Origin of the sequence: Butyrivibrio sp. TB (assembly GCF_900110805.1) — a bacterium.
GTDB lineage: Bacteria > Bacillota > Clostridia > Lachnospirales > Lachnospiraceae > Butyrivibrio > Butyrivibrio fibrisolvens_C.
Genome location: NZ_FOER01000016.1, coordinates 57,672 through 109,912, shown reverse-complemented (window position 1 = coordinate 109,912; position 52,241 = coordinate 57,672). Strand labels below are relative to the sequence as shown.

At 39.7% G+C, this 52,241-nt stretch carries 37 protein-coding genes and 1 pseudogene (1 of these 38 only partly in view); 32 read left to right on the top strand and 6 right to left on the bottom strand.

The annotated features are described in order from the left end of the window. Window positions 1–191: pseudogene (locus tag BMX21_RS11835) on the bottom strand (ISNCY family transposase); the annotation flags it as partial. A 176-nt stretch (window positions 192–367) separates the two neighbouring features. On the opposite strand from BMX21_RS11835, the gene BMX21_RS11830 reads away from it, so the two are divergent. The 5 genes from BMX21_RS11830 to BMX21_RS11810 all read left to right on the top strand — a co-directional run bounded on the left by BMX21_RS11830 (window position 368) and on the right by BMX21_RS11810 (window position 9,422). Further along, window positions 368–2,716 (top strand): AraC family transcriptional regulator, encoded by a 2,349-nt coding sequence (locus BMX21_RS11830; protein WP_177174022.1) that lies wholly within the window; start codon window positions 368–370, stop codon window positions 2,714–2,716. Window positions 2,717–3,596: 880 nt separating this feature from the next. Then, complete coding sequence (locus BMX21_RS11825) at window positions 3,597–4,595, top strand: ABC transporter permease (protein WP_242952915.1); 999 nt, start codon at window positions 3,597–3,599, stop codon at window positions 4,593–4,595. Between the two features lie 255 nt (window positions 4,596–4,850). Beyond that, the gene (locus tag BMX21_RS11820) at window positions 4,851–5,741 is read left to right on the top strand and encodes a carbohydrate ABC transporter permease (RefSeq protein WP_092044604.1); all 891 of its coding nucleotides are present in this window, start codon (window positions 4,851–4,853) and stop codon (window positions 5,739–5,741) included. Window positions 5,742–5,792: 51 nt separating this feature from the next. Further along, window positions 5,793–7,562, top strand: coding sequence for a type 2 periplasmic-binding domain-containing protein (locus BMX21_RS11815; protein ID WP_092044601.1), 1,770 nt, complete (start codon window positions 5,793–5,795; stop codon window positions 7,560–7,562). Window positions 7,563–7,772: 210 nt separating this feature from the next. Then, window positions 7,773–9,422 carry a cytochrome c biogenesis CcdA family protein gene (locus BMX21_RS11810; RefSeq protein WP_092044598.1) on the top strand — a complete coding sequence of 550 codons (1,650 nt, stop codon included), beginning with the start codon at window positions 7,773–7,775 and terminating at the stop codon, window positions 9,420–9,422. Here the strand turns inward: BMX21_RS11810 and BMX21_RS11805 are convergent. Further along, window positions 9,411–9,695, bottom strand: a complete 285-nt coding sequence (locus BMX21_RS11805) for a hypothetical protein (RefSeq protein WP_092044595.1) — start codon at window positions 9,693–9,695, stop codon at window positions 9,411–9,413. The genes BMX21_RS11810 and BMX21_RS11805 overlap by 12 nt on opposite strands. A gap of 187 nt (window positions 9,696–9,882) precedes the next feature. On the opposite strand from BMX21_RS11805, the gene BMX21_RS11800 reads away from it, so the two are divergent. Beyond that, window positions 9,883–11,019, top strand: a complete 1,137-nt coding sequence (locus BMX21_RS11800; protein WP_092044593.1) for a cysteine desulfurase family protein — start codon at window positions 9,883–9,885, stop codon at window positions 11,017–11,019. A gap of 125 nt (window positions 11,020–11,144) precedes the next feature. Here the strand turns inward: BMX21_RS11800 and BMX21_RS11795 are convergent, their stop codons facing one another. After that, window positions 11,145–13,202 carry a methyl-accepting chemotaxis protein gene (locus BMX21_RS11795; protein ID WP_177174021.1) on the bottom strand — a complete coding sequence of 686 codons (2,058 nt, stop codon included), beginning with the start codon at window positions 13,200–13,202 and terminating at the stop codon, window positions 11,145–11,147. Window positions 13,203–13,575: 373 nt separating this feature from the next. On the opposite strand from BMX21_RS11795, the gene BMX21_RS11790 reads away from it, so the two are divergent. The 18 genes from BMX21_RS11790 to BMX21_RS11705 all read left to right on the top strand — a co-directional run bounded on the left by BMX21_RS11790 (window position 13,576) and on the right by BMX21_RS11705 (window position 37,821). Next, window positions 13,576–15,297 (top strand): methyl-accepting chemotaxis protein, encoded by a 1,722-nt coding sequence (locus BMX21_RS11790; protein WP_092044589.1) that lies wholly within the window; start codon window positions 13,576–13,578, stop codon window positions 15,295–15,297. 148 nt (window positions 15,298–15,445) lie between these two features. Further along, window positions 15,446–16,702 carry an AAA family ATPase gene (locus tag BMX21_RS11785; RefSeq protein WP_092044586.1) on the top strand — a complete coding sequence of 419 codons (1,257 nt, stop codon included), beginning with the start codon at window positions 15,446–15,448 and terminating at the stop codon, window positions 16,700–16,702. A 133-nt stretch (window positions 16,703–16,835) separates the two neighbouring features. After that, the gene (locus tag BMX21_RS11780; protein ID WP_092044583.1) at window positions 16,836–17,939 is read left to right on the top strand and encodes a metallophosphoesterase; all 1,104 of its coding nucleotides are present in this window, start codon (window positions 16,836–16,838) and stop codon (window positions 17,937–17,939) included. A 649-nt stretch (window positions 17,940–18,588) separates the two neighbouring features. Beyond that, on the top strand, window positions 18,589–20,853 hold the full coding sequence (gene pflB, locus BMX21_RS11775; protein ID WP_022753699.1) for a formate C-acetyltransferase: 2,265 nt from the start codon (window positions 18,589–18,591) through the stop codon (window positions 20,851–20,853). A gap of 176 nt (window positions 20,854–21,029) precedes the next feature. Further along, complete coding sequence (pflA, locus tag BMX21_RS11770) at window positions 21,030–21,764, top strand: pyruvate formate-lyase-activating protein (protein ID WP_092044580.1); 735 nt, start codon at window positions 21,030–21,032, stop codon at window positions 21,762–21,764. A 457-nt stretch (window positions 21,765–22,221) separates the two neighbouring features. Further along, the gene (locus BMX21_RS11765) at window positions 22,222–23,316 is read left to right on the top strand and encodes a hypothetical protein (protein WP_092044577.1); all 1,095 of its coding nucleotides are present in this window, start codon (window positions 22,222–22,224) and stop codon (window positions 23,314–23,316) included. Between the two features lie 280 nt (window positions 23,317–23,596). Continuing rightward, window positions 23,597–25,006 (top strand): uracil-xanthine permease family protein, encoded by a 1,410-nt coding sequence (locus BMX21_RS11760; RefSeq protein WP_092044574.1) that lies wholly within the window; start codon window positions 23,597–23,599, stop codon window positions 25,004–25,006. A gap of 288 nt (window positions 25,007–25,294) precedes the next feature. Continuing rightward, window positions 25,295–26,248 carry a GGDEF domain-containing protein gene (locus tag BMX21_RS11755; RefSeq protein ID WP_092044571.1) on the top strand — a complete coding sequence of 318 codons (954 nt, stop codon included), beginning with the start codon at window positions 25,295–25,297 and terminating at the stop codon, window positions 26,246–26,248. Between the two features lie 433 nt (window positions 26,249–26,681). Next, a complete protein-coding gene (gene flgM / locus BMX21_RS11750) occupies window positions 26,682–26,948 on the top strand; it encodes a flagellar biosynthesis anti-sigma factor FlgM (protein ID WP_022753693.1) in 267 nt (88 codons plus the stop codon). Window positions 26,949–26,979: 31 nt separating this feature from the next. Beyond that, the gene (locus BMX21_RS11745) at window positions 26,980–27,498 is read left to right on the top strand and encodes a flagellar protein FlgN (RefSeq protein ID WP_242829804.1); all 519 of its coding nucleotides are present in this window, start codon (window positions 26,980–26,982) and stop codon (window positions 27,496–27,498) included. 120 nt (window positions 27,499–27,618) lie between these two features. Then, complete coding sequence (flgK, locus tag BMX21_RS11740; protein WP_022753691.1) at window positions 27,619–29,286, top strand: flagellar hook-associated protein FlgK; 1,668 nt, start codon at window positions 27,619–27,621, stop codon at window positions 29,284–29,286. A gap of 18 nt (window positions 29,287–29,304) precedes the next feature. After that, entirely contained in the window at window positions 29,305–31,173 is a 1,869-nt protein-coding gene (flgK, locus tag BMX21_RS11735) for a flagellar hook-associated protein FlgK (protein ID WP_092044568.1), read from the top strand. 207 nt (window positions 31,174–31,380) lie between these two features. Beyond that, window positions 31,381–33,690, top strand: coding sequence for a flagellin N-terminal helical domain-containing protein (locus BMX21_RS11730; protein WP_092044565.1), 2,310 nt, complete (start codon window positions 31,381–31,383; stop codon window positions 33,688–33,690). 194 nt (window positions 33,691–33,884) lie between these two features. Further along, window positions 33,885–34,352: a flagellar assembly protein FliW gene (gene fliW / locus BMX21_RS11725; RefSeq protein WP_022753688.1), complete on the top strand. Its 468-nt coding sequence runs from the start codon at window positions 33,885–33,887 to the stop codon at window positions 34,350–34,352. 170 nt (window positions 34,353–34,522) lie between these two features. Continuing rightward, window positions 34,523–34,744 (top strand): carbon storage regulator CsrA, encoded by a 222-nt coding sequence (csrA, locus tag BMX21_RS11720; RefSeq protein ID WP_022753687.1) that lies wholly within the window; start codon window positions 34,523–34,525, stop codon window positions 34,742–34,744. A gap of 235 nt (window positions 34,745–34,979) precedes the next feature. Then, on the top strand, window positions 34,980–35,987 hold the full coding sequence (locus tag BMX21_RS11715) for a leucine-rich repeat domain-containing protein (RefSeq protein ID WP_092044562.1): 1,008 nt from the start codon (window positions 34,980–34,982) through the stop codon (window positions 35,985–35,987). 264 nt (window positions 35,988–36,251) lie between these two features. Next, on the top strand, window positions 36,252–37,259 hold the full coding sequence (locus BMX21_RS11710) for a hypothetical protein (RefSeq protein ID WP_092044559.1): 1,008 nt from the start codon (window positions 36,252–36,254) through the stop codon (window positions 37,257–37,259). 73 nt (window positions 37,260–37,332) lie between these two features. After that, window positions 37,333–37,821, top strand: a complete 489-nt coding sequence (locus BMX21_RS11705; protein ID WP_092044556.1) for a gamma carbonic anhydrase family protein — start codon at window positions 37,333–37,335, stop codon at window positions 37,819–37,821. A 381-nt stretch (window positions 37,822–38,202) separates the two neighbouring features. Here BMX21_RS11705 and BMX21_RS11700 read toward each other — a convergent pair whose 3' ends face one another. Then, entirely contained in the window at window positions 38,203–38,670 is a 468-nt protein-coding gene (locus BMX21_RS11700) for a DUF2798 domain-containing protein (RefSeq protein ID WP_092044553.1), read from the bottom strand. A gap of 524 nt (window positions 38,671–39,194) precedes the next feature. On the opposite strand from BMX21_RS11700, the gene BMX21_RS11695 reads away from it, so the two are divergent. Both BMX21_RS11695 and glf read left to right on the top strand, forming a co-directional pair. After that, complete coding sequence (locus tag BMX21_RS11695) at window positions 39,195–40,961, top strand: glycerophosphodiester phosphodiesterase family protein (RefSeq protein ID WP_092044550.1); 1,767 nt, start codon at window positions 39,195–39,197, stop codon at window positions 40,959–40,961. A 181-nt stretch (window positions 40,962–41,142) separates the two neighbouring features. Beyond that, the gene (gene glf, locus BMX21_RS11690) at window positions 41,143–42,381 is read left to right on the top strand and encodes a UDP-galactopyranose mutase (protein WP_092044547.1); all 1,239 of its coding nucleotides are present in this window, start codon (window positions 41,143–41,145) and stop codon (window positions 42,379–42,381) included. A gap of 101 nt (window positions 42,382–42,482) precedes the next feature. On the opposite strand, the gene fliD is transcribed toward glf, so the two are convergent. Further along, window positions 42,483–43,781 (bottom strand): flagellar filament capping protein FliD, encoded by a 1,299-nt coding sequence (gene fliD, locus BMX21_RS11685; RefSeq protein ID WP_092044544.1) that lies wholly within the window; start codon window positions 43,779–43,781, stop codon window positions 42,483–42,485. 390 nt (window positions 43,782–44,171) lie between these two features. Between fliD and BMX21_RS11680 the strand changes: the two genes are divergently transcribed. Beyond that, window positions 44,172–45,803 carry a glycosyltransferase gene (locus BMX21_RS11680; RefSeq protein WP_092044541.1) on the top strand — a complete coding sequence of 544 codons (1,632 nt, stop codon included), beginning with the start codon at window positions 44,172–44,174 and terminating at the stop codon, window positions 45,801–45,803. Here the strand turns inward: BMX21_RS11680 and BMX21_RS11675 are convergent. Then, complete coding sequence (locus tag BMX21_RS11675) at window positions 45,800–46,870, bottom strand: tetratricopeptide repeat-containing glycosyltransferase family 2 protein (RefSeq protein WP_092044537.1); 1,071 nt, start codon at window positions 46,868–46,870, stop codon at window positions 45,800–45,802. The two genes, BMX21_RS11680 and BMX21_RS11675, sit on opposite strands and share 4 nt — an antisense overlap. 207 nt (window positions 46,871–47,077) lie before the next feature. Between BMX21_RS11675 and BMX21_RS11670 the strand changes: the two genes are divergently transcribed. From BMX21_RS11670 to rfbG, 5 genes are all read left to right on the top strand, one after another. Further along, window positions 47,078–48,022, top strand: a complete 945-nt coding sequence (locus BMX21_RS11670) for an NAD-dependent epimerase/dehydratase family protein (RefSeq protein WP_177174020.1) — start codon at window positions 47,078–47,080, stop codon at window positions 48,020–48,022. A 595-nt stretch (window positions 48,023–48,617) separates the two neighbouring features. Beyond that, a complete protein-coding gene (locus tag BMX21_RS11665) occupies window positions 48,618–48,950 on the top strand; it encodes a transcriptional regulator (protein ID WP_022753678.1) in 333 nt (110 codons plus the stop codon). Between the two features lie 181 nt (window positions 48,951–49,131). Next, window positions 49,132–51,015 (top strand): thiamine pyrophosphate-binding protein, encoded by a 1,884-nt coding sequence (locus BMX21_RS11660; protein WP_242952914.1) that lies wholly within the window; start codon window positions 49,132–49,134, stop codon window positions 51,013–51,015. A 17-nt stretch (window positions 51,016–51,032) separates the two neighbouring features. Beyond that, window positions 51,033–52,013 carry a glycosyltransferase family 2 protein gene (locus BMX21_RS11655; protein ID WP_092044531.1) on the top strand — a complete coding sequence of 327 codons (981 nt, stop codon included), beginning with the start codon at window positions 51,033–51,035 and terminating at the stop codon, window positions 52,011–52,013. A 3-nt stretch (window positions 52,014–52,016) separates the two neighbouring features. Further along, window positions 52,017–52,241, top strand: the beginning of a protein-coding gene (gene rfbG / locus BMX21_RS11650; protein WP_027203225.1) for a CDP-glucose 4,6-dehydratase. The gene runs 855 nt beyond the window's last position; 225 of the gene's 1,080 nt are visible here — the first part of the coding sequence; the start codon lies at window positions 52,017–52,019; its stop codon lies beyond the right edge, outside the window.

The window sequence follows — 52,241 nt, the reverse complement described above, 5'->3', positions numbered from 1 at the left end:
AGAGCTTTTAAAGGGTATTTACGGGATCTTCCCGTTGATGCATAGAAATGATTTCTAAAGGAAATCGGAATAATTTCATCAAGATCGATATAGGTTTCTAATAGAGACAGAAATGCAGGCTTGTCATTTTCAAATTTATCCTGGCAGTCTGAATAAATATCAGCCAAAGAAAGCTGTTTGTATGGTATCATATATATCAGAATAACTCCTTTCTTGAGTGTTGGTAGGTAGTTTTTGGACAACTCTATTTTACCATATCCGGTGAGGGGTTATTCATTTTTATTGCAATAAAAATGCCGTATTTATGCGGCTTTTGGCGTTTCGCAAACGCCTAAATGAAAGTATAGTTATGGGGGGAGAAAGTTATATGAGAAGAAATAAAAAAAGAAGTACTGACAAACAGATCCTGTTGCAGTATTTTTTGACTTATTTTATCGTTTTATTCATTCCACTTGTAATATGCTGTAGTTACTATGTCAGAATGCTCTCTGTCATAAGCGAGGATGACATTAGGGAGAAGAAAACTGAGCTTATTCATAATGCTACACTTGTGGATAATTTTATGGAGGAACTTGACTCATTTTCCGGTATGCTTGCGGGACTTCCTGCAGTGAATATCTTCAGATTTCAGGATAAAGTTCTGGAATTCCCAAATACTAATGAAGTCAAAAATCTTCAGGATAAGCTCTTTAATCCAACCAGAATTAACAGTTCTGTTTACGGATACTATATTTTCTTTGATAAAAGTAGAACTGTCATTAATGACAGCATCGCATATGATTACAAGGATTTTTATAACTTGTATTTAAGGCGTGAAGAAGATCTGAGTTTTGAAGACTGGGATGAATATCTTACTACTCAGCTGGTAAAAGGCGTAAGCAGGGCTCAAAAGTACAGATGTAAAGATGAAAGATCTATCGAACTTCTTGCATATTCATGTCCTCTTCCCAACAACGGATACGATACCAGCAGCGGCTATGTTCGGATATTCTTTGAAGAGAATGTTCTTGCAAGTCTTATGCCGGTTCCGGAAAAAGAGGGACTTCAATATATCCTGAACGATTCCGGAGATATTATCTATTGCAGATTCGCAGACTCTCCGTCAGAAAATGCGTATGGCCTTGTATTACAGGCAGAAAGCAGCCTCTTGGATGAACTATGTCAAGGCGGCAATATAGATACTGCTGATACAGATGGGATATTAAAGCTATCTGTCCTTCTTGATGGCAAAAAATATATAGCACTTCGTTATGAATCACCATCTGGGTATACATACTGTTCACTGCTTCCTGTAGTGCAGTTTAATGCAAGACAGACTACGAGTATGATCAGTCTGACAGTGTTTATCCTCTTGGCAGCAGCGGTTGGTCTTGGCCTTTGCTGGCACATGTCTGCAAGATCGGCTACTCCTTTGACTAAGCTTTTAAAAGAATCTCTTAACATTACGCACAAAAAAGAAGAACAAGGTTCTGCATACTCAGGCCTAAATGATGTTTTCCAATATCTTGGAAATGTGAATTCGGATCTTATAGAGATGATGGAGGAGCAAAAACCTTATATAAGAACAACAATTGTAAATAGGCTTTTGTTTGGTAATCCGCTATCACAAGGAGAATATGACTGGCTGGAAAGACGCCTTGGCTTTGAATACAGAGGCAAAGTATTCACAGTACTCATCTTTAGAGTTACCTTCCTTGAAGGCGATGAGCAAAACAGTGTTGACCTCCAAAACACATATATTCTATCTCTTATAGAAATAATACAAAAAGTATTGCCAGAATGCCTTTATGCTGTTACAGGTGAAGCTCAGGTATCTGTGATATTAAGTACATCGAAAGAGTCAAGAGATATGGTCACATCTGAAGCAGGAGAGAAGATCATGCATATAAGAAACGAACTTCCCGGAGATCTTGCTGATAGGATGCTGGTATATGGAGGAACGACAGTAGATCGTGTGGAAGATATCTATGAATCCTACCACAACGCAGTATTTACATTCATGAATGAAAAAGGTCAGATAGCCAATCATATCATCTGGTATCAAAATAATAAAGGTAAAATGGCAGCAGCTTTCCCTTATTTTGAGCTGTCTGTAAGACTTACAAGACTGGTCACATCAGGTGATGAGCAGGGACTTCATGATGCTCTTAAAGAGATCATGACAGAATATATATTTGAAAATAATCTCCCGGCATGGCTTGAGCAGGTGCTTCTTAATGAATTACAGGCGATATTGTTCAGGATCATAGTGGGCCTTGAACTTGAAGAATCAGAGACTCAAAAATACTACTGCGAGCTTGAGAAAAATCATCAAAGTCCAATCCTTGAACAGATTACTAACACACTGGGACTGTATCGAAGACTATGTGCACATGTAAATGAAATGAAAGATATGGAAGCCGGGAAGATGATGCCGGCGATCGTGGCATTTATTGATGCCAATTATGGCGACCAGGATCTGTCACTTACTATGGTTGCAGATAAATTCGGTATCAGTGTTCCGTATCTGTCATCGCTATTTAAAACATCTGCGGGAGTTAACTTCTCAAGCTATGTAGAAAACGTCAGAATAGAAAAAGCAAAAGGTCTTTTAAAAAACACATCCATGACAGTGGGCCAGATATCTCAGGCAACAGGTTATGGATCCTCCAACTCCTTCTGCAGAGCCTTCAAACGAGTAACCGGCAGCAGCGCATCCGAGTATCGCAGGGTTTAAGAGTGGATGCCCTACTAGAACAATATATTTCACCCCCTTGCAGCTGTGATGGCATTGGGTGTTTATAAAGTTTTTTCTCGTCTTGAAGGTTTTATAAATTCAAGGCATGATATCTGAAGCTCCATATTCCGGGGTCTGAAACTCGCTTCGCTCGAACATGCAGACCCCATGCGGAATATGAAGCTCCATCTATCACGCTCTTGAATTTTATAAAACCTTCAAAAGAACGAGAAAAGACTTTATAAACACCCATTGCCATCACAGCTACAAGGGGGTGAAATATATTGTTCAAGTAGGAAGTGAGGTAATAAGGACTGGTGTTTGGGGTAGATGTGTATATAAAAAGCAAATGAAGAAATGAATAAGTAAAATGAAAAAATGAATATCTGCATTTAGATGCATAAAAAGACCGGGTGTTTTTATATTGCCCGCTTTTTTATTTTATCAGTAATTTAGGGCATTAGAGCACATTAAGAAATGCATAAACGAAAATAAAAAGTGAAGATTTATTTTTGAAATAAAATGTGTGAAATTAGTCATAGAATAATAATTCGAACTTTCACTTGGACGGTGCAGCATTCTCAAAGGCATTGCAGGGGCGGGCAGAATATAGATCAATTTCACGCTTTTAATTGTTTTATAAAAATTCAAGAGCGTGATAGATGGAGATTTTTATTCTGCCAGGGGTCCACATGTCTGAGCGAAGCGAGTTTGGACCCCAGAATAAAAAGCTCCAGATATCATGCCTTGAATTTATAAAACAATTATAGCGTGGAATTGATCTATATTCTGCCCACCCCTGCAATGCCTTTGAGAATGCTGCACCGTCCCGGCGGAAATCTAAAGTTAACAATTCAAAGATGGGAGGTATGAAAGTGGTATGACAGTATCCCGGGTGGACATGATAAGTAAAGAGGAGCTTGAAACCAAAATGCAAAAAGAAGAAAAAGTCTGTACCAATAAGCGCAGATCTTTCGGGCAGTATTTTAGGGGGCACTGGCAGTTATATGCAATGATAACACTTCCAATCATTATGCTGTTTATCTTTGCATATGCACCTATGTATGGAATAATACTGGCGTTTAAAGATTATAAGGTGAGCCTTGGTATCTGGGGGAGTCCTTGGGCATCACATCATGGATTCAATAACTTTATCAGATTCTTTCAGAACTATAACTTTAGAGAATGTCTTCGTAACACAGTTGTTCTGTCGATGTACTCGATGCTGGTAAGTATGCCATGTTCTATCATTTTGGCAATATCCTTAAACTATGCCAAGAATGTTGTATTTAAAAAGACTGTTCAGATGATCAGTTATTGTCCGTACTTTATTTCTACAGTTGTATTTGTAGGTATCATCAACATGATCTTTGATAACAGATCAGGTGTTCTTGGTAATTTCCTGTTCGGCAATTTTGGAATTAATGTTTTGGGAGATTCCAAGTTCTTCTCATCACTTTATGTATGGTCAGGTGTATGGCAGGGTGTTGGCTTTGGAGCAATCATATACATGGCAGCTCTTGCAGGTGTAGATCAGGAGCAGCATGAAGCAGCTATCATTGACGGAGCAACTCTTCTTCAAAGAATCTGGTATGTGGATATTCCGGCTATTATTCCTACAGCAGTTATCATGCTGATACTGAATATGGGAGGAACTTTGAACATAGGATATGAGAAGATCCTTGCTATGCAGAATCAGAACAACATATCTGTTTCAGAGGTTATCAGTACCTATTCCTATAAAGTGTCTTTGGTATCAACATTCCCGGATTTTCCATATTCTGTAGCGATAGGTCTTTTCCAGTCGCTGGTAGGTCTTATTTTGATTCTGATTACTAATAAGATTGCAGATAAGCTTTCAGGCAATGGTTTTCTTTGATCGTATATCTATAAGAGTATCTGTGCACTTATATAAATGATGTAGGTGTCCAAAGTGACTTGTGACGCCATATGATCTGTAATCAGAAACATAAATATGACGTAAGTATCAAAAGGAACTTTTGATACTTGCATCATGAATATAGAAAGAGAGTATAAGTTTGAAAGTGTTCCACTTTCAAACTCAAATTGATGACGCGAGCTCCATCAATTTGAACCATTAGTCACTCGTTTCACTCGCGACATGAGGTTAGCTATGAATCATAAAAAGATATCACAGGATAGTGTTGTATACTTTATCAATTACATTTTGCTGGCGCTGCTTCTTGTGGCAGTTTTGTATCCGATCATATACATCATCAGTTGTTCCTTCAGCTCAGGTAATGCTCTTATGACCGGCAAAGTTAAGCTCCTGCCTGTAGAACCTACTCTGCAAAGTTATAAGGCAGTATTTAAGTACCAGAGTATCTGGACAGGCTATCTTAATTCCATAATCTATGCTGTTGTTGGCACTGCCATAAGCATGGTGATGACGCTTCTTGCAGCATATCCGCTTTCAAGGGATGATTTCAGAGGTAAGAAGATATATATGTTCATCATACTTTTTACCATGATGTTCTCCGGTGGTCTTATACCTACTTATCTGCTTATCAAGAATCTTGGTATGATGGACACTATCTGGGCTGTTGTACTACCGGGGGCAGTTAGTGCCTACAATATCATTGTTGCCCGTACCTTTTTTGCCAATACTATACCAAAAGAATTGTATGAGGCTGCAGAAATGGATGGGTGTTCTGACTTTAGATTTTTTATAACAATAGTACTTCCACTGTCTACACCTATTATTGCAGTACTGTCTTTGTGGGTAATAGTAGGACTCTGGAACTCATACTTTGGACCTATGATCTATCTTAATTCTCAGGACAAGTATCCGCTTCAGCTGGTGCTTAGAAAGATCCTGTTATTATCACAGGTCAACTTGAACCAGAGTAATATCGACCCGGAGACGATCAGGAAGAACCAGTATCTTGGTGAGATGCTCAAGTATGGAACGATAATTGTCAGCACACTTCCGCTTATGATCGTATATCCGTTTGTACAGAAGTACTTCGTTAAGGGCGTTATGATAGGTTCCGTAAAAGGATAAAAAACGGAGTCTTGTATGTGACATCCGTTTATAAAAATAGGAGGAAAGTTTATGAAGAGGACTAAATTGTTACAAAAATCACTGACAGCATTGTCTGTGCTTACACTCATGACAGGCTCCATTGCAGGCTGCGGATCAGGCGCAGGGAGTGAAGGCGGCTCTGGCACGCAAGCTGCAAACGGGGATTCAGATGCTTTTAACTTTAGCTCACCCAAGGATGTGGTGTTCCCACTTAAAGAAAAGCTCACACTTACAGTATTTGTAAATAACCCAGATCAGAGTGTTACAAGTTATCAGGACAACTGGGTTAACGACTGGATCGAGGAGCAGACCAATATTCATCTTGATTATATCTATGACCTTACAGGAGATGAAGCAACTCAGAAGCTCAATCTTATCATGACTGATCCTGATTCCATGCCTGACTTCTTCCTTCGTACAGGCTGGACCAAGGCAGAGGTTACTTCTTATGGTGACCAGGGACTTATCATTCCGCTTGAGGATATGCTGAGTCAGATGGACAACTGGAACTGGCTCAATGAGCAGAGCCCTATGAGAAAAGCAGATCTTACCATGGGCGATGGACATATTTATACATATGGCGGTGACAATGAGTGCTTCCATTGTCAGTATCAGCACCGTATGTACATCTATAAGCCATGGGTTGACAAGTACCTTGGCGGCAAGCTCCCGGAGACAACAGAAGAGCTCTACAACTTCCTTAAGATGGTCAAAGAAGATGATGCCAACGGCAACGGTATAGATGATGAAGTTCCTATGAGCGGATACATCGGCGGCTGGGCTAGTGATCCTACAGTATGGATGATCAACTCTTTTACCCAGAGTGTTAACCCTCTTAGCAACACTAATCCGACAGTTGCAGGCGGTATGGTTGTAAATGACGGCAAGATAGAATACGCTGCAATGAAAGATGAATACAGAGAAGGACTTCGCTATATGCACAAGCTCTTTGAGGAAGGACTTCTTGATAACCAGGTATTCCTTCAGGACAACACACAGTTTGAGGCTAAGGTAGATGCATCAGAAGTTAATAAAGTTGCCATGTACCCTGGCGGCGGTATGTCATGTGATGAGTTCTGGCAGGAAAAAGACGGTGAGTGGCAGAACTGGGAGATACTTGCTCCTGTTGCAGGACCTGATGGTGTAAGATACTCTGCACGCTGTGTACAGACATATTTTGAAGGATGCCTTGGAACAATATCTTCTACATGCAAATATCCTGAGATCGTAGTAGCACTGTTTGATTTCATGGCTTCAGAAGATGCTGCTCGTCATATTGGCGGCGGCCCTGAAGGTATTGGCTGGAACTATACAACAGAAGGTGTATCCCTTGGCGGCGGTACTCCTACATATGAAACCTACAAGCTTCCTGAAGACTATGACTATGTCAAGGATGGCGGTCTTCCTAAGACATACGCAGACTATCGTTATACTCCTGATGCTATGATCCAGCGTTCACCTGCTGTTGAGAGAGCTTCATTAAGAGTTCCGGATCCTGATCATTCCGGTGAATACTGGTTACAGCAGTGGGCAGAACTCTATAGCCAGTATGCTCCTGCAGACGATACACTTGTTCCTAATCTTGCATTCGAAGGTGAGGATGCCAAGATCATCACAGAAGGTACACTTACAATTGGTGGTTATGTCAGCCAGGCACAGGTACAGTTCATCGATGGAAGCCTTGATATAGACAAGGATTGGGATGCTTATATCGAGAAACTTGAGGCTATGGGCGTAGATGAATATATTGCTACATATCAGCGCGGTTATGACGCATACATGGCTGCAGCCGGTAACTAAGGACAATTTTTATTAAAAGAAAAACCGGTTAGGGATTCCTGACCGGTTTTTCCATAAGGTGCACTTGCAAAACTTTAAATAACTCAAACTTCCAACTTGGACGAACCAGCATTCCCAAAGTCTTTACAGGTTTAGTCAGTATAAGAATCATTGCTACACTGTTAATCATTTTATGACTTGAGAAGTTTGAGTAAATAAGCGGAAGCGGATATGAGTATATCAAAAAAATCAAAACTTACACTGGTAGTTTTGGGACTGATCATTTTGACTATAACCGGATTATTTATGGGATATAGGGCGATAAAAAATGCAAATGGCTATGATGATAAAGACCTTGATGATTCAAAGACCGGTATAGAACTATATGTCCTAGCTCCTTGTGAAAGCTGTAATGAAGAAGAAAAATTCACTCAGGAAGTACTTGATAAACTGTCGAAACAAGGCACTACGGATTATAAGTGCACTGTTTATAATGTCTACAAAGAAAGCGGCGCATCACATTTTGAAGAAATAATAGAAAAATACGGACTTAGTATTGGTATACATGATCTGCCTGCTGCAATAGTTAATGGGGAAGTATATCTTGGTACATATGAGGAGATTAGTGAGGAAGTAGCTAAGACTTTACAAAGCGGCGGGGATATAGAAAATGACAGGAATTCTTATAAGGATAAGGTGCTAGAGCCTTATTCAGGTTCAAGCGTACAAGACATTGAGCATATGTTTGAAAATGAATCTGAAACTGCTATATATAAAGATTTATCAAGTATCGAAGGTGATTTTGCCATATATAAAGATTTATCAAGTATAGAAGATGATGACACGGTGCTTATATTGTTTGTAACAACTTCCTGCGAAGGCTGCACACAAGCAGAAAAGTATCTTCAAAGCGCTCTAGCCTTCGATAAGCAAAAGCTCCTTATCTATAACATAATGGAAGGCGATAATACGGCGGTTCTAAGAAAGATTATGAAGCTGTATGAAGTTCCTGATAATTTGCAGCAGGTTCCGATTCTTTTTTTCAAAACAGGGTACTTGTCAGGAGCGGACGCTATAAGGAAAGATACTCTTAACTATCTGGCAGATGCAGGCTTGGCAGGTTCCTGGGATGAGGTAGTATCTAACCTTAGTACAGAAAAAGAAGATGTAAGAATTTCTAAATTAAAGCTAATTGTAACCGGATTTATAAATGGACTTAATCCTTGCGGACTATCCATGCTGATCATGGTCTTATCTGTGCTTCTAATGTCAGGGAGAAGCTTTGGTAAAGGAAGTATATCTTATCTTGCCGGTAAGTTTATAACATATCTTGTACTGGGACTATCTATTGGAACACTTCTTGGCTTTATACAAGGCAGGGTATTTGGAACAGTATATGTTGCAGTTAATATAGTCTTTGCAGTAGTATCTACCTGCTTTGGACTTTTTTATCTGGCAGATTTTGTCCACGTCTGTAGACATGATTATGGCAAGGAGAAGCTAAGACTTCCGGAAGACTTTAGAAGATGGAATCATAACATGATAAAGAAACTATCGGGGACAAAAGGATGGCTTTTATATCCCATGCTCTTTGTCCTTGGAATAGTGATATCTGCAGGAGAATTCCTATGCACAGGGCAGGTGTATCTGGCAACGCTTATCTATATGGCAGGACATAATGGTGTATATGGAACAGGACTTACAGGGGATCTTGTAATCTACCTTATAGCAATGTGCATCCCTATGTTACTATTGGTAATATTCGTATCCAAAGGCCAAAATGTAATGTCAGCATCACATCTGTCACTTAAGATCCTTCCATTTATCAAGCTGTCATACAGTGTTTTTTTCTTTGTACTTGCTTTTAGTTTATTGCTGTGAAAATGAAAGCTCGCACTGCCCTGGAAAACCTGTATAAGCGCAAAAAAGATCTTTAAATTGGGGATCTGAAAGCATATTGTCAAGCTCTGCAATAAGGCGTATCTGTACGGCGCCCCGGTGTATGGCGCAGGGCTCTTTGTCATTAAAAAACTCTATACTTTTTTGAATAATGATATCTTCTGCGATGGGAAGGGTGTCCCAAAGACCGTCGTAGAGCACATCTGTATCAAGTGTGACTTTAATATAACGTTTCTTTTTGCGTTTTAATAACATACTGGCCTCGAGTCATATTGCTGGGGTTAATGTATCAAATATGGGGTAAATCGGTTTCATCGATGAAGCTATTTGACTACTGAATCATTGTATCATGAAAAGCGCAGTAAATGCGTGCTTCTGTAATTTACGTTCAAGAAGCCGTACTATTTATGATTTGTATAAGAAAGAGAGACTTAAGTATAAAATGGACAGAATATATGCAGACTATGCTTCAACTACACCTATCACAGAGCATGCACTTATGGAGATGACAAGGTGCATGAAAGACTATTATGGGAATCCGTCGAGCGTGCATATATGCGGACGTGAGGCGGCGCGCATCCTGGAAGATGCAAGGCAGAGGATTGCAAAGTGCATCGGAGCATCAAGCTCTGAAATCTATTTTACTTCAGGAGGAACAGAGGCAGACAATCAGGCTATTTTGACAGGAGCCGCATATGGAAAGCGTAATGGTAAGCGCCATATTATTATATCAAATGCAGAACACCATGCAGTACTAAACTGCGCTCCTATGCTTGAGAAGGAAGGCCTTGAAGTCACACTCCTTCCGGTAGATAGAACAGGGCGCATGTCCGTGTCAAAACTTAAAGAAGCTATCAGAGAAGATACCTGCATGGTCTGCGCGATGTCAGTTAATAATGAAGTTGGAACTATGGCTCCTATTACTGAAATAGGGCATATATGCAAGGAAAGAGGTATATTATTTTTCTCAGACGGAGTTGCTGCTGCAGGACATATAGATATTGATGTAAAAGAGCAGGGAATATCCATGCTCTCACTATCCGGGCATAAATTTGGAGGTCCAAGAGGAATCGGAGTCTTATATGCAGATGCAAAAATACCTGTAGCCAATCTTATGTATGGAGGAAGTCAGGAGAAAACAAAACGCCCCGGTACTCAGAATGTTCCTGGGATAGTAGCTATGGCAGCAGCACTAGAAGATAGTACCTCGAATCTTGATAGAAATATACAAAAGGTAGAGAAACTTCGAAAACGCCTTTTAGAAAACCTGCGTGAAGTTGAAGGAATGTGGATAAATGGCGATCCTGTAAACAATTATCCAGGGATCATAAATCTTGGCTTTGAGGGCGTATCCGGAGAAGCTCTCATGCTCTTATTAGATCTTAACGGTATATGCGTATCAACGGGAGCTGCATGTAACACTGAGTCCGTTGAGCCAAGTCATGTACTTACAGCTATGGGGCTTGATGCTGACAGAGCAAGGAGCTGTATCAGGATATCTCTTTCTGGTGATAATACGGAAGATGAAATAGATATAATAAGTGAAGCTATAATCACAGCTGTTGATAAAATAAGGTAATAGCTGTAGGCGTATTGCATTATTAGCTGCGATACACCCTTTCTTAATACCCCTCATAAAAAGTCCCTGTCGCTTATATGTGACAGGGACTTTGTGTGCTCTTATTATACTTTTTTGTGTATATATCAGCGAAGCTTGAACTTGGCAACAACACCTGCAAGGTTCTTGGCGATAACTGACTGCTTGCTGGACATATCAGTTACATTATCAACAACTTCGGATACTGTGTTGACAGTATCTGTGATCTCAGATGATCTGGATGCTGTATCCTGAGTAGATTCTGTGATATTCTGGATAGCTGAGCTTACTTCGCTCATAGCACCGTGTATAGTTCCGACCATCTCAGCGATGGATGTTGATGTCTGTCCGAAGGAATCAGCATCAGCGCCGTACTGCTGAGCTACATTAACGAAGTTATCATAGTCAGGTGTAACAGTTTCTTTCAGGAAAGTAAGAAGCTCGTTGGTTGCACTAAGAAGATTGGAGAAGGCTTCCTGAACACCTGCTACAGTATTCTGAATCTCACCTACAGCTGCGCCTGTATCGCCTGCAAGTTTATTGATCTCTGTTGCAACAACTGCAAATCCTTTACCATGTTCACCTGCACGGGCAGCTTCGATAGAAGCATTAAGTGACAGGAGGTTGATCTGATCAGCTATCTCAGCGATAGAGTCAGCAAGTGATCCGATCTGCTGTACGACATCTGCCTGAGAGTTAGCTGTCTCGATATCTGCTTCACGTTCCTGAGCGATCTGGATAGCATGGTCATAAGCTGATTTTGAGCTCTCTTCAATATCTTTGGCTCTCTTCTGGATATCCTCAGCAAGACCTCTGGATTCATCAGCCTGACTTGCAAGAAGCTGAACTGATGCATTTACTTCTTCGACAGATGCATTAACCTGCTCTGTGGCAGCTGATGCGCTCATCATAGCATCATTAACGCCTGTCATATTGGACTGGATATTCTGGAATTCATTAGTAAGCTGATTAGCCATGCCTTCAAGAGTAGCACTTGCTTCATCAATTTTTTCAGATTCATCCGATACCTGAGTGATGACGCCCTTGTTGCTTTCATACATCGCATTGAGTGATTCTGCCATCTGACCAAGTTCATCGCCGCTCTTATTATTGATCTTACTAACTGTAAAGTCGCCTTCTGCAAGATGACCTGCAAATGTCTTAACATTATTGACACTCTTGGCAATTATATTAACCAGAAGGAGGATAGCAACAGCACAGAAGATTACTGATACTGCACATATAGCCATAAGAAGATTTCTAGTCTCGATTCTGGATGCGTCAAGTTCTGACTGAGCCAAAGTGATACAAAGCTTCCAGTTAACTTCCGGAATAGTATCGTAGAAGTATATATATTCGCCGTCAGATCCTTCAAATCCGCCTACGCCGCTTTCGTTAGCAAGCAGACTTTCTGCAACATGTGACATTGAAGGATCATCAGCTATATTAAGAGCAGTTGCAGTTTTTGATTCATCAACATCATATAGATATACGCCCTGTGATGACAGGAGTATAGGATGTGATAATGTACCAAGGGACATGGAAGATACCATATCCTGGATAGAATTAAGAACTGTATCAACTGTAATACATCCTATGCATTCTCCGCTTGCACTGAATATAGGAGCAGAGCATGTAGCCATGATAGTGCCGCTTGCTTCATCATAGTAAGGATCCGTGATCGAGGCATCAAGTGTAGTCATGGATACAGCATTTGTATAATATTCCTGGGTAAAATAATCATACTCCGCATTGGAATATTCATCTGTATATACGATGGTATCTCCATCTTTGTACCAGTAGGGGCCTGCATATTCCTGATTTTTATATACGCCTCTTGCAAACCATATACCGGCACCGGATATTACATCATTGCCTTTTATTACATTGCCAAAGATTTCTTCATATTGATCAAGATCTGTATATTCGTAGCTTGTACCAACTTCATTGGACAGAACTGTTGCAGTATTGCGCAGAGTTTCCAATGTTACATTTACAGAATTGGCATTGGCTTTAAGTGTCTGCATAGCCTTGTCTGTAGTCAGATTCTGATATGCGGAAGTGAATCTGGTCACACTAATATAAGTTACAAGTATTAGCGCGATTGCAACAATGGGAAGGATTCCGAGAAGCATTTTCATTCTGAGATTCATTTTTCTAAGCATACATACTCCTTTTGCTCGAATAATCAGAGCTTTTAATAAATATTGGATCCGTGTTTCTGATAAAAAAATCGTTTCTGAAAAAACAGTTATGAAAATAAACAATTGGTATTGGCTAAGGAAAACATGACTTATTCCTCGTAACAATACTTTTTCCATAGATGAAGCAATTATTTTTGAGCATAAATATAGCAAATTTATAAACCGAGCCACTAGTTGTATCGGCATAAAAATATCTTTTATTAAGTTTTTTCTTTTAAAAAAATATATATGTTAAGAAATGCTGATTATAGCCGATAAAAATGATGTATGGATTCTTTAGTTCTTTATTTTTCAATCTTTTCTATTCCAGGCAAAAAGGAGCCGGAGGTACATTATGAATATCAAAGGATTAATTGCAGCTGACAAAAATAAACTAAAAAATCAGTCAGTAGCTAGCAAAGTATCAGGGATTTTCAGAAATGCAAGTATAAGATTTGCACTTGTAATTGCTTTTATGGTAGTTACAATAGTTACTGCTGTATGGGGAGTCTATTCTATCTATTCAAGAGATCTTAAAGCTGATAATATTCAGGGTGAGATAAGAATAGATATACAGGCTTTGTCCAAACATTTCCTGTGGGCATTGTCCGCAACAACAGAAGAAGTAAGAACGTCGGAACTTGAGAAGATATCAGAAGCGTTCTCTGATTTTAACGGATATAAGGAAGAACTATCCAAGGTTTACGATAATGAGACCATGATCAATCAGTTCTATGAGCATCTTGCGGTAGTAGAATCCAATGGTAAGACACTTGAAGGTATGTTCTCGGACGGACATTCTACCAATGAAGATATCTTCGAGTATTTTGACGGAACTTTATATCCTTCTATTAATGATGTAGCATCGGATCTTAAGACTGTATCCCAAGAGATAGCAGAGCATGGTCAGGCTGTATATACAAGGACTCTAATTACAACAGGTGTTTCTGCAGCTCTTTCATTACTTATAATTCTCACAACAGTTCTGTTTATTGCAAGCGGTGGAAGTGCTCTTGCAAAGAGTATAGTAGAACCTGTTGATGAAGTAAGGACTGCTGCTCGTGATATGTCAGAAGGTAAACTTGATATCAACATTGAATACAGGGCTGAAGATGAACTTGGAGAACTTGCACATGACCTTAGAAAGTCTACAAGGTACACCGCTTCTATTGTATCTGATATAAGTGAATCTCTTGGCAGGATGGCAACGGGTGATTTTACCAAAGGAACTGATAATCCCAAGCTTTATATTGGAGACTATACACCTATCAAAGATGCTCTTGAAGATATAGCTGACAGGCTATCTACAACGCTTGCTCAAGTAAGAGAATCCTCTTCACAGGTATCTGCAGGTGCTCAGAATATGTCAGAAGGCGCTACAGCCCTTGCTGAAGGCGCTACTGATCAGGCAGCAGCGATCCAGCAGCTAACAGCATCTGTTTCGACAGTAACTGAGCAGACGAGAAACGTAGCAGATGCAGCTGAGCAGTCCAATGAGATGGCTCAGAAGGTTAAAGAAGATGTTGATACATCTGCACGTAAGATGCATCTTGTTACAGATGCAATGACCAGGATCACAGAAGCTTCCAAGGAGATAGAGCTTGTTACTAATTCTATAGAAGCTATTGCCAAGCAGACACAGCTCCTTGCACTTAACGCTTCTATTGAAGCTGCCCGTGCAGGTGATGCAGGTAAAGGCTTTGCAGTTGTTGCTGGCGAGATAAGCCAGCTGGCCAACCAGTCATCAGAAGCTGCCAAGAACACGCATCAGCTCATAAGCGATACTATGGATGAGATATCCAATGGTAATGAAGTTGTTGATGAGACCAAGGCTGCCCTTGAACTTGTTGTAGAATCTGTAAATCATGTATCAGAGATGATGACAACTTCCGGCAACATGGCCAAGGATCAGGTTACAAGCATGGAGCAGATAACAGAAGGTATCGAGCAGATATCCAATGTTGTATCCAGTAACTCTGCTACCGCTGAAGAGTCAAGTGCTGTATCACAGCAGCTCTCCGAAGAGTCCAGTATGCTCAATGATCTTATTGATAAGTTCAAGGTTAAGAACGGATAAGATACAGAGCCAAACATAATCTTTCAAAAACAAACGCCGTTCCTTGCTGCTATCTATTAAAGTGTAGCTGCAAGGGGCGGCGTTTGTTCACGACTGCGAAGATTTATGGTATTATCAAAAGATAATAAGCCAAAAGAGGTATGAATAAATGGATAAAAGGGAAAGAGAAAAACTTGAAGATGTTTTGAATAAGATTCAGAATACACAAAGCGGTATGCTTGGGGGGCTGTACGGGGATTTTTTTGGAAGTGGGAGTAATACAGGATCGAAAAGTTCTTTTGATAGCAGATTAGATTCTTCGCCCGTAAAGACTCAGGGAGGAATGAACATTTCTTCTGGTACTGAGGATCCTCTTGCGGATGCAAAGAACGCACTTAATGAATTCAATACCAAAGTAAATGAAGCCAGTGCCAATGGGGTAAGGCCTGCTACCAAGGACAATGTTTCTAATTCAGAAGAAGCGGATGCTAAGAACGAAGAACCCAAAGAGCCTGAAGAAGATCCAATGGAGACTCTTGATAAGCTTATAGGTCTTGATACTATAAAGGCAGATGTCAAGGAACTTACTAACTTTGTTAAGATCCAGAAGACAAGAAAAGATGCCGGTCTTAAATCAGTTCCTGTATCACTTCATCTTGTATTTACAGGCAATCCCGGAACAGGTAAGACTACTGTTGCCCGTATTATATCAAAACTATATAAGAATATCGGTGTTCTGTCCAAGGGTCAGCTCGTTGAGACAGACCGTTCCGGCCTTGTAGCAGGCTATGTAGGTCAGACTGCTATTAAGACTCAGGAGCTTATTAAGAAGGCTATGGGCGGAGTCTTGTTTATAGATGAAGCCTATGCTCTGTCACAAAAAGATGACGCCTTCGGCCAGGAAGCTATAGATACTATACTTAAGGCAATGGAAGATCACAGAGATGATCTTGTTGTCATTGTTGCAGGCTATACAGAGCCTATGGAGAAATTCATAAACTCCAACCCGGGTCTTAAGAGCAGGTTCAATAAATATATCGAGTTCCCTGATTATACAATAGATGAGCTTATGGATATATTCGATATGAACTGCAAGAAATATGACTATGTCATAGAAGATGATACAAAGCAGCATGTCAAAGAGCTTATCACCCAGAGAAAGCTTGCCTCTAACGGTAACTTTGCTAATGCCCGTGAGATACGAAATCTCTTCGAGGAGATCATCACTAATCAGGCATCAAGGATTGCAGGGATAGAAGACCTTAAGCCGGAAGATATGATGAAGATTACTAATGATGATCTTTTTGATAAAACAGGTGATGCCGATAAAACAGATGATGCCGATAAAAAGGATGAGCCGGCAATTAGTAAGTCTGATGATGTAAATAATGATGTTAATGAAATTAGTGAAGACTATAGTAAATGACTTTAGAAAATGTCTTATGCCGGTAATATAATGCTGGTTTATAGGGTATTTGATGACTGAAATAGCGCATTTTCTTAGGTTGCTTACTATATGATGCTGTTATTGCCTTGTATTTAGAAGCGGAGCTGTTCGTATGTGGTTTGCGATATTTATTGTTACTATAGTTATCAGTATTGTAGGTGCTGTTTATCTTATTAATGTAGTCAGTAGATTTAGAGCTTTTACAAGATTTGACAGGAAGTGGCAGCAAAAGCTCAATGCTGCGCTTGTTGTTATCTTGTGTTTTGCGGGATTTGCAGCTTTCATGGGGATGGTTAATGCTATAACTATTCTTATATACGTGATATTCTTTTTCCTGATATCAGGTCTTATAGTAAGAATTGTAGATAAGGTACACGGTACTAAGAGTAGTAGCGTATCTACTGGCAGATCTAAGGTATATCTTCAAGGGTGGCTTGCAATAGCAGTATCCATCGTCTATCTATCGGGGGCATATTATATGTGCCACAACGTATGGAGGACTGATTATAACCTAAAAACGGACAAGGATATACAGGATCTTCATATTGCGCTTATCGCAGACTCTCATCTTGGAACCACCTTTGACGGAGAGGGATTTGCTGCCTGGCTTGAAGAGATAGAACAGGCATCTCCTGATATGCTCCTTATAGCAGGAGACTTCGTTGACAATGACTCTGTGCGGACAGATATGGTCAGAGCATGTGAAGCTATGGGAACGCTTGATCTTAGATATGGTGTGTTCTTCGTATATGGCAATCATGACAAGCATACATTTGGTGGCAGAGATTTTACCGCACAGGATCTTGAGGATGAGCTTATCAAAAATAATGTACGGGTTCTGGAAGATGAGATCGTAACTATTGATAATATATGTATTGCAGGCAGGAAAGACTATATTACAGAGCCAAGACTTGATATTGATGACCTGTTACAGGATGTGAGCGATGATAAGTACATAATAGTACTGGATCATGAGCCTACAGATTATGAGAATGAAAGTGCTAGCGCATCGGATCTTGTAGTATCGGGTCATACTCATGGAGGACAGCTTCTTGCCATTAAATATGTAGGCGAACTTACAGGAGTCAATGACAGGACGTATGGATATGAGAGAATCAGCGATACGGATTTCATAGTAACATCAGGAATATCAGACTGGGCTCTTGATTTTAAAACAGGCACAAGATCTGAATATGTAATGATCAATGTGAATTAGATTAGAAACTTCCCACTTGAGTAGACTGCATGCCCTTGTAAAGACTTTGGGGATGCCGGTCCATTCAAGTGGGATGTTTTAGTTATGAATTGTCAGAATATAATGATTCCTCAGATAGGACTTTGGAGATATTATATCCACGGTCTTGTTTGGGGGATTTTTTTATATGGAGGACATTGTAAAAGAGTTTCTTAGATGAAAAGCGAGTGACATGAGGTTAAAAAATAGCGCAAAAAGCCATATAACGTTTATAAAAATACGATAACAAGACTATATTTTGTATAAAATGCACTGATAATGTACGATTAACTATTTCTAACTATTATACAAAAACATACAGAAGCTGTTTTGTTCAAGATTAAAAAAATAGAAGTAATAATTTACAGAATATCATAAAAACATAACGAAATTGTATGAAAAAATTGTAAAAGAATTAAAGGAAAAACTCATAAATACAAGGATTTGAGTAAATGTTGAAAAATCTTTGTGCAAAACAGCAGAAAAATATAAAAAAACAGTAAAATGTTGTCTATGTTCTTAATTGACATGTAAATAGCAAACATGTTAAAATCATGCCGTTGGTTAAAAATATAACAAATAATTCAGCATGGAAATTTCCATGCATGACGGCACTAGAAGGAGTACCTTTATGCGAGAAGAATGGAGAAGTTTCAAAGGAACACACTGGATTGGAGATATCAATGTACGTGACTTCATCCAGAACAACTACACCCAGTATGATGGCGACGAGTCTTTCCTTGCAGGACCGACTCAGGCTACAGATACATTATGGGGCAAGCTTCAGGAGCTTCAGAAGAAAGAACGTGAGAACGGTGGCGTTCTTGAGTGTGAGACAGAAGTAGTTTCTAGTCTTACAGCTTATGGCCCTGGCTACATCGATGAGCAGACTAAGGATCTTGAGCAGATCGTAGGTCTTCAGACAGATAAGCCTCTTAAGAGAGCATTCATGCCATTCGGTGGAATCAAGATGGCAGAGGAAGCTGCTTCAACATATGGTTTTGAAGTAAATCCTAAATTCCACAAGATCTTCACAGAGTATCACAAGACACACAACCAGGCTGTATTTGATGCTTATACACCTGAGATGAGAGCTGCTCGTCACAGCCACATCGTAACAGGTCTTCCGGATACATATGGTCGTGGACGTATCGTAGGCGACTACAGAAGAGTTGCTCTTTACGGTATTGATCACCTCATCGCTAAGAAGATGGAAGATTTTGACAACTGCGGCGACGGTACAATGACAGATAACGTTATCCGTCAGAGAGAAGAGATCTCTGAGCAGGTTCGTGCTCTTAAGGGCATGAAGGCTATGGCTGCTTCTTACGGTTATGATATTTCACAGCCTGCTAAGAACGCTAAGGAAGCTGTTCAGTGGTTATACTTCGGTTACCTTGCAGCTATCAAGACTCAGAATGGTGCTGCTATGTCAGTTGGCCGTGTATCAACATTCCTTGATATCTACATCAACCGTGATCTCGAAGAGGGAACTCTTACAGAGGAGCAGGCACAGGAACTTATCGACCACTTCACAATGAAGCTTCGTATGGTTAAGTTTGCTCGTATCCCTTCATACAACAACCTCTTCTCTGGTGACCCTGTATGGGCTACTCTTGAAGTTGGTGGACTTGGCGGAGACGGACGTCACATGGTTACAAAGAATGACTATCGTTTCCTTCATACTCTTGAGAACATGGGACCTGCTCCGGAGCCGAACCTTACAGTTCTTTACTCCAAGAGACTTCCTGAGAACTTCAAGAAGTATGCAGCTCACATTTCAGTTGTAACATCTTCTATCCAGTATGAGAACGATGATGTTATGCGTCCTATCTGGGGCGATGACTACTCAATCTGCTGCTGCGTATCAGCTACACAGACAGGTAAGGAGATGCAGTTCTTCGGAGCTCGTGCTAACCTTGCTAAGGCTCTTCTGTACGCTATCAACGGCGGTGTTGATGAGAAGTTCACAGATAAGAACGGTAAGCACATGCAGGTAGGCCCTGCTTATGCACCTATCACATCTGAATACCTTGACTTCGACGAAGTTATGGCTAAATATGACAAGATGCTTGACTGGCTTGCAGGTCTTTATGTAAATATCCTCAACCTCATCCAGTACATGCACGACAAGTACTACTATGAAGCAGCTGAGATGGCTCTTATCGATACAGATGTACGTCGTACATTTGCTACAGGTATTGCTGGTTTCTCACACGTTATCGATTCACTTTCAGCTATCAAGTATGCTAAGGTTAAGACAATCCGTGATGAGAACGGTCTTGTTATCGACTACAAGGTAGAAGGCGACTTCCCTAAGTATGGTAACGATGATGACAGAGCAGACCAGATCGGTGTAGATCTTCTTAAGTCATTCATGACAAAGATCAGAAAGCACCACACATATCGTGATTCTGAGCCTACAACTTCTATCCTTACTATCACATCTAACGTTGTTTATGGTAAGGCAACAGGTGCTACACCTGACGGAAGAGCAGCTTACACATCATTCGCTCCTGGAGCATCACCATCTTACGGTGCTGAGCAGAACGGACTTCTTGCATCTCTTAACTCAGTTGCAAAGGTTCCTTATGAGTGGTCACTTGACGGTATTTCTAATACTCAGACAATGAACCCTTCAGCTCTTGGACACGATGATGAGGAGAGAGCTAACAAGCTTGTTGGTGTTCTTGATGGATACTTCGAGCAGGGTGCTCACCACCTCAACGTTAACGTATTCGGTAAGGACAAGCTCATCGACGCTATGGAGCATCCTGAAAAGCCTGAGTATGCTAACTTCACAATTCGTGTATCAGGTTATGCTGTTAAGTTCATCAACCTGACAAAGGAGCAGCAGCTCGACGTTATTGCTCGTACATGTCACGAATCACTCTAATGTGTCGTTATAATAGACTTTAAGAGCGTAAGCTTATAAGAAAAGGACTGCAAGGAAACATAATATCTTTGCAGTCCTTTTTTAAAAACTGAAGGTTCCCACTTGATTTGGGAATAGGATGCGGTATAATTTATTTTCACTGATTAAGTGGGAAGTTTGAGTACAAAGGAGACTAAATGAAAGGCGCAGTACATTCAATTGAAACATTTGGATCTGTAGATGGTCCGGGCATTAGATATATTATTTTTCTTCAGGGCTGCAATATGAGATGCAGATACTGCCACAATGTTGATACATGGGCACCAAAGCGTGAAGACACACAGTTTCTTGATGCAGATGAGCTCTTAGACAAGGCAGAGCGCTACAAGACTTATTGGGGCAATGATGGCGGCATAACAGTAAGCGGTGGAGAGGCTCTTTTACAGATAGATTTTCTTTTAGAGCTTTTTACTAAGGCCAAAAAGCGTGGAATCAATACTTGCATTGATACAGCTCTTCAGCCATTTACAAGACAGGAGCCTTTCTTCTCTAAATTTGAAGAGCTCATGAAGGTTACAGACCTCCTTCTTGTAGATATCAAGCATATTGAACCCGAGGCTCATAAGGATCTTACAGCCAATGATAATGCTAATATCCTTGACGGAATGAGATATCTCTCTGATATTAATAAGCCTATCTGGATCAGACACGTGCTGGTTCCAGGTATCACAGATGATGATGAAGCACTTAGAAAGACAAGAGCCTTCATCGAGACACTTGGTAATGTCCAGAAGATTGAAGTTCTGCCTTATCATAATCTTGGCGTATATAAGTTCAAGGAACTTGGAATCAAGTATACACTTGAAGGTACTCCGGCTCCTTCTAAAGAACGTGTCGAGAATGCAGAGAAGATCCTTCGCGGACAGATCTGATATTATTAGGCAGTCTGGCTGTATTTGGTACAGCTTTTTTGGTTATAACGAATATAAAAAATATATTAGGCAGTTCCGATATAAGATATGTAACGACGGAATTACGTTACAGTATTCGAATTGTTGTTGTGGTAATAATTTTTACTAAGGACATCAGCGGGTATCTTTGACGGGACGGAGTTCCAGAAGCTAAGGATAGCGTCTTTCACGGAAGATTGTAACTTAAATTTTTGTGGAGGCGCTTTTTTGATGCGTTTAATTAGAAAGCACATCCCTGTACTTCTAAGAATGCACTTATTACATCCTTGTAAAAGGCGCATAGAAGTACATCCCTGTACTTCTGAGAATGCGCTTATTACATCCCTGTAAATGGCGCATAGAAGTACATCCATGTACTTCTGAGAATGCGCTTATTACATCCTTGTAAAGCACCTCCGGAAAGACATGAGGCGTTATTATGAGAATTGCAGCAAGTAGTATTGAATTAAGTAGTAAGCATGAGCATACTACTTACAGATCTCAGGATGTGATGAAGCCCTTTGGACTATCATCAGGTCTTAATCTGACGAGTAAGGAGGAAAAAGCTGAAAAGATCAGTGATACGTATGTAAGGTCTGACGAAGATAAGAAGCTTTTAGACGTGGACAATTCAGGACTTTATATGAATCCCGGAACATATCATGACATTGAAGTTAAAGATCCTGTAGTTAAAACTAAGGAGGATAATCTTAGTTCAATGGATATGATCCATGTTCATCTTCTTAGGATCATACTTCAGCTCGTCCAGAATCTTGGCGGGAAAGGCTGGGATTCTTTTTCCAGAAATATATCTAATCAGTTAAATGCGATATCTGATGGCAATGCGGGGCTGTTTAGAAGTGCAAGCTCGTATTCTCTTACAAGCTATGAAGCAGAAGCTACCGAGTTTAGTGCTGCAGGAAGAGCAGTAACAGAAGATGGAAGGATCATAGATTTTGATGTTAACTTTGGAATGTCCAGAGAGTTTATAAGCTATTCTGAGCTTAATCTTGGAGCTATGCAGGGATTATTAATGGATCCTTTGGTAATACATGTAGGCAACGATGTCAGTGAGATATCAGATCAGTCGTTTTATTTTGACCTAGACTTTGATGGCAAGAAGGAGAACGTTAAGATGCCGGGGCAGGGGTCAGGATTTCTGGCAATGGATAGAAACGGTGACGGCGTAATAGGTGATGGAAGCGAACTGTTTGGAGCAGCAACAGGTGACGGATTTGGCGAACTTCGCGAGCTTGACGAGGATCATAACGGCTGGATAGATGAAAATGACGAGAACACCTGGGCAGCACTTAAAGTCTGGATCAAAGATGATAGCGGAAGAGATGAACTTCTAACCTTGAAAGAAGCAGACGTAGGAGCTATATACCTTGGCGAAGTCGGAACAGAGTTTTCTACATATTCTAAAGATATGTTAAGCAGCGGCATTAATGGCGTAGTAAGATCATCGGGTGTATTCCTTCATGAAGACGGACAGGCAGGCATCATACAGCACGTGGATCTGGCATATTCCTGATACTGACTTATATTAAGAAGAACAACTAATAGTATAAGAAAGATAGAGATCCGGGCAGGTTCGATAGTTTTGAATCTGCTCGGATTTTTTTAAAAAAAACTTCCCACTTTGCTGGTGATATATTCTGTTTGCCTTAGCGAGATTTTCTCGGATATGTCACCGGCAAAGTGGGAAGTAAACTTGATAAAATTTAAGTTGAAATTATAAAAATGTCCGTTATAATATATTTGGGTTTGAACAAGTAGTCAAACATTATTCAACAAATATAGGGAGGATAAATATGGGTAAAAATACCAAAACCTTTGACGAGCCCATCTATGATGCTCGTACGCTGGGAACCGGGCGAATGCTGGTTCTGGGAATTCAGCACATGTTCGCGATGTTCGGAGCAACAGTTCTTGTTCCTATTATTACCGGTCTTGATGTATCGACAACACTTCTATTTGCAGGTCTTGGTACACTTCTTTTTCATCTTATTACAGGACGTAAGGTTCCTGCTTTTCTTGGTTCTTCATTTGCTTTCCTTGGTGGATATGCCGCAGTAGCACCGCTTCTTAGCGATGGTTCTTCTAATAAAGAGTTACTTCCGTACGCATGTTTTGGTGTTGCTGTTTCCGGTCTTTTATATTTAGTTCTTGCATTTCTCTTTAGGACTTTTGGTGCAGGAAGAGTCATGAAGTTCTTCCCTCCTGTTGTTACAGGTCCTATCATCATTGCTATTGGTCTTAATCTTGCCCCATCTGCTATTAACAACTGTGCTGATAACTGGAACTGGATCCCTGCTATAACAGCTATTGCAATAGTTATCTGCTGCAATATCTGGGGTAAAGGTCTTGTGAGAATAGTTCCTATCCTTTTGGGAGTTCTCGGTTCATATCTTGTATCAGCTATAATGGATGCTCTTGGAGTTGAGATGATCGACTATTCACAGGTTGCAAGTGCTGCATGGATTGGCTTCCCTGTTCATTTTGACAATACAGTATTTTCACTCTTTGCTAAGGGCTTTGATTCAGGCGTTCTTATCACAGCAGTTATCACTATCGTTCCGATCGCATTTGCTACTATGATGGAGCATATCGGTGATATCTCAGCTATATCCTCAACAACAGGTCGCAATTATATCAAGGATCCTGGGCTTCACAGAACACTTATAGGTGACGGTCTTGCTACAACTATTGCATCACTTTTCGGAGCCCCTGCCAATACAACTTATGGAGAGAACACAGGAGTTCTTACACTTACTAAGGTTTATGATCCGCTTGTAATAAGGATTGCAGCAGGATTTGCAGTACTTATGAGCTTTTGCCCTAAGTTCGCAGCAATCATAGAGACTATGCCAAGCGGTACAATAGGCGGTATCTCACTTGTTCTGTATGGTATGATCTCTGCAGTAGGTATCAGGAACCTTGTTGAGACACATGTGGATTTCTCTAAGAGTAGAAACGTACTTGTAGCTGCTATGATCATGGTTCTTACAATCGGAATCAGCTATTCATCAGCAGGATCACTTCCGCTTCCTTTTGGCGGAGTATCACTTTCAGGTCTTGCAACAGGTTCACTTGTAGGTATCCTTCTTAATGCAGTACTTCCGGGCAAGGACTACAAGTTCGAAGATGAACTTCCTAATCCAACAGGTGTAGACTTTGAGATGACTCAGGGTGAATCTGATAAGATGAGCAAAGCTCAGTAATGATTTTTTGGATTTTTAATATAGGCTTCCTGCTTTTAAAGTAGGAAGCTTTATTTTTTAAAAAAATTTTCAAAAAGGGGTTAAGTATTTTCAAAATCATCCGATAATCTTTCTGTATAGGGGTTTTTATGGAACGACTGTAAAAAGGGTAATATCAGTTGCTGATAATAAGTGGCAGTAAGAGTTCGAATACAGACTGTTACATGACAAAAGCATCTGATTGCAGTCGGACTATGCCGGGGGACTAGGATCAGGAGGACCCTGCCGGCGGGAAGGGAGAAAACCGGTATGGAAGAGAATTATTATTATGTCATATTCCGTCTGTTCGGAATAGGACTGTCTGCGATGATTCTGGCTAATATCAAAAGAAATCACTCCAACAAAAGAAAAGCAAGAAACTACCTAAAGATTCTGATTCTATGCCTTTTTCTCCTGGGAACAGATCTGATAGGCCATTTTTTTGAAGATGCGGATAAAGCCTTTTTCAGGATACTTGATAAGGCATTTAGTGGACTGTATATTGTGGTGTTTGCGGTAATAGCGGTGTATATGATAGTCTATGCCTACAGCTTTCTGGATATAGAAATACACCTGCGAAACAGGACTTTGAAGAAAATTCTGGAAGACGGAGTATGTCTTATTCCATCTGCGGTTCTGGGTATTATAGCTTATATTGATAAGACGCAGTCACTTACAATAGCAACACTCCTTTTGTACATGGTGGCACTTTATAACGATAATCAGAATGAGCTTATATCACTTGATCCTCTTACCAGGCTTAATAACCGAAATGAGCTTACAGGATATCTGTGGTACAAACTTTCGACTCCTATGAGGGGGAGAATCTGTATCCTGATGATGGATATGAACAGATTCAAGTCTATCAATGATACCTACGGACATGTAGAAGGTGATCGGGCTCTTATCGCTGTAGCTTCCTGTCTTAAGAAAGCCTGCGGAGGTGTCCCCGGAAGACCATTTATAGCCAGATACGGCGGAGATGAGTTTATAGTTGTAATGGAGACAGAATCTGATCTTGATGCAGAGCATCTGTGTGATTATATCCATATGACTCTGGCTGTTGAGAATCATAGGCTTAAAAAGCCATACAATCTTAGTATATCCATCGGCTGGGTGCGCAATGAACAGAACAACCGTTCTATCAAAAAGCTCCTTCGCCGTGCAGATATAGAGCTTTATGAAAAGAAGCGTCAGTTCAAAGAAAGAGAACGTACTGCATGATCGTTGATGAAAAAGATATCTTTTTTATCAGGGAAATAAAATTTCCTAAAGGAGGAGGTTATGCAGTATCAAGGGGAAAGGAGGATTAGCCGTAATCGGCGAACGTATAGCCTATAAGACAAAAATAACAAGGAAACGATCACGAAAATGTAGCGTTTCCCTATGTTTTGAATAGGGAGGAAACCGAAGGCTATTAAAAGTGTAGTATTTAGGGACCGTAATCCAGCGCGGAAATGTTCAAATGTAACAAACTTGCCTAAATGCACTAAAATAATACCTTCACAGTCTAAAGTTAATTGGGGTTCGACCGATAAATGTAGTAGAAATAGAAGTAGGGTTCGCGTTGGAGACAAGGAGGTCAGCGAGCTACCGGCCGGGCGCAAAGCCAGGCACACAATGAGGTCCAAAAGAACTCCCCAGAAAGGAGAAAGCAATGCGTATTGAAGCTTACAACCAGATACAACAGGTTTATAACACAAAAAAGGTACAGCACACTGGAAAGACCGAGAAGGCAACAAAGACAGATAATGTCCAGATTTCTTCATTAGGTAAAGATATCCAGGTTGCTAAGCAGGCAGTGAAGAATGCACCTGACATTAGAGAAGACATCGTTGCTCCTCTAAAACAGCAGGTACAAAACGGCACATACGATGTCAGCGCAGATGATTTTGCTGATAAGATGCTTGCAGAATTTGCATAAAGATTAAAAAAAAGCGTAAGGAGATAACCCCATGGCTAGTCTGATGGAAGATCTGATAGAGGTTTTGAATCAGGAATGTACAGCATATGACGAGCTTTTGGGATTATCGAGTAAGAAGACACCGGTAATTGCAGCCGGAGATCTCGAGAAACTTTCGCAAATCACGGATGAGGAGCAGATCGCTGTTGGTAAGATCCAGAAGCTGGAAAAGCGCAGGGTCGAAGTAATGACGGATATTGCTAATGTATTGAACAAGGATGTCAAGACATTGAAACTGACCGAATTGGTTCGTATGCTGGATAAACGGCCATCGGAGCAAAAACAACTGGCACAGGTAAGAGATAAGCTTAAGAGTATCTCACAACATGTCAGGATTGTTAACAGCCAGAATCAGGAACTTCTAGAAGGGTCTCTTGAAATGGTTCAGTTCGAAATGAACATCCTGCAACAGGCAGGCAGTGCTCCTGAAACCGCTAATTATGACAAAACAGCAGGAACCATGGGTTCCCTTATAGGAACAAACTCGGGCAGATTCGATGCCAGGCAGTGACCACAACTTAATGTGATCAGTGCCGGACGTTTCACTCGGTAGTTCACAAAAGCAGACAACACTTCGGTGTGTCTGCTTTTTTTTACCAAAGTCAAAGAAGATTAACTGGAGATAAGACCTATGTTAATGGCAAACCTTTATGTCGGTGTATCCGGCCTTCAAACTTCACAGAATGCTCTTAATACAACAGCACATAACCTTGCGAATATCGGTACAGAAGGCTATACACGTCAGCAGGTATCACAAGGTGACAGAAAATATCAGCTTATAGATATAAAACCTGCCATATCCCATAAACAGACAGGTCTTGGTGTTGCATATGTTAACTGTAAGCAGGTCAGGAGCGTATTCCTTGATGCTTCTTACAGACTTGAAAGCGGACGTAGCGAGTTTTATGACATATCTTATGAAACACTTGAACAGATGGAAGATCTTCTTCAGGAGATGAACGGTGCTGAATTTGTAGACAATCTTAATAATCTATGGCAGCAGGTGCAGGAGCTTGCAAAAGATCCAACCAGCGCAGTAAACCAGGCTGCTTTCGTGAACAGGTGTTCAGAATTTGTTGAAAGTGCAAAAGCGGTTTACAAAGGGTTCGTAGAATATCAGGAGAATCTCAACAGTCAGGTCAAAAAACTTGTTGATGAAATAAATGATATAGGTGATGGAATAAGAGAACTTAATCAGAAGATCGTAGCCATAGAATCAGGTTATGTAGAGCATGCCAACGATCTTCGTGATGCCAGAAACAGTCTTCTTGACAGACTTGGAGAACTTGGAAATATAACTTACGAAGAAGATATTTTTGGAAATGTTCTTGTTAACTTCGAAGGAACACAGTTTGTTCTTTCTGATAATGTACATCACCTTGGATGTGACATTGAAGAAAGCCCATGTAACTACAATACAGTTTATTGGGAATATGCAGCCAAAAAATATGAAGATGAAGAAGGGAATACTGTTCTTGACATAAGCGGAGCTCATGTATACGACCTCACAAGAACTGTATCAACTCAGCTCAATACTGATGTTGGACAGCTAAGATCCACACTCCTTGCAAGGGGTGACCACAATGCGACCTATCATGATATTACAGATGATGAGACAGGAGTTTATTATAACAAGAATATAGCTCAGTCAGTTGTAATGAATATAGAAGCAGAATTCGACCAGATGTTCAATAACATAGTAACAGCCATCAATGATGTGTATGAGAATGCAGCCAGCAATCCTGCTACACTTCAGAACCTAAGAGATGGCAAGGGCAAGGCTAATCCTGCAGATTATGTGATGTTCAACATGATAGATGATGACGATGCCCTTATCTATGATATTGATGATTTTCATAAGGCAGGCAATAACCTTACAGGTTTTACTATCGTTAATACCGAGGTTAATGAAAAACTCCTTCAGACGCCAACCCAGAATACTTTCGTAACCATCGAGGGAGAAGAAGATACTGCTGCTGCAACAGCATTAAAAGAAGTATTTACAGATCCACGTTACAAGCTTAATCCCAATGTAGCTACCCAGATAGACCTGATGGAATATTACAGCGCTCTTGTATCTCAGGTTGCCAATACGGGAAGTATCAATAAAGCTCTTTCTGAGAATCAGACCATCACAGTTAATACTATCTCTTCAGCAAGAGAGCAGATAGTAGGAGTATCAAGTGATGAAGAGCTGGAATTCATGATAGAGTTTCAGAATGCTTACAATGCAGCAAGCAGATTTATCAATGTAGTAAGTGAGATGCTTGAACATGTAGTTACATCTCTTGGTAGCTGATTTAAGGAGATTTATAATATGCCATCTCAATTTTTCGGACTTAATATTGCAGCATCAGGCCTAAGGGCAGCAAATGCGGCAATGAATACGACAGCCAATAACATATCGAATACCAATACTGATGGATATTCAAGGCAGAAGGTTGATCAGGAAGCTGCTGATGCTCTTAGGGTATTTACCACATACGGCTGCGCCGGAGCAGGCGTTGATACGGTAGCTATAGAGAGAATAAGAGACGAATTCTATGACAGAAGATACCGTGACAATGAAAAGCTCTACGGTGAGTATTCTCAGAAAAATTACTATCAAAGCCTTGTAGAGCAGTATCTTGACGACAATGGAGAGACGGGCTTTTCAACTCTTTTTTCAAGAATGCAGGCCAATCTTCAGTCAGTAATGACTGCCGCAGGAACTACAACAACCAAGGCTACATATGTAGCTTCCATGACAGCTATTACAGACTACTTCAATACAATGTCCATAAATCTTCAGAATCTTCAAAATGATATCAATCTGGAGATAAAATCCACCTGTGATGCTATTAACTCTATAGCAGAAGAAGTTGCAAGTCTTAATGAGCAGATCAATATCGTCGAGATGACAGGAACTACTGCCAATGATCTTCGAGATACAAGAGATCTTCTTATAGATCATCTTTCTGAATATATATCTGTCAGTGTCAGAGAGACTGATGTTATAGATGAAAATGATCCTGAAAGAGATACCGGTGCCACAAGATATGAGATCTGGGTCGCAGGTGGTCAGTGCCTTGTAGATACCTACAGCTATAACAAGCTTGTGTGCGTTGCCAGAGATGAAGATGAATCCATAAACCAGAATGATATAACAGGTCTTTATAACATTAAGGTTGCAAGAAGTAACTATGAAGAAGGAAGCGGCAAGTTCATATCTAACTTTGATCTGGATAATGCCAATATAGGAGGTAAGCTATACGGTCTTCTTCAGATGAGAGACGGCAATAATCAGAAATTCTTCAATGGTACAAGCGGTGCCTGGAACCCTCTTACTCATACTATGACAGTGTCTGTATCCAATGATTATCTTAAGGATATGGCACAGTGTACACTTCCTGCTCAGGGTGTGATCCAGATTGGTGCCAGAAGTTATGAATATACAGGCTGGACCTATGATGGAGACAGTAATTATACATTTACCCTGGATGACACTGATGATGAGACAGGACGTGCAGTAGATTTTTCAAGGCTTCAGTCAAGGACTTACGATACAGTCAATATCGGAAAGTCTATAGATTATCAGGGTGTTCCGTATTATCAGGCTCAGATGAATGAGTGGATCAGGAACTTCGCAAGAGAAGTCAATAACATAACTACTACAGGATACACATCAACAGGAGAAGATGGATGCTACATGCTAACAGGTGACAGAACAGTGTCCAGTAATACATCACCTGCCCAGTATACTTTCGAAGAACTGACTACGACCAACTACGGATATTATTATCTCACAGCTGATAACTTCGCAGTATATTCGGCAATGGAACACAATGCCAATATTCTTGCAACCAAGGCTGATATCACAGAAGGTGATGATGAGTTTGGTAATATCAAAAAGCTTGGTAACATGTTCAATTCCAAAGAGATATTCAGAGGAGCAACTTCAGGAGAGTTCCTTGATAAGATACTGGCTGATGCATCGCTTAATACAAGTAATGCAGATACTATGGAAAAAACATATTCGGGTCTTAGAAATACGATCGGAAATCAGAGATTATCAACATCGGGCGTTGACGAAGATGAAGAAGCAGCTAACCTTGTAAAGTTCCAGAATGCTTATACGCTAAGCTCGAAAGTGGTACAGACACTGACAGAGATGTACGATCAGCTGATACTAAATACTGGGGTATAGGGGAGATTAATTTCACTTCGTGAAATTAACTCCGGGAAATAAATATCACATGGTGATATTTATTTCCGTAATAGGGAGATTAAAATCACTGCGTGATAGGGAGATTAATTTCACTTCGTGAAATTAACTCCTAGAAATAAATATCACTGCGTGACATTTATTTCCGAGGTTGGGAGATTAATTTCACTTCGTTTGTGGAGGTTTTATATGCGAATTACTAACAAGATAATGCACAATAACTCAATCTATAATATCAATAATAATAAGGTGGCAGAGGATGATCTTAATACTCAGATAGCTACAGGCAAGAAGCTTACAAGACCATCTGATGATCCTGTTATTGCAATAAGAGCGCTTCGCCTTCGCAGCAATGTTACAGAACTGTCCCAGTATTATGAGAAGAATGCAAATGATGCAGAAAGCTGGCTGAGCGTAACTGAAGATGCCCTTTCTACTATCACAGATGTACTGACATCTATGATCCAGCAGTGCAATAAGGGTGTAAACCAGTACGAGACACTTGATGATATAGACACTATCCTTACAGAGATGAGTGCTCTTTCTGATGAGTATTATTCTACAGGTAATGAAGATTATGCCGGGAGATATATTTTCACAGGATACAGAACCCAGCAGTCACTTACATTTAAGGATGATGAGAGTACACAGTATATAAAGCTTCACGATGAATTTAATGAAAATAATATAGATACATCTCAAAGGGTAATAGGAGCATATAGTCTTGGAGCAAGCGATACATCATATCCTGCAGAAAGTGATATGTCTGCTTCATATGTAGGTCGTATACGACTTTCATATGACAATATCGATCCTGATACAGGTAACGTGTCTGTAAGATATCGTGAGAATTTTACAGTTCCTGCTACATCTATTTTGTCAACATCAGCAGATGAAGATACTGTATATCTTGCTTTTAAAGACAGGGACGGAATAACTCGTAAAGTTAATATTTCGACTTATAAGGATAATGCTGTAACAGTCACAGAAGCTGACGGTTCTGTGACAACATATACTGCTTCAAGAAATGATGATTATGGATATACCATAAAGGGTGAGAATTCATCTTTTGGACCTTTCTCAATGACCCTTAATCAAAACGGCGTTGCTACTGCAACTGATATAGATGTAGACATCAACGGAACAGACCTTATGATAAACTATACAGATGCAGCAGGAAGCCCGAGGAAGGCTCAGGTCAGCATACTTCAGTCTACAACAGTTACAGAATCCAATGGATCGACTACTACATATTCCATCACACCGGAAGCTGACGAAGGCTATACTATAAAGGCAGTAAACTCACAGTCAGGTACAAGTCTTTTTACAGTAGATCACAATGGTGAAGTCAAGGCGTATGATATTACAGCTACTGTTGCAGATGCAGCGCTCTCTACCTTCAATTTTACTATTAACGGTGATCAGACAACCATTCAGGTCCCTCTTACAGGCGCATCGGATGCCCCTTATGAAGTTGATGTATATGACCTTGCAGGTAATGCATACTCTATGACAGTCAATACTGATGGCACATATCAGATAAGCAACGAAAGCTCTCTTATAGATTCAGGAGAGAGTATCAATGTTGTAAACTTATCTTCTAACGGAAGTGTATACAGCTCCTACTGCGAGACAGTTATAAAGCCGGGTGTCTTAAATGCACCAAGTCTTCCCAAGGTTATAGACTCAACTACTACAGAAGATATTATTGACGATATATATGTAGCACTGGAAAAAGATACTGAGAATGAGTGCTTCTGCCTTAATGCTTATACAGGAGAGATCCTGCTGTCAGCAAAGCTTAAAGAAAAACTTGAATCTCTTACTGATATAACCAATGCCAATAATATAAACGTATTGTATGATAAGTCATCCTGGCTCTCCGGCGATACAAGACCTGAAAATCTTATGAAGTGCACCAACATAGATGACGGCGTGACAGTAGTTTATAATGGCGGCAATTCAGGTCATATCATGCAGTATGACGTAGGATACGGACAGACTATAGAAGTTAATACAACCGCAGATGAAGTCTTCACTACAACTGTAAAAAGGGATGTTCAGGACATAAGAAGACTTGTTAATCAGATGAAGAATATCAAGACTATGATGGGTACTATGAACAGTACTCTATCTGTAACAACAGATGAAAATGCGATTGCAAGTATCAAGAGAGAAATCGCTGCTTCTCAGAAGTCGTATGACTACATGAAGGAAGAATTAAAAGATATGTTTGGCAAGAAGATCACTTCGATGCAGGCTGCACTTGATAAAGCCAATGTTGCGGTTACAGAAAATGGTACCAGATCAAGCCGACTTTCTATGACACAGGACAGACTTAAAAACCAGCTGACAACTTTTAAGACTCTTCAGAGCAATAATGAAGATATAGACCTTGCTGAGACTGCAACCAACCTCTCAACAGCAGAGCTTATATATCAGTCATCACTTATGGCAACAAGCAAGATAATGAAGGAATCACTGATGAACTATATATAATAATTTTGGACACGGCATCGCCTATCTATATAGATGCTATGAATCTATAGAATGACCAGTACTGATAATGATAAAACATGCATTTTAGGGTTATGAATATCACTAAACAATCCGAAAAATGTTTTGGATTAGTATTTTTTGTATTGAATTAATAAACATGTTTTGGTGCTAAGTGATACTATGTGGAGGATAGCATGAAAATTGCAACTAAGATTTTTGGTGAGATTGAAATTGCGGATGACAAGATAATTGTTTTTCCAAATGGAATCATTGGATTTCCTGATCTTAACAGGTTTTCACTTATGTATGACAAGGATAAGGGAAGTCATAATATTCAGTGGCTTCAATCATTGGATGAACCTGCATTTGCAATGCCTGTGATGGATCCGCTTCATGTTCAGGAAGATTATAATCCTGAAGTTGAAGATGACGTGCTTGAGGATGTAAAGCCTATCACTGATGATAATATGCTTGTTCTTGTAACATTAACAGTTCCGCATGATCTTACTAAGATGACTGCTAATCTTAAGGGACCTTTTATCATTAACGCCGACACTCGTAAGGGCTGTCAGGTTATACTTGACGATGATAAATATCAGATCAAATATCCGATATATGACATTCTCAAGAAGATGAAAGATAATAATGAGAAAAAGGCCTAAAATACAGGATATCTGGCTTTTTTGATTTACTGTGTAAAAATAATCATTGCACACAAAGTCTGCCCGTGTTAAGATTAAGCGGGTATGGGAAGAGTAATTAATAATCTTACTCAAGACATGAGGACAATTATACATCAAGAAAAAAGTCAGAGGTCATGGAGGGACGTCATATGTTAGCTTTATCCAGAAAAAAGAACGAAGCAATTATCGTCAACAACAATATAGAGATCACCGTTCTCGAGATTCGCGGAGATCAGGTTAAGCTCGGAATCGCAGCTCCAAAAGAAATTCCGATCTATCGTCAGGAAGTATATGCACAGATTCAGGCCGAGAATAAGAAGGCTACTGAAGCTGCAGGCGCTAATCTTGATGAACTCAACAAACTTATGTGATTACGTGTAATGCAAAGCTGTTGCCAATATGAGGCAGCAGCTTTTTTTATTGATAGTATGCATTTGGTCATGACAAGATGTCATTCGTCGGATGAAATGTACAATCTGTCGGAAAATCATTTACAGGAAGCTAATTGTATGTATAATGACAAAAGCGCTTGGCGGTTGCGGTTTGTGCAGATATATCTGATAAGCAATTCCAGCGTCACAATGTGCAGATGTAGATACAGACAGCATGAATAAAATAGCTAAGGATAAATTGATGAAGAATAAAAAGAAATTATTGTTATTGCCTTTCTTAACGGCAGGTTTGCTATTTTTAACAATGTATTGTATTTCCTTTTTTTATGATATTAAAATGCCTCTGGCAGTAAGTGATTACAAGATATCGTTTAATGAAGGAAGCATTACATTGGTTGAATATGTAGGTGAAGACTCAGAGCTGATAATTCCTGAAAGAATATTAGGCATACCTGTAAGGCATATTGGACCGGATTGCTTTAGCAACGCCCAGACAGTTATCAGTATTACTATACCTGATAAGATGACTAAAATAGATTATGCTGCATTTTCAGAATGTAAAAACTTAGAAAGCATATATGCTCGAAATATTGAGATTATAGGAGAATATGCATTTAATGATGATACAAAGTTAAAAAATGTTGAACTTGGCGATTCAATAAAGATAATAGGGAAAGGAGCATTTTTTAGATGTGAATCGTTTGAGAAAATATCATTAAATGACGGAATAGAATCTATTGGAGATTATGCGTTTATATATAGTGGAATCACTGATATTTCTGGGGTGGAAAAAGCTGATATTATTGGTACGTCGATTTTGAATTACACCCCATGGGAAGAAAATCAGAAATCGGATTTTGTAATAATAAAAGATAAACTCGAAGTATACAAAGGAAAATCAGAAATAGTTGTAGTGCCGGACGGAGTAAAGGTTATAGATCCTGCATTTGATGTAGAACCGGGTTATGATTATCCTATTCAGGTTTCAGAAGTATATATACCGGATACTGTTACAGAAATAAAAGATTTATGCTTTGGAGATCAAAAGAGCGATATACGTGTATATATTCCGGATAGTGTTACAACTATAGGTAACTGTATTTTTATTCGAGTTGACAACGCAGTTATAATCACTACCTCTGGTTCCACAGCAGAGCAATATGCTATTGATAATGGAATTAATTATGAAATAGTAGATAGTTGGGAAGTGCCGGAGACATAATATAGGCAATATCTTTACAGTGAATCAGGGTCAGGGACTGCTGGGAAAGTGCTAATATTGCAGTACCTGGCCCCGACTAACCACATGTGATATAAGGCACAGACCAAGATATTGGTTCTGTGCCTTACTATTGGCTACAGGAACCGTGCCGTCATCTTCATTGACAATAATAAAAGATAATGAGGATATAAATGTTTTTTTGTAATACGATGAAGCATTAGAATATGGGAATAATGGGTATAAAACTCAGGGAGGATTATATTGATGACACGCACTAATAAGCTATATGGAATAGCTTTGATTTGTATAGTAGTAGTTTCTATATGTTTTTTTTATAGTATTTATGTATCCAATTATTTTTATAAGAACAAAACATCAGATGTTTATTATGGGACTAATGAATCGAGTTTGGGTTTTGGTGATTTATATGACACGCTTGATGAAGTTGAAGAACATATTGGTTTAGAGCCGTTAAAAGAGTATGAAGTAAACGATAATGTATATATATTGGTTTCGAAAGGCTTGGAGTTTTTTGACGATCGAGTATTATGTTATAAATACGATACTGTTACCAAAAGATTGTACAGGGTTTGGGGGAATTATTGTTCAATATATAAGCTTCATACTAATGATGGTGATTGGTACGAGGATGAATTTGTTTTCAATCTGATGGAAGCAATAGCCGGAAGAGGTCACTATATTCCACAGGATACAAAGAATACAGATGTAACTGGTGATGTCTTTTATGGGGTTTGGTTTGGAGATGAGGTTAAAAATATATCTTTTGAAAAAGGTAAATTTGAGTATTCATTTCTAGGAAAGAAAGAAAATGGATGTAATGTTTATTTTTGGACTTATGAAATAAAGGATTCCCAAAATATATTAAAAGAAGTGGTCAGAGTGGAGAATAAACAACATAACGATCATTATTACAAGTATAAGTATTATTGTTTAGATGATGTAGCTTCTTTGTTAGGAATTGATTGCAAAATGACAATCGATGAGAGAATAATAGTTTATTGGGCGATCACACTGATTTTTTTCGCTACATTTGTGCTGATTTCATATAGAACGTTTGAACTTAATAAGACAAAAGGGAATGTGGTAATAAAAGCAATATTTTGGACGATATCTTTTATTCTATGCATTGTTGTAACTCTTTTGATTGTATATTATATAAATAATCCAAGGCTATATTTTGGAGTACATGGAGTGCGGGAATTTGTTCAGAATCTGACAGGATATTCTTTGCCCAATACAGTAACAGAATGAGAAGGAAGAATTATTACAGGCAATAGCAATAGTTCAAAAAGGTATGTATATTATCAGTGAAAGGAATTTAGTGATGAAAGAACCTGTGATAGATAAAAAAGCTTATATAGCTAGTTCTGCTGATGTAATAGGAGATGTGACCATAGGGCCTATGTGCAGCGTATGGAATCATGCGACCATAAGAGCTGACAGAGATACCATAACTATAGGTGAAGGGTCTAATATACAGGACAATGCAGTCATACATGAAGAAAAAGGCCTTCCTGTTACAATAGGTAAATATGTAACAGTAGGCCATAGTGCTATAGTCCACGGATCATATGTTGATGATTATAGTCTTATAGGCATGCATGCAACTATAATGAACGGCTGCCATATAGGCAAGAACTGTATCATAGGTGCAGGAGCACTAGTTACAGAGAACACAGTAATTCCCGATGACAGCCTTGTAATGGGCGTACCAGCCAAGGTAGTCAAAAAAGTATCTCCTTCTCAAAAAGCTCACTTTAAAGAAAATGCCATGCGCTATGTTAATGAAGCCATGGAGCTTCTAGGCGATTAATAATATATTCAAACTTCGCACTTGCCAAACATACGCCACCATTTGAGGCAGCGCCGATGTGGATGGTTTATAATGCATTTTCATATCTTTTGAAGGTGTTATAAAATTCAGGAGCATGAGAGATGGATTTTTATATTCTTCTTAGGGTCTGCATGTCTGAGCGAAGCGAGTTTCAGACCCTAGAATATAAAAATTCAGATATCATGCCCTGAATTATAACACCTTCAAGATATGAAAATGCATTATAAACCATCCGCATCGGCACTGCCTCAAATGGTGGCGTATGTTTGGCAAGTGCGAAGTTTCAGTAATATACCTATATTACGACTTGGACCAGGCTTTGGGAATGCTGCCTGGTCGTGCGGCGAAGTATTGGACTTCTTACTTATTGCTTTTTGCAAATGTGTGGCCGAATATGAAGCGGACAACAGGGCCTGCTACGAAGATCTGCCAGCAAAGAGCCATAGGGAAGTTGGTCACAGTGAGCTGGATCCACTTAGCGATGATCTGAGAATCGATTCCCTTAAAAAGACATGTGGCTACAAGGCTCATCATGGGGCACATGCACATAACTGTCATAGTAGATATTGCAAGTATTATCATGATAGGCTTGTCCTGACCTGGTGTTACGATCTTGAACGCCATCTTCTGTGCAAGCTTTCCTGCAATAAGGAATTCAATAATGAAACCGATCACGCCCATAATAGGAAGCTCAAAAAGAGCAATGTAAAATACATCGTTAGTAAGTGCTCCTCTATCCAAAGTGATGTTGTATACGACCATACCGTATACCATTACAAGCACCATCATGATAGTGAATATAACGTTCTGAAGTTTTGTCTGTGGCATAATAATCCTCCTTTTAAAACAAATGGTACATATGCTTAGTGCCAAATAAACATAAAAAAAAGACATCAATAAAACTGTGGTCACCTGCAATTATAACTTTCGCGGGGGACACAGAATAAGAAGTCATTCTCATTCTGTAAGGCTGCATAACAGCCTTTTGGTTTTATCAAAGTCTCGCTACCATTTTCATCTGGGTATTAAATTTTCAACAGGAATTACTTTATCATATGAATTTTCAAAAGTCAATTAACAAAATAACGTGTAGCTATATATTATTACTTTTTCATGGATTCACGTATGACTTTTTTCATGCTCAGGTCAGTCAGAATCTCATGATAATAGCTGTTGCTCTTTCTATTTGCCCCTGCCAGGCTTGGTAAAGCACCTGTTTTAGGAATATAATAGACATAGGTATAAAACTAAATACTTGCCAAACATCCGTATTGGAGCAGCTGCAAAAGGCACGAATGTTTGACAAGCGCGAAGTTTGAAAAGAAAAACAGGGTTAAAAGTGGAGGAATGTTATGCAGATTGGAATAATGGGAACGGGTAGAACTGCGGATATTATTGCACAGGTAGTAGCAAAGAGCAGAGAATATGATCTTACATGCATCTATGATACAAGAATTGATAAGGCGCAGAACTTTGCAAAAAAATACCACTGTGGGACATCAACCTTTGATCCTGAAGTTGTATCCGGAAGCTGTGACATGGTCTATATCTCAGCAGAGAACAGCTGCAGAGAAGAACTTGTCAAAAAGATGCTTGATGAAGGTAAACATGTACTGTGTCAGGCTCCTATATCCATGTCTTCAAAGACAGCAGAAGACCTTTATGATATGGCCTCTAACAAAGGACTTGTCCTTATGGAGGCAACCGGAAGCCTTAATACGCCAGGTTTTATGAAACTAACAGAGGTTCTTAAAAGTGGAGTTATAGGAAGCATTGTGGATATAGAAGCTTCTTTTTCCAGACTTATACCTACTAATGAGAGAGAGCATTCATTCCCTGAAGGTGGCTGCTTTGAAACTTTTGGTAATTTTGTATTGGCTCCTGTTCTAAGACTGCTTGGAACCTCGTACAAGGATATAAACATAAATGCCGTATACGGATTAAATGGTATTGATACATATACTAAAGTAACTCTAAAGTACGATCATGCACAGGCAACGGTTAAGGCTGCTACGGCAGTACTAAGCGATGATGCTCTTACCATCACTGGTTCCATGGGCTGTATCAATGTTGAGTCGCCCTGGTATCTTATGCGCAAATTTACTATCAAATCCTATGATGATAAGAACAATGACATCATCTACTGCGATAGCAACAGTAACGGCTTTACGTATGATCTTGCAGAGTTTAGAAGAAGAGTTGCTTCTATTGGCAGGAACAATCTGACTGATCATATGTCCGAGAATACTTATGAGAAGATAAGGAATCAGGTGATAACAAGTGATCCTGTAACGATTCTTACTACCAAAGAGAGTATCGCCGCAGCCTCTGTCATAGAAGCTTTTGTAAAGCAAAGACCAAAACAGGGCGAAAGGAAAGAGGTTAAGATCTGGGCTCACAGAGGATGCAGCATGGCATATCCTGAGAATACGTTGGAAGCTTTCGAGGCAGCAGCCAAAATCCCGGGCATCACAGGTATAGAAACGGATGTGCAGCTTACCAAGGACGGAGAGGTTGTTGTATTCCATGATGAGCATACAGGAAGGGTTACTGATGGAACAAGGTATGTAAGAGACTATACACTTGATCAGCTAAAAAAACTCCATATACAGATGGCGGGCGGTGAGACTACGACTATACCTACCTTGAAGCAGATGCTAGAGCTCCTCAAGCCCTACTGCGAAGAAAATGGTCTTCTTATTAACATAGAGCTTAAAACAAGCGTTGTGAGATATCCCGGAATTGAGCAGAAGGTTCTTGATATTGTAAGCGAATTTGAGATGGAGAAATATATAGTATATTCATCATTCCTTGCAGAATCTATCAAGATAATCAAAGAGCTCCTTCCTTCGGCCAAGACCGGCATGCTTTCAGGTACCATGGAAGGCTGTATACAAGGGGCTGTTTATGCAGGCGCCGATGCTCTTCATCCATGGATAGGAGGGATGAATGCAAGAGGAGAAGGAAGGCTTAAAGATGTGCCGATCCGCGCCTGGAATATGGAAGAGCCCTTCTTTAATGATGGTAGGATGCTTGAAGAAAGAGACATGGGCAAGTATTCAGAATTCGGTGTGACTGATATTATTACTAATGTCCCTGAAATATATCTCAAAAACTAAAATATGTAAATTATTATCTTCTTTAAAAAATATAGAAAGTCTGATATCATAAATTCTGTTGTCGGAAAATTTTCGTAACTTTTTCGCTTTCCGGATTACAGCATCCACAAAAAGCTGTCATCCGTACTGCGGTTATACGGAATATTCCTTCAGCAGAATTTTTTTCCAGGGGAGAATTATTATGAATTATGACTATCTTGTAGTAGGTGCAGGCCTTTATGGCTGTGTATTTGCACATGAAGCCGCTAAGGCGGGCAAAAAGTGCCTTGTCATTGATAAAAGGGACACTATTGCCGGTAATGTCCATACCAGTGAGAATATGGGAATCCAGGTTCACGATTATGGTGCACATATCTTCCATACATCAGATGAGGAAGTATGGCAGTATGTTCAGAAGTTTGCTCATTTTAACAACTATGTGAATTCTCCGATGGCTGTTTACAAGGATGAGCTTTACAATCTTCCGTTTAACATGAACACTTTTTCCAAGATGTGGGGTATCAGAACACCCGAGCAGGCTCAGAAAATAATTGGTAAGCAGAGCCGTGAAGCTGTGATAGAGATCCTCAAAAATCGCGGAGTATCAGAGCCGACTGATTACGATATCAGTAATTTTGAAGCTGATAATCTTGAAGAGCAGGGACTTTCTCTTGCAGGCAAGGATATCTTTGAAAAGCTCATAAAAGGATATACAGAGAAGCAGTGGGGTAGAAGCTGTAGCGAGCTGCCTGCATTTATCATAAAGCGTCTTCCTTTCAGATTCATATATGATAACAATTACTTCAACGATCCATATCAGGGAATCCCTGCAGGCGGATATACTGCAATGTGTGAGAGACTTCTGGGAATGCGTGATGATATGGGCGGCCAGATCTGCGGTATTCAGGCTCATAACAATATCACAGTACAGCTCTCAACAGATTTCTTTGAATTTGTAGATATGAAAAAGCAAAGGCCGGGAAGAGAGATCACATCCAAAGATGGAGATACTTTTGCTAAGGTCGTATATACAGGTATGATCGATGAGTTCTTTGATTATGAACTTGGCAATCTGGAGTATCGTTCTCTAAGATTCGAGACAACAAGCATGCCTGAAGTTGATAACTATCAGGGCAATGCTGTTGTTAACTATACAGAAAGAGAAGTTCCTTATACAAGGATCATCGAGCACAAGCATTTTGAGTTTGGTAAGGGTAGAGGAACTGTGATCACCAAGGAATATCCTTCAGAGTGGAAGCCTGGTGATGAACCTTATTATCCAATGAACAATGACAGGAACAATATCCTTTTTGCCAGATACCAAAGAGAAGCTGAAAGCTGGACACAGGTTATCTTCGGCGGTCGTCTTGGTCAGTACAAATATTACAATATGGATCAGGTCATCAGACAGGCACTTGATGCTGTCAAAAGGAATTTTTGACACTTGCCTCATAATGTTAAAATCTTAATTAGATCCAAAAAGCCGGAGCATTATAAAAAACATGCTTCGGCTTTTTTAAATCTTTATTGATACGCTTATGATCAGCAATAGTTGTTGAACATCATACCTGAGTATTCGCTGGTCATATATGGGTTAGCATATTCATGACCCGGGTTCTTGTAATTAACTATAGGCCTTTGCGTGAACTTCATAGGATCCAGCATTATCTCTTTACTGATACTCTTAAGATGATCTGCAAACTCTTTGACAGGAACCATGAGTTCTGAAGGATCCTGTGCCTGTGATTGCATCTGCCTTAGTGATTCTTCATTTAGTTCTATATGTCCGTTTTCAAGCTGACCTATTCCTATCTGTCCAAGACTTCCTATATGCTGCGATGCAACAGACTTTATTGAGGTCTGCATCTTGGCCCTTGCAGGCATGTTTTCATCTGATGATGAGACGCTGTCAAGGAAGGTGTTATAACTTGCTACAAGATTCTTGACGTTTTCTACAAGAGCATCATTGTCGGATTTGACGCCGATGTGTACAGGTTCTTGTCCATTTGTGGGTTCTTTTAATTCTATTTCATATACAGAAGCAACTGTGAAGTGATTGGACTGCGATGTATGAGTCTCTCCGCCTATAGTAAACTGTGCAGTGGTCGGTTCTATACTTGTGTTGCCAAGGCCAAAATATGGAACGATGCCGTGTCTGGGACTGTTCAGGGCATCCATTATATCAAATTGTCTTGTCTGCCCCTGTTTTAGAGACTGCTTGGAAGCCTTGACTTCTATGGCATTCTCGCCGTTTTCGTTACTTATAACTTCTGCTTCCAATGTAACACCGGCTTTGTTGATAAGCCTTGAAATTCTCTGCTGGATATCAAGATTTGTATCATTCGCTCCGATAGAGAATTGGAACTCGAAACTCTGTTCGCCTATTGTGGCATCAAAGAAGTAACTTCCTTCTTCCAGAGTTGTCTTTTCATTTGGAAGGAAATTGCCGGTATTGACCTGTGACTGTGCAAGCCTTTCTACAGTTATATCAAATGAAGGAGGATCGGCTGACGCCTGGCCTATATAGGTAGCGGATACCGCTTCTGTATCGGATGAAAATGCGACTTTGTTATTAAAATCACCACTGTCGCCGTCACCTTTGAGCATAGCAAGATCACCCTGCAATTTACGTGCAGATTCTTTGAATGCAATAGCGGTTTCCTCATTAACACTATCCTGTTTAAGAAGATAAAGAGGGGAATCTTTGTTAATACGGACTATCGATTTGTAGATATCTTTAAGCTCATCTTTTTTGTGAGAATCGGCTTTAGTGATATCATTCGATGCATATGACGTTAGAAAATGGTTGTAGATACCATTTGACATGATGTTGTTAGCCATGTATGATGCCCTCCTTTCTTCCTTGATTGATGCAAGGTAGATTCTTTCGAATCTTCAGCTTTTCCTTTCTGTTGCTGATACGTCTCGCTCTTCCTTAAGCGATTTCCTTGCGGGGCAAGCCACTTTTGGCTATAAATATATTTATACTTACTATGATACTATCATAAAAAACATTATTAATCAACTAAATTTCGTTAAAAATGACAAAATTTTATTATTTTTAATTATATGTTAACGGTTAAATGCACTTTTTATCACTTGCTCCGGTTCCAAAAACAGGCTCCAAACGTGCATAAAATAAACACCTTTGTATAATATTGATATTCAAATTATAATGGTATATAAAGAGTGGTTAATTTTTTCGCAGTCCTGCCGAGGAGGTTGATTCTTATGTACGAGAATATCAGGTCGCTGGTAGAAAACGGAGAATATCAAAAAGCTGCACAGAAGATCAGGGAGCTTAAAAACTCTGAAGATCAAAAGAGTCTTCTTTCCGGCGATGATGAAAATCCTGAACAGCTATATCTTCTTGAAGCCACTGTGTGTGAAGCACTCGGGGATCTGCGAGGAGAATTTCTTGCTATTGGGAAAGGTCTTTCCAAAAATCAGCGCAATTATGAACTTTATTATATGCTTGGTCTTATCTACAAAAGGATGAACAATGACCAGGCTTATCTTTGCTTTGAGCAGGCTTCAAGGTTTTGCACACTTGAAGAAGATATTGCGCCTATCAGGGATGAGATCATGGAGTGCAAGAAAAAACCATATTTCAGAGTCAGGAATATGTCTTTTATCATATTGTCTTACAATGATGAATGGCTTATGAAAAAGTGCATTAAGGCAATAAAAGATGAATGCTTTGAAGGCGATGAGATAATCGTTGTAGACAATGCTTCTACCGATGGCATTGCCAAATGGCTAAGGCAGCAGACTGGGATAAGGCTTATAGAAAATGGAGACAATGTCGGTTTTTCGATAGGTTGTAATATAGGAATCATAGCAAGCCAGGAAGAAAATGATGTACTGCTTATCAATAATGATGCGGTCCTTACTCCCGGAGCCTTGTTCTGGATGAGGATGGGATTATATGAAGATTCTAATGTTGGCGCGGTTGGAGCAGTATCCAATAATGCTACAGAACAAAGTGTAGAGGTCTACCTTGGCACGACAGATCAGATAGATGCAGCTATCAAGTATGGATCTGCTCATAACATCCCTATGGAGCATCCTTATGAAAACAAGGTCAGACTTACGGGATTTTGCGAGCTTATAAAAAGAGAAGCGATAAATAGTGTCTTTATAGAACATACCAGTGAGGATGAAGCTCATTTTCCTGAGTCTGTTCAGAATGCTCTAAAGAGCATGAGAGAACGTAAACTCCTTTTTGATCCAAGATTTACTCCTGCATATTTTGAGGATGATGATCTTGGGATAAGGATATCTGAAGCTGGCTTTAGGCAGATCTTGTGTCATAATGCATTTGTATATCATCAGGGCGGAGATACAGAAGATGAGAAGGGCGTAGAATACAGAAAAAATCTCATGCTAAAAAACCGTAGATTATTTGAGGAAAAATGGGGATTCGATATCTGGAAGTTTGAAGCAGTATCGGATGATCTTATAAATGCTGTTGGTGATATAGTAAAAGGCAAGCTTGGAGGAAAGCCTATATATCCCTGGTTCAGATTTCTTGAGATAGGGTGCGGATTCGGAGTTAATATGTCTGCACTCAAATACAGATTTAATGACTGTTACGTGGCAGGAACGGAAGGGTATGGCAAGGTTGCAGCTCTTGGTAAATACATGGGAGACATAATTGCAGGTAATATAGAGGTGACAGATCTTCCTTTTACCGATCACTCTTTTGACATAATATGTATCTATGATGCACTAAACTATGCTGAGAATCAGGATGAGTTACTTATGAAGCTCCTTCGCCTTTTGAAAAAAGACGGATATGTCATAGTTTCAAAAGGCTGCAAAAATACGATTCCAAAGAGCATACATGTAGTAGAGATCTAGCTTAGAGCTGCTATCCTTTTAATTGCAGGAGCGTAAGATCCGCACTGTTTATAAAATGAGATAGCTTCATCCGGTTTTCCGAGGCTTTCGTATATCAGACCTATGTTGTATCTTGGAGCATAGGTATTGACACCTTCTATGGAGTAGTTCTTGATGCCAATAGCCTTTTTGAACTGAGCGATAGCTTCGTCATATCTTGCATTGTTCATATAAATAAGTCCCATGAGATATACGTAGTCTGCACGGCTTGAAAAATTATCATAGTACTGCTCAAGAGACAGCGCTTTATCATATTGCTTGAGCTCTAAAAGGCAGAACCCATAGCTTTCTACCATGTCATGGACATAGGTGTGAACAGGATTGGGATTAAGGGAGATTCCGCTATAGTAGTAGTGGGCAGCAAGCGCGGGATCTTTCATAGCAACATAACATTTACCAAGCTGGTAATAGGTATAAGCTGAAGGACCTTCTGTCCTTAAAATGTCCTGAAGCATGGTGAGATCTCGTTCAGCTTTTTTGCGCCTGTTATTAATGGTTTCAAAACCGGCATGATAGAAAGTTAGAGGAATCTCAAAATATTTAGGACTGTCGTAATCCATAGGAACAAGTTCTTCATTGATTGGCTCAATAGTTTCCTGAATAGTCCCCTTGTAGGTATAAAGGTTTCTGTTGTAGAGTCTTGCAACAAAATCGTGCCTTGACTGCTGGGCTTCATCTCCCGGGTAAGGGCTTATCCTGTTGACCATTCCAATCTCAAGAGGGTGTTCATTTATTATCTCATTAAGACGCAGAATATCAGCAAGAACCAGATATTCATCGCAGTCTATGAAAAGAATCCAGTCATTGGAGGCACGGGCAGCACAATAGTTTCTGGCAGCGCTGAAATCATCGCACCAGTCAAAGTGAAAGATGTTTTTAGTATACTTTTTGGCAATTTCAACTGTCCTGTCACTGCTTCCGGTATCCGTAAGGATGATCTCGCTCTGAAGCGGGGTGATCGCTCTAAGGCATTTTTCTATATTCTCCTCTTCATTTTTAGAAATAATGCATACGGATAATTCCGGCATGGTGTTCTCCTTTGATAAAAAAATAACTATCTTTAATTACATTATATTCTATTTTGCATCTATAAGCTATAGTAAACGACTTAATAAAAGCGCTTACAAAAGGTAATGAATAGCGATTAAAAAATGTGATAAGCTTCTTAAATAACCTTATGTAAAAAGAGTATTAGGTTTTCGAAGATGCTGATCACAAAAACAGAGGATAAAGGTATGGCTGATAAAAATAAAAATGTGATAGTAACAGGTGCTGCAGGCTTTGCCGGAGCAAACCTTGTTATGGAACTTCTTGATAATGAAACGGATGTCTATGCAGTAGTCAGACCGGGATCAAGTCATAATGCAAGACTTGAAGAGATAGATTCGGATAATCTTCATATCATCCCTCTTGAAATGGATGAACTTGAAAGACTCCCATCAGAGATATTCGAAAGGTTCCCTGAACTTAGCGATGAAGATGCCTCTTTCGATTCATTCTTCCATCTTATGTGGGGTGGTGACAGGAATGACTTTGAGGTCCAAAAGGTCAATGTAGAAGGATCACTCCATGCAGTAAGAGCTGCTTCTATAATGGGCTGTAGACGCTTCATCGGTATAGGATCCCAGGCGGAATACGGCGCAACAGATAAGATCCTCACAGAAACTCTTGCCCCTGACCCTGTCACAGCTTATGGAGCATGCAAGGCTGCCGCCTGCTATATGACAAAAAGTCTATGCACATCACTTGGAATTGAATGGGTATGGGGGAGAATATTCAGCCTCATAGGAAGGTTCGAGCCAAGAGGCAGGATGATACCTGATCTTCTGGACATGGCCCAAAGCGGTATGAAGATGAACCTCTCATCCTGCAGGCAGAGCTGGAACTATCTGGATGCAAGAGACTGCGCCAGGGCCCTTATAGCTATTTCCACTAAAGGCGTAAGCGGAGAAATCTATAACATCACAGACGGAAGCTGCTTGACTCTAAGACAATATGTAGAAAGAGCTAACAGATGGATGCTGGCAAGGTCCGGCCATATGGCAGAACTAACCTACGGAGACGACCCGGATCCATTCATATCCCTAAAACCCGATGGCAACAAGCTCTATACAGATACAGGCTGGCAACCGGAGGTGGAATTTGAGACTAGCCTAAAAGACTACTGTGATAATCTTTAATAAGCTATCTCAGAGGGCGGCATATGTTTGGCATTAGCGAAGTCTAAAATCTACATCATAATACACAAAACAAGTCCCCTTTTGCGTCCTTTTTTTATCCTGTAAGTACAAATTTTAAAAAGATGGTAATTTACGTTTGTTTCGTACTTGCAATAACGGTTTTATGTGCTATAATTTCAATGCAAAAAAAACGGCAAGGTTATACATGACTATATAACGATAAAATACTGATTGTTTTATAAGATAACGCACGTTTCTGAAAAAATAACCAAAAATTTTATATAAAAAATGCCTGATTTGTGTGAATAATTCATGGTGGCTTTTGAAATGCCGCATAAAAGCCATATTATGAAGCGGAAAACACTGATTGGGCATTTTTGAATTTTTACCAAAAAAACGTACAAAAATTCTATATAGATTCACAGAATTTTTACATAAAAAGGGGTTGTCGTAAAACAGTTTATGTTTTATACTTTGTAGCTGATGTAAAAGTAACCGGGAGATTATTTCGCAGTTATTGCATATCACATATCAGACACAGCTGATGTGTTTTGGTTCAACAGGAAAAATTACCATTACCAGGAGGTGGACAACAATGACAAAGGCACAGATTTTAAAGAAAGAGATTTTATCACAGTATAAGAGCGTAAGACAGTTCGCTATCGAAATGTCTATTCCATACAGCACACTTGTAACTGCTCTTGACCGTGGTATTGAGGGTATGGCATATGGTACTGTAATTCGTATGTGTGACAGACTTAACCTTAACCCTGTAGATTTTTCTCCCCTTGAAAGAGGACAGGATCTTGGAAACAGTATCGTTGAGAATCGCGTAATGAAGCAGTACATCAAGCTTAACAAGCCGGGACGTAAGAAGATTCTTGACATCATGACTGATTTCTCTGAGCTTGAGAAGTATCAGGCTTAATATCTTTTGCCGGGATAATATTTAAGTAATATTTAAGTATAAGAAGGTAAGATCTGTACAGGAACATGTATCCTTTGTACAGGTCTTTTTTTCTTTGCCTTTTTATGAGTCATAGAGTGTAGCGTTCGTGACATTGTAGTCTCTATCTGATAAAATAAGAAGGATATGGGAGGATTTAGCCGTGGCTTTGATCAAACTTTCTGATTATGTAGCAGAATTCCTTGTGCAGCATGGGATAAGCCAGGTGTTCATGGTCGTCGGAGGAGGCGCTATGCATCTGGATGACAGTCTTGCAAAATGTGATGGCCTTTCACTTATGTTTAATCATCATGAGCAGGCCTGTAGTATGGCTGCAGAGAGTTATGCAAGGATCAGTAAGAATCCTGCATGTGTATGTGTTACCACAGGACCAGGTGGTATTAATGCGATGACAGGTGTGGCCGGGGCATATCTTGATTCTATCCCTATGATAGTTATAAGTGGTCAGGTCAGATATGATACAACTGTAAGAAGTACGGGACTTGATCTGCGTTCTATGGGAGATCAGGAGTTTGATATAACATTATCTGCGAAGAATATGACAAAATATGCGCAGATGGTTACTTGTGCTTCTGATATAAAAAAAGTAATGGAAAAAGCTTATCATCTTGCAGTAACGGGGAGGCCGGGACCTGTATGGATCGATATACCGGTTGACATTCAGGCAAGGATGATCGATCCGGATAGTTTGGAAGCTTATGACTTAGCAGAAGATGACAGGGATATCCCTGGTGCTGTATCTAAAGAGACAGTTTCAAGTATTATTTCCAGGATTAGAAATTCAAAAAGACCTGTATTATATGCAGGAAGCGGTATCAGAGCAGCCGGAGCTTTTGAGATATTTGAAAGGCTTGTGCCAAAGCTGGGTATACCTGTTGTCACCGGATGGAATTCTATAGATCTTATAGATGACGATAATCCTCTCTATGTAGGCCGTGGCGGGATAATGGGAGATCGGGCAGGCAATTATGCAGTTCAAAATGCTGATCTTGTCCTTGCAGTAGGAAGCAGGCTTTCTATAAGACAGGTTGGATATAATTATAGAAACTGGGCCAAAGGCGCCTATGTCATAGATGTAGACGTTGACCGTAATGAACTTGTAAAGCCTACTATACATGTTGATATGCCTGTATGGGCAGATGCGGCTGATTTTCTTAATAAGATGGAGGATGCCCTGGCACAGGAAGAAGTCCTGTATAGGTCTATGCCTGTAAGTATGCAGGGATCATCTGATGATATAGAAGAATCTGCCGGAGAATTACGAAGAAGTGTAAGACCATCTGATTGGACAAGTCTTTGTGATTTTTGGAAAAAAGCGTATCCGGTTATCACAAAAGATAAGTATACAGATACAAGAAAGACCAATGTTTATGCCTTCTTTGGGAAGTTGTCCCAGAGGCTTTCCGAAGATAGTACAGTAGTTGTAGGTAACGGCTCTGCCTGCGTTGTAGGAAGTCATTCCTTTCACATCAAAAAAGGTCAGAGATTTATAATCAATTCTGCGATCGCATCCATGGGATACTGTCTTCCGGCAGCAATCGGAGCCTGCGTTGCAGATGGATATAAGGATGTAACTCTTGTAACAGGAGATGGAAGTATCCAGATGAATCTTCAGGAGCTTCAGACTATTGTTACAGGAAGGCTCCCTATACATATATTTGTTATAAACAATGAAGGATATCACTCCATAAGACAGACCCAGACCAATCTTTTTGGAAGGCATTATGTTGGAATAGGACCTGAAAGTGGTGGCTTATCATTTCCTGATCTTTCGAAACTTGCATATGCTTACGGGTATCCTTATTATGCATGCCACAGTAATGAAGAGCTTGAAGAGAGCATTGCGAAGACTCTTTCAGAAGATTCTTTTTCTATATGTGAGGTGTTCTGCTCGCCGGAGCAGTTCTTTGAACCTAAGTCAGCTACCAAAAAGCTTGCCGACGGAAGTCTTGTATCTCCGCCACTTGATGATCTTGCACCTTTTCTTTCAAGAGAAGAGCTACTTGCTAATACTGTAAAAATATAAAGGCCATAAAGGAACCTATGAAAAAAATAAGTATACTAATTCCATGTTTTAATGAAGTAGAAAATGTCGGACCTATAAGCTCTGCTGTAGAAGATGTTCTGAAAAAAGACCTTTCTTCATATGATTATGAGATTGTTTTTATAGATAATGCATCCACTGACGGAACAAGAGATAAAATAGAAGAGCTGTGCAGGAATAATTCAAAGATCAAAGCTATATTTAACGTAACTAATTTTGGACAGTTCAATTCACCGTTCCACGGGATATGCAGTCTTGACGGAGATTGTGTGATACCTGTATGTGCGGATTTTCAGGATCCTGTTGAACTTATCCCTGTATTTGTACATGAATGGGAGAAAGGGCACAGGATAGTATCAGGAGTTAAATCAAAGAGCCGTGAGAATGGGATAATCTATTTTCTGAGAACTATATACTATAAGCTTATCAAAGGGATGTCTCAGGTTCATATGATCGAGCATTTTACAGGTTTTGGTCTGTATGATAAGACTTTTGTGGCGCTTCTTAGAAAGCTTAATGACCCGATTCCTTTTATCAGAGGTATTGTTGCTGAGTACGGAGCAGGATTTAATCTAAAGCTTGTAGAGTATGAGCAGCCTAGAAGACGTGCCGGCAAGACCCACAACAATTTCTATACCTTATATGATGCAGCGATGCTGAGCATTACTTCATATACCAAGGTAGGACTTCGCGTGGCTACTATTTTTGGTTTTATCTGTTCAATCTTATCACTACTTGTAGCATTTATATATCTTGTGCTCAAGCTAACTAACTGGTACGGCTTTGATGCAGGACAGGCGCCGCTTATCGTAGGACTTTTCTTCTTTATGTCTATAGAGCTGTTTTTTATAGGACTTATGGGAGAATATATCCTTAATATCAATACAAGAGTTATTCACAGGCCTATTGTAGTTGAGGAAAGACGCATAGGATTTGATACAGATGCAGATATAGAAAAAGAAGCAGATGCTAAGAGGTGACCTTTGAAAGACAGAAGCTTTTCACTTAGAGAATTTTATAAAGGCAAAAGAGTTCTGGTAACAGGCCATACAGGCTTTAAAGGAAGCTGGATGATGAGGACGCTTATCCTTTTGGGAGCGCAGGTTACCGGGTATTCTCTGGATGCGCCAACAGATCCATCTCTGTTTGAAATGGCAGATATCAAAGATCATATCTGCCATCTAAAAGGCGATATAAGAGATCTTGAG

Excerpts from the sequence above, each read along its gene's own strand:
- BMX21_RS11810 (WP_092044598.1), top strand. The coding sequence starts at position 7,773 with ATGAGTATATCAAAAAAATCAAAACTTACACTGGTAGTTTTGGGACTG.
- flgK (WP_092044568.1), top strand. The coding sequence starts at position 29,305 with ATGCCATCTCAATTTTTCGGACTTAATATTGCAGCATCAGGCCTAAGG.
- fliW (WP_022753688.1), top strand. The coding sequence starts at position 33,885 with ATGAAAATTGCAACTAAGATTTTTGGTGAGATTGAAATTGCGGATGAC.
- BMX21_RS11705 (WP_092044556.1), top strand. The coding sequence starts at position 37,333 with ATGAAAGAACCTGTGATAGATAAAAAAGCTTATATAGCTAGTTCTGCT.
- BMX21_RS11825 (WP_242952915.1), top strand. The coding sequence starts at position 3,597 with ATGACAGTATCCCGGGTGGACATGATAAGTAAAGAGGAGCTTGAAACC.
- BMX21_RS11695 (WP_092044550.1), top strand. The coding sequence starts at position 39,195 with ATGCAGATTGGAATAATGGGAACGGGTAGAACTGCGGATATTATTGCA.
- BMX21_RS11755 (WP_092044571.1), top strand. The coding sequence starts at position 25,295 with ATGGAAGAGAATTATTATTATGTCATATTCCGTCTGTTCGGAATAGGA.
- glf (WP_092044547.1), top strand. The coding sequence starts at position 41,143 with ATGAATTATGACTATCTTGTAGTAGGTGCAGGCCTTTATGGCTGTGTA.
- BMX21_RS11655 (WP_092044531.1), top strand. The coding sequence starts at position 51,033 with ATGAAAAAAATAAGTATACTAATTCCATGTTTTAATGAAGTAGAAAAT.
- BMX21_RS11730 (WP_092044565.1), top strand. The coding sequence starts at position 31,381 with ATGCGAATTACTAACAAGATAATGCACAATAACTCAATCTATAATATC.
- BMX21_RS11785 (WP_092044586.1), top strand. The coding sequence starts at position 15,446 with ATGGATAAAAGGGAAAGAGAAAAACTTGAAGATGTTTTGAATAAGATT.
- BMX21_RS11760 (WP_092044574.1), top strand. The coding sequence starts at position 23,597 with ATGGGTAAAAATACCAAAACCTTTGACGAGCCCATCTATGATGCTCGT.
- pflA (WP_092044580.1), top strand. The coding sequence starts at position 21,030 with ATGAAAGGCGCAGTACATTCAATTGAAACATTTGGATCTGTAGATGGT.
- BMX21_RS11820 (WP_092044604.1), top strand. The coding sequence starts at position 4,851 with ATGAATCATAAAAAGATATCACAGGATAGTGTTGTATACTTTATCAAT.
- BMX21_RS11670 (WP_177174020.1), top strand. The coding sequence starts at position 47,078 with ATGGCTGATAAAAATAAAAATGTGATAGTAACAGGTGCTGCAGGCTTT.
- BMX21_RS11815 (WP_092044601.1), top strand. The coding sequence starts at position 5,793 with ATGAAGAGGACTAAATTGTTACAAAAATCACTGACAGCATTGTCTGTG.
- flgM (WP_022753693.1), top strand. The coding sequence starts at position 26,682 with ATGCGTATTGAAGCTTACAACCAGATACAACAGGTTTATAACACAAAA.
- BMX21_RS11665 (WP_022753678.1), top strand. The coding sequence starts at position 48,618 with ATGACAAAGGCACAGATTTTAAAGAAAGAGATTTTATCACAGTATAAG.
- BMX21_RS11710 (WP_092044559.1), top strand. The coding sequence starts at position 36,252 with ATGACACGCACTAATAAGCTATATGGAATAGCTTTGATTTGTATAGTA.
- pflB (WP_022753699.1), top strand. The coding sequence starts at position 18,589 with ATGCGAGAAGAATGGAGAAGTTTCAAAGGAACACACTGGATTGGAGAT.
- BMX21_RS11680 (WP_092044541.1), top strand. The coding sequence starts at position 44,172 with ATGTACGAGAATATCAGGTCGCTGGTAGAAAACGGAGAATATCAAAAA.
- BMX21_RS11715 (WP_092044562.1), top strand. The coding sequence starts at position 34,980 with ATGAATAAAATAGCTAAGGATAAATTGATGAAGAATAAAAAGAAATTA.
- BMX21_RS11795 (WP_177174021.1), bottom strand. The coding sequence starts at position 13,202 with ATGCTTAGAAAAATGAATCTCAGAATGAAAATGCTTCTCGGAATCCTT.
- BMX21_RS11830 (WP_177174022.1), top strand. The coding sequence starts at position 368 with ATGAGAAGAAATAAAAAAAGAAGTACTGACAAACAGATCCTGTTGCAG.
- flgK (WP_022753691.1), top strand. The coding sequence starts at position 27,619 with ATGTTAATGGCAAACCTTTATGTCGGTGTATCCGGCCTTCAAACTTCA.
- BMX21_RS11805 (WP_092044595.1), bottom strand. The coding sequence starts at position 9,695 with ATGTTATTAAAACGCAAAAAGAAACGTTATATTAAAGTCACACTTGAT.
- BMX21_RS11765 (WP_092044577.1), top strand. The coding sequence starts at position 22,222 with ATGAGAATTGCAGCAAGTAGTATTGAATTAAGTAGTAAGCATGAGCAT.
- BMX21_RS11745 (WP_242829804.1), top strand. The coding sequence starts at position 26,980 with ATGGCTAGTCTGATGGAAGATCTGATAGAGGTTTTGAATCAGGAATGT.
- BMX21_RS11675 (WP_092044537.1), bottom strand. The coding sequence starts at position 46,870 with ATGCCGGAATTATCCGTATGCATTATTTCTAAAAATGAAGAGGAGAAT.
- fliD (WP_092044544.1), bottom strand. The coding sequence starts at position 43,781 with ATGGCTAACAACATCATGTCAAATGGTATCTACAACCATTTTCTAACG.
- BMX21_RS11700 (WP_092044553.1), bottom strand. The coding sequence starts at position 38,670 with ATGCCACAGACAAAACTTCAGAACGTTATATTCACTATCATGATGGTG.
- BMX21_RS11780 (WP_092044583.1), top strand. The coding sequence starts at position 16,836 with ATGTGGTTTGCGATATTTATTGTTACTATAGTTATCAGTATTGTAGGT.
- BMX21_RS11800 (WP_092044593.1), top strand. The coding sequence starts at position 9,883 with ATGGACAGAATATATGCAGACTATGCTTCAACTACACCTATCACAGAG.
- BMX21_RS11790 (WP_092044589.1), top strand. The coding sequence starts at position 13,576 with ATGAATATCAAAGGATTAATTGCAGCTGACAAAAATAAACTAAAAAAT.
- csrA (WP_022753687.1), top strand. The coding sequence starts at position 34,523 with ATGTTAGCTTTATCCAGAAAAAAGAACGAAGCAATTATCGTCAACAAC.